General features: G+C 35.2%; 52 protein-coding genes (1 of these 52 running past the window's edge). 29 read left to right on the top strand and 23 right to left on the bottom strand.

Features of this window, described 5'->3' with window-relative positions:
* The first annotated feature begins 137 nt into the window (after nt 1-137).
* The 5 genes from ACKWCD_RS13410 to ACKWCD_RS13390 all read left to right on the top strand — a co-directional run bounded on the left by ACKWCD_RS13410 (nt 138) and on the right by ACKWCD_RS13390 (nt 4942).
* Nucleotides 138-707, top strand: a complete 570-nt coding sequence (locus ACKWCD_RS13410; protein ID WP_413984471.1) for a hypothetical protein — start codon at nt 138-140, stop codon at nt 705-707.
* Nucleotides 708-931: 224 nt separating this feature from the next.
* Nucleotides 932-1741, top strand: coding sequence for a hypothetical protein (locus tag ACKWCD_RS13405; protein WP_413984470.1), 810 nt, complete (start codon nt 932-934; stop codon nt 1739-1741).
* A gap of 278 nt (nt 1742-2019) precedes the next feature.
* Entirely contained in the window at nt 2020-3240 is a 1221-nt protein-coding gene (locus tag ACKWCD_RS13400) for a serine hydrolase domain-containing protein (RefSeq protein ID WP_413984469.1), read from the top strand.
* Between the two features lie 258 nt (nt 3241-3498).
* On the top strand, nt 3499-4074 hold the full coding sequence (locus ACKWCD_RS13395; RefSeq protein ID WP_413984468.1) for a TetR/AcrR family transcriptional regulator: 576 nt from the start codon (nt 3499-3501) through the stop codon (nt 4072-4074).
* Nucleotides 4075-4147: 73 nt separating this feature from the next.
* On the top strand, nt 4148-4942 hold the full coding sequence (locus ACKWCD_RS13390) for an alpha/beta fold hydrolase (RefSeq protein WP_413984467.1): 795 nt from the start codon (nt 4148-4150) through the stop codon (nt 4940-4942).
* Nucleotides 4943-4969: 27 nt separating this feature from the next.
* Here ACKWCD_RS13390 and ACKWCD_RS13385 read toward each other — a convergent pair whose 3' ends face one another.
* Entirely contained in the window at nt 4970-5353 is a 384-nt protein-coding gene (locus ACKWCD_RS13385) for a Fur family transcriptional regulator (protein WP_413984466.1), read from the bottom strand.
* A gap of 329 nt (nt 5354-5682) precedes the next feature.
* Here ACKWCD_RS13385 and ACKWCD_RS13380 point away from each other — a divergent pair, with 329 nt between their 5' ends.
* On the top strand, nt 5683-6591 hold the full coding sequence (locus ACKWCD_RS13380; protein ID WP_413984477.1) for an NAD(P)/FAD-dependent oxidoreductase: 909 nt from the start codon (nt 5683-5685) through the stop codon (nt 6589-6591).
* 158 nt (nt 6592-6749) lie between these two features.
* On the opposite strand, the gene ACKWCD_RS13375 is transcribed toward ACKWCD_RS13380, so the two are convergent.
* A complete protein-coding gene (locus ACKWCD_RS13375; RefSeq protein ID WP_413984465.1) occupies nt 6750-7640 on the bottom strand; it encodes a LysR family transcriptional regulator in 891 nt (296 codons plus the stop codon).
* Between the two features lie 134 nt (nt 7641-7774).
* Here ACKWCD_RS13375 and ACKWCD_RS13370 point away from each other — a divergent pair, with 134 nt between their 5' ends.
* The 6 genes from ACKWCD_RS13370 to ACKWCD_RS13345 all read left to right on the top strand — a co-directional run bounded on the left by ACKWCD_RS13370 (nt 7775) and on the right by ACKWCD_RS13345 (nt 10902).
* The gene (locus tag ACKWCD_RS13370) at nt 7775-8176 is read left to right on the top strand and encodes a nuclear transport factor 2 family protein (RefSeq protein WP_413984464.1); all 402 of its coding nucleotides are present in this window, start codon (nt 7775-7777) and stop codon (nt 8174-8176) included.
* 160 nt (nt 8177-8336) lie between these two features.
* Entirely contained in the window at nt 8337-8891 is a 555-nt protein-coding gene (locus tag ACKWCD_RS13365) for a dihydrofolate reductase family protein (RefSeq protein ID WP_413984463.1), read from the top strand.
* A gap of 167 nt (nt 8892-9058) precedes the next feature.
* A complete protein-coding gene (locus ACKWCD_RS13360; RefSeq protein WP_413984462.1) occupies nt 9059-9250 on the top strand; it encodes a hypothetical protein in 192 nt (63 codons plus the stop codon).
* 6 nt (nt 9251-9256) lie between these two features.
* On the top strand, nt 9257-9682 hold the full coding sequence (locus tag ACKWCD_RS13355) for a hypothetical protein (protein WP_413984461.1): 426 nt from the start codon (nt 9257-9259) through the stop codon (nt 9680-9682).
* A gap of 275 nt (nt 9683-9957) precedes the next feature.
* Nucleotides 9958-10479: a hypothetical protein gene (locus ACKWCD_RS13350; protein WP_413984460.1), complete on the top strand. Its 522-nt coding sequence runs from the start codon at nt 9958-9960 to the stop codon at nt 10477-10479.
* A 21-nt stretch (nt 10480-10500) separates the two neighbouring features.
* The gene (locus ACKWCD_RS13345) at nt 10501-10902 is read left to right on the top strand and encodes an ACT domain-containing protein (protein WP_413984459.1); all 402 of its coding nucleotides are present in this window, start codon (nt 10501-10503) and stop codon (nt 10900-10902) included.
* A gap of 25 nt (nt 10903-10927) precedes the next feature.
* Here ACKWCD_RS13345 and ACKWCD_RS13340 read toward each other — a convergent pair whose 3' ends face one another.
* The gene (locus tag ACKWCD_RS13340; protein ID WP_413984458.1) at nt 10928-11314 is read right to left on the bottom strand and encodes a pyrophosphohydrolase domain-containing protein; all 387 of its coding nucleotides are present in this window, start codon (nt 11312-11314) and stop codon (nt 10928-10930) included.
* A gap of 345 nt (nt 11315-11659) precedes the next feature.
* Between ACKWCD_RS13340 and ACKWCD_RS13335 the strand changes: the two genes are divergently transcribed.
* The 5 genes from ACKWCD_RS13335 to ACKWCD_RS13315 all read left to right on the top strand — a co-directional run bounded on the left by ACKWCD_RS13335 (nt 11660) and on the right by ACKWCD_RS13315 (nt 15325).
* A complete protein-coding gene (locus tag ACKWCD_RS13335) occupies nt 11660-11839 on the top strand; it encodes a hypothetical protein (RefSeq protein ID WP_413984457.1) in 180 nt (59 codons plus the stop codon).
* Nucleotides 11840-11855: 16 nt separating this feature from the next.
* Nucleotides 11856-12227: a fluoride efflux transporter CrcB gene (gene crcB, locus ACKWCD_RS13330; RefSeq protein ID WP_413984456.1), complete on the top strand. Its 372-nt coding sequence runs from the start codon at nt 11856-11858 to the stop codon at nt 12225-12227.
* A gap of 317 nt (nt 12228-12544) precedes the next feature.
* The gene (locus ACKWCD_RS13325) at nt 12545-12883 is read left to right on the top strand and encodes a P-II family nitrogen regulator (protein WP_413984455.1); all 339 of its coding nucleotides are present in this window, start codon (nt 12545-12547) and stop codon (nt 12881-12883) included.
* Nucleotides 12884-12908: 25 nt separating this feature from the next.
* The gene (locus ACKWCD_RS13320; protein ID WP_413984454.1) at nt 12909-14141 is read left to right on the top strand and encodes an ammonium transporter; all 1233 of its coding nucleotides are present in this window, start codon (nt 12909-12911) and stop codon (nt 14139-14141) included.
* 110 nt (nt 14142-14251) lie between these two features.
* Nucleotides 14252-15325 (top strand): outer membrane beta-barrel protein, encoded by a 1074-nt coding sequence (locus tag ACKWCD_RS13315; RefSeq protein ID WP_413984453.1) that lies wholly within the window; start codon nt 14252-14254, stop codon nt 15323-15325.
* A 72-nt stretch (nt 15326-15397) separates the two neighbouring features.
* Here ACKWCD_RS13315 and ACKWCD_RS13310 read toward each other — a convergent pair whose 3' ends face one another.
* A complete protein-coding gene (locus ACKWCD_RS13310; protein ID WP_413984452.1) occupies nt 15398-16051 on the bottom strand; it encodes a DUF1684 domain-containing protein in 654 nt (217 codons plus the stop codon).
* An 85-nt stretch (nt 16052-16136) separates the two neighbouring features.
* Here ACKWCD_RS13310 and ACKWCD_RS13305 point away from each other — a divergent pair, with 85 nt between their 5' ends.
* Nucleotides 16137-16874, top strand: coding sequence for a DJ-1/PfpI family protein (locus tag ACKWCD_RS13305; RefSeq protein WP_413984451.1), 738 nt, complete (start codon nt 16137-16139; stop codon nt 16872-16874).
* Between the two features lie 5 nt (nt 16875-16879).
* Here the strand turns inward: ACKWCD_RS13305 and ACKWCD_RS13300 are convergent, their stop codons facing one another.
* From ACKWCD_RS13300 to ACKWCD_RS13280, 5 genes are all read right to left on the bottom strand, one after another.
* Nucleotides 16880-18289 (bottom strand): alpha/beta hydrolase family protein, encoded by a 1410-nt coding sequence (locus ACKWCD_RS13300; RefSeq protein ID WP_413984450.1) that lies wholly within the window; start codon nt 18287-18289, stop codon nt 16880-16882.
* A gap of 81 nt (nt 18290-18370) precedes the next feature.
* Nucleotides 18371-19189: a mechanosensitive ion channel family protein gene (locus tag ACKWCD_RS13295; RefSeq protein ID WP_413984449.1), complete on the bottom strand. Its 819-nt coding sequence runs from the start codon at nt 19187-19189 to the stop codon at nt 18371-18373.
* 57 nt (nt 19190-19246) lie between these two features.
* Entirely contained in the window at nt 19247-20827 is a 1581-nt protein-coding gene (locus ACKWCD_RS13290; RefSeq protein ID WP_413984448.1) for an alanine/glycine:cation symporter family protein, read from the bottom strand.
* 122 nt (nt 20828-20949) lie between these two features.
* The gene (locus ACKWCD_RS13285) at nt 20950-22065 is read right to left on the bottom strand and encodes a helix-turn-helix domain-containing protein (protein ID WP_413984447.1); all 1116 of its coding nucleotides are present in this window, start codon (nt 22063-22065) and stop codon (nt 20950-20952) included.
* A 63-nt stretch (nt 22066-22128) separates the two neighbouring features.
* Nucleotides 22129-22581: an Lrp/AsnC family transcriptional regulator gene (locus ACKWCD_RS13280; protein WP_413984446.1), complete on the bottom strand. Its 453-nt coding sequence runs from the start codon at nt 22579-22581 to the stop codon at nt 22129-22131.
* A gap of 120 nt (nt 22582-22701) precedes the next feature.
* On the opposite strand from ACKWCD_RS13280, the gene ACKWCD_RS13275 reads away from it, so the two are divergent.
* The 6 genes from ACKWCD_RS13275 to ACKWCD_RS13250 all read left to right on the top strand — a co-directional run bounded on the left by ACKWCD_RS13275 (nt 22702) and on the right by ACKWCD_RS13250 (nt 31508).
* Complete coding sequence (locus ACKWCD_RS13275; RefSeq protein WP_413984445.1) at nt 22702-23109, top strand: hypothetical protein; 408 nt, start codon at nt 22702-22704, stop codon at nt 23107-23109.
* A gap of 134 nt (nt 23110-23243) precedes the next feature.
* A complete protein-coding gene (locus ACKWCD_RS13270) occupies nt 23244-23945 on the top strand; it encodes a DUF4197 domain-containing protein (protein WP_413984444.1) in 702 nt (233 codons plus the stop codon).
* Between the two features lie 384 nt (nt 23946-24329).
* Nucleotides 24330-25622, top strand: a complete 1293-nt coding sequence (locus ACKWCD_RS13265; RefSeq protein ID WP_413984443.1) for a helix-turn-helix domain-containing protein — start codon at nt 24330-24332, stop codon at nt 25620-25622.
* A 660-nt stretch (nt 25623-26282) separates the two neighbouring features.
* A complete protein-coding gene (locus tag ACKWCD_RS13260; RefSeq protein WP_413984442.1) occupies nt 26283-29300 on the top strand; it encodes a SusC/RagA family TonB-linked outer membrane protein in 3018 nt (1005 codons plus the stop codon).
* 10 nt (nt 29301-29310) lie between these two features.
* Nucleotides 29311-30720, top strand: coding sequence for a RagB/SusD family nutrient uptake outer membrane protein (locus ACKWCD_RS13255; RefSeq protein ID WP_413984441.1), 1410 nt, complete (start codon nt 29311-29313; stop codon nt 30718-30720).
* 92 nt (nt 30721-30812) lie between these two features.
* A complete protein-coding gene (locus ACKWCD_RS13250; protein WP_413984440.1) occupies nt 30813-31508 on the top strand; it encodes a hypothetical protein in 696 nt (231 codons plus the stop codon).
* A gap of 397 nt (nt 31509-31905) precedes the next feature.
* Here ACKWCD_RS13250 and ACKWCD_RS13245 read toward each other — a convergent pair whose 3' ends face one another.
* Nucleotides 31906-32748, bottom strand: a complete 843-nt coding sequence (locus ACKWCD_RS13245) for an alpha/beta fold hydrolase (protein ID WP_413984439.1) — start codon at nt 32746-32748, stop codon at nt 31906-31908.
* 232 nt (nt 32749-32980) lie between these two features.
* Between ACKWCD_RS13245 and ACKWCD_RS13240 the strand changes: the two genes are divergently transcribed.
* Complete coding sequence (locus ACKWCD_RS13240; RefSeq protein WP_413984438.1) at nt 32981-33169, top strand: hypothetical protein; 189 nt, start codon at nt 32981-32983, stop codon at nt 33167-33169.
* Here ACKWCD_RS13240 and pyrF read toward each other — a convergent pair whose 3' ends face one another.
* The gene (gene pyrF / locus ACKWCD_RS13235; protein ID WP_413984437.1) at nt 33170-33991 is read right to left on the bottom strand and encodes an orotidine-5'-phosphate decarboxylase; all 822 of its coding nucleotides are present in this window, start codon (nt 33989-33991) and stop codon (nt 33170-33172) included.
* 88 nt (nt 33992-34079) lie between these two features.
* Entirely contained in the window at nt 34080-35156 is a 1077-nt protein-coding gene (gene prfA, locus ACKWCD_RS13230) for a peptide chain release factor 1 (RefSeq protein ID WP_413984436.1), read from the bottom strand.
* Between the two features lie 366 nt (nt 35157-35522).
* On the opposite strand from prfA, the gene ACKWCD_RS13225 reads away from it, so the two are divergent.
* Entirely contained in the window at nt 35523-36188 is a 666-nt protein-coding gene (locus ACKWCD_RS13225) for an ATP-binding cassette domain-containing protein (RefSeq protein WP_413984435.1), read from the top strand.
* Here the strand turns inward: ACKWCD_RS13225 and ACKWCD_RS13220 are convergent.
* From ACKWCD_RS13220 to ACKWCD_RS13190, 7 genes are all read right to left on the bottom strand, one after another.
* Nucleotides 36169-37446 carry a DUF3570 domain-containing protein gene (locus ACKWCD_RS13220; protein WP_413984434.1) on the bottom strand — a complete coding sequence of 426 codons (1278 nt, stop codon included), beginning with the start codon at nt 37444-37446 and terminating at the stop codon, nt 36169-36171. The genes ACKWCD_RS13225 and ACKWCD_RS13220 overlap by 20 nt on opposite strands.
* A gap of 118 nt (nt 37447-37564) precedes the next feature.
* Nucleotides 37565-37774 carry a DUF4266 domain-containing protein gene (locus ACKWCD_RS13215; RefSeq protein ID WP_413984433.1) on the bottom strand — a complete coding sequence of 70 codons (210 nt, stop codon included), beginning with the start codon at nt 37772-37774 and terminating at the stop codon, nt 37565-37567.
* Nucleotides 37775-37784: 10 nt separating this feature from the next.
* Nucleotides 37785-38780 (bottom strand): FAD:protein FMN transferase, encoded by a 996-nt coding sequence (locus ACKWCD_RS13210; protein ID WP_413984432.1) that lies wholly within the window; start codon nt 38778-38780, stop codon nt 37785-37787.
* Nucleotides 38777-39211, bottom strand: coding sequence for a thioredoxin family protein (locus ACKWCD_RS13205; protein ID WP_413984431.1), 435 nt, complete (start codon nt 39209-39211; stop codon nt 38777-38779). Before ACKWCD_RS13205 ends, ACKWCD_RS13210 begins: the two co-directional genes overlap by 4 nt.
* A gap of 17 nt (nt 39212-39228) precedes the next feature.
* Complete coding sequence (locus ACKWCD_RS13200; RefSeq protein WP_413984430.1) at nt 39229-39672, bottom strand: QcrA and Rieske domain-containing protein; 444 nt, start codon at nt 39670-39672, stop codon at nt 39229-39231.
* A gap of 51 nt (nt 39673-39723) precedes the next feature.
* A complete protein-coding gene (locus ACKWCD_RS13195; RefSeq protein WP_413984429.1) occupies nt 39724-40902 on the bottom strand; it encodes an AIR synthase related protein in 1179 nt (392 codons plus the stop codon).
* Between the two features lie 59 nt (nt 40903-40961).
* Nucleotides 40962-43148: a glutamine synthetase III family protein gene (locus tag ACKWCD_RS13190; protein WP_413984428.1), complete on the bottom strand. Its 2187-nt coding sequence runs from the start codon at nt 43146-43148 to the stop codon at nt 40962-40964.
* A 211-nt stretch (nt 43149-43359) separates the two neighbouring features.
* On the opposite strand from ACKWCD_RS13190, the gene ACKWCD_RS13185 reads away from it, so the two are divergent.
* Nucleotides 43360-44370 (top strand): glutamine synthetase beta-grasp domain-containing protein, encoded by a 1011-nt coding sequence (locus tag ACKWCD_RS13185; protein WP_413984427.1) that lies wholly within the window; start codon nt 43360-43362, stop codon nt 44368-44370.
* A gap of 35 nt (nt 44371-44405) precedes the next feature.
* On the opposite strand, the gene ACKWCD_RS13180 is transcribed toward ACKWCD_RS13185, so the two are convergent.
* From ACKWCD_RS13180 to ACKWCD_RS13165, 4 genes are all read right to left on the bottom strand, one after another.
* Nucleotides 44406-46025, bottom strand: a complete 1620-nt coding sequence (locus ACKWCD_RS13180) for a carboxypeptidase-like regulatory domain-containing protein (protein ID WP_413984426.1) — start codon at nt 46023-46025, stop codon at nt 44406-44408.
* 4 nt (nt 46026-46029) lie between these two features.
* A complete protein-coding gene (locus tag ACKWCD_RS13175; protein WP_413984425.1) occupies nt 46030-47667 on the bottom strand; it encodes a carboxypeptidase-like regulatory domain-containing protein in 1638 nt (545 codons plus the stop codon).
* A 4-nt stretch (nt 47668-47671) separates the two neighbouring features.
* A complete protein-coding gene (locus tag ACKWCD_RS13170; protein ID WP_413984424.1) occupies nt 47672-49315 on the bottom strand; it encodes a carboxypeptidase-like regulatory domain-containing protein in 1644 nt (547 codons plus the stop codon).
* A gap of 73 nt (nt 49316-49388) precedes the next feature.
* Complete coding sequence (locus ACKWCD_RS13165; RefSeq protein WP_413984423.1) at nt 49389-50327, bottom strand: calcium/sodium antiporter; 939 nt, start codon at nt 50325-50327, stop codon at nt 49389-49391.
* A gap of 158 nt (nt 50328-50485) precedes the next feature.
* Here ACKWCD_RS13165 and ACKWCD_RS13160 point away from each other — a divergent pair, with 158 nt between their 5' ends.
* Nucleotides 50486-50845 carry a BlaI/MecI/CopY family transcriptional regulator gene (locus ACKWCD_RS13160; protein ID WP_413984422.1) on the top strand — a complete coding sequence of 120 codons (360 nt, stop codon included), beginning with the start codon at nt 50486-50488 and terminating at the stop codon, nt 50843-50845.
* Nucleotides 50845-51121 carry the 5' portion of a peptidoglycan DD-metalloendopeptidase family protein gene (locus ACKWCD_RS13155; RefSeq protein ID WP_413984421.1) on the top strand. Its footprint extends 1826 nt past the window's final position, so only the first 277 of its 2103 coding nucleotides appear in the window; its start codon is at nt 50845-50847; its stop codon lies beyond the right edge, outside the window. Before ACKWCD_RS13160 ends, ACKWCD_RS13155 begins: the two co-directional genes overlap by 1 nt.

The raw sequence follows: 51121 nt of genomic DNA, 5'->3' as shown, positions 1-51121 counted from the left end.
CAAAATCTTTTGGATTTTGCTCTGGACAGGAAAAAGTAAATCAAAACAAAAAGATTTCGCTATGTGCGTGGCGGAAAGCAAACGCTAGTTTGACCCCGTACTGTTCATAGCTCAACCGTTGTAACAAATACTGAAAAATGCATAGATTATATTTTAACATCATAGTTTTTGGAGTAGTTTTTATGTCTTTTACAAGTTGTAACGGACAGGCGGACAAAACGCAAGACCCAAAAATAAATGCTGAAAATTATTACGAATATTACCAATCTGGAGGAACAACACCTACTACCACAAATTGGCTGAGAAGACACGAAGCTGTGCCAATAATAATTGACGAACTGGAGAAACTTGGATTTGAAACAAAACAGTACATCCTGTACGAGCTAGATGGCGGAGAACAAATAATACTTGATGTTTATAATCGTGAAAATGATTTGGGAATTGTATTCAATACTGGACATTTTGCTTTTGTAAAAAAAGACCATAGAAACATTCAAACTTATAAGCAAGATAAATTCAAAATTACTGGCAGATTAGGCAAGCGAAAAGTTCACGAAGACTTACCGAAAAACATAATTGTTTTACAAGAGAATTGGTATTGGTATCAAATCCAAAAAAGTCAAAATGATGAACTTGTCGACAAAAAGGTTGCGGAAAGTATTTTGCGGGAAGACGTTAAAAATAGCGTTGCTCAAATTGTGAACTAAAAAAAGTACTTGTTACAACAAAACCTATAAACAATACGGGTTTTGGGCATATTCGCAGGGTTTATGTATTTTTATGAAGTCCGCAAAATCTTTGGGATTTTGCTTTTTAGCGGGACAAAGAAAAAAAGAAAACCAAAAGATTTCGCTATGTGCGTGGCGGAATGCAAACGCTAGTTTGCTCCCGTACTGTTCATAGCTCAACCGTTAGCTGTAATACCTGAAAAATGCCAAAATATCTGGTCAGATTTACTACAAAAAAATACTTTCCGAATTTTGACGACCTTACCCAATACACCATTAAACTAGGAACTTTTCATCATTATCGAAACATTGAAGATAAAATCAGACAGGATAGAGAAGAGGGACAAAGAGGTTTAGACCTAATAATAAAAAAACCTTGTGATAAATTAATAAATGGAATTGAAACTGGAGAAATAATTTTCGGCCAATATGATGAAAGCCTATTAAACGACGAAGGAGAATTCATCGCAGAAACCCATATTTTGTATCACGAGCATTTGTATGAGTTTAACTCTTGGATGTTTTGCTGTTCAATTATTGAAGACCTATCGCTAATTCCAAAACTAAAAGAATACTTTGAGTGCGATTCTCACTACTTCATTAACGATTTAGATGGATTTGTGCTCGCAACTCAAAATGCTCTAGCTGCATCTCTTAAGGAAAATAGGGTGGACAAAAAAGGAAAACCATTCATTCTACATGGAAAGGAACCAAATGTATGGATTGACGGATTTAAAAATCCCGTTAAATATGGAATTAGGAATGGTTATCAAAAAGAAACCGTAGATACCCTTACGGAATTTACGAATAGTCCAAAATCTCGTGCGCTTAATATGGGCATCTGGTTTCACAAACCAAAAAGATTTGAATTTGAAAGTGAATTTAGGTTTGTACTGTACCCTACAGCGGGACGGAATGAGAAAAAAATTTTCAATATTAATGATGACTCCCGATTAATTGAATGTGATTTGACGAACTGCATCAGTACAGAACCGATTACATTTGAGAAATAAGTACTACAGCTAACAAAACCTATAAACAATACCGGCTTCGGGCTTAACTGCGAAGGTTTGCGTATTTTTATGAAGTCCGCAAAATCTTTTGGATTTTGCTTTTTAGCGGGACAAGGAAAAAAGAAAACAAAAAGATTTCGCTATGTGCGTGGCGCAAAGCAAACGCTAGTTTGCTCCCGTACTGTTCATAGCTCAAACGTTAGCTGCAAGCTGAAAAAACAAATTCAATGAAGAACCTTTGTACCCTAATTTTAGTTTTATCTATAATTATTTCCTGCATGGAACAAAAGAATCAGATAACGGAGCAATCCAAAGATTTTTCGCCCTTAAAAGATTCACTTACGGCGGATTTGAATAAAATAAAAGACAAAAAGAACATTGTCGGATTTTCTACATCAATAGTTAACGAAAACGGAATATTATACAATAAAGGATTCGGGCTTTCAAATACTGAAAACCAATCAAAGTACACAAAAAACACAATTCAGAATATAGCTTCCATTTCAAAGACCCTAATTGGCATCTCACTATTTAAAGCGCAGGAAATGGGTAAACTCAATCTTGATGACCCTGTGAATGATTACCTGCCATTTAAAGTCATTAACCCAACATATCCAGAAATTCCAATAACAATTAGGCATTTATCAACTCATACATCTACGATTATGGATTCTGACAATTTTTGGGAAAACACATATATTCTTAAGAAAACAGATCATCCTAAAAATGTTAGTGTCTTTGGGTATATGAAACGACCAGATTCCAAAATACCTTTTAGAGATTTTCTTAAGAGTCTATTGGCTGAAAAAGGACAACTTTATACGCCTGACAATTTTTCAAAAGAGAAACCGGGTCAAAAATTCAGTTATTCAAATTTAGGTGCCACACTTTGTGCTTTAGTTATAGAATCTGCAACGAAAAAATCTTACGATAAATTTACACGAGATAATATTTTAACTCCTTTAGAAATGAACAATTCAGGTTGGTCAATTAAGGCAGTAGACTCAACAAAAACTTCAAAGTTATACGGTAATTATGAAAGTGTATTGGCAGATTATTCAATTCTTACTTATCCTGATGGTGGACTTTTAACTTCAAGTAGTGACTTAAGTAAACTTCTAACCGAATTTATAAAAGGATATGCTGGGAATGGAACACTTTTGAGTAAAGAAAGTTATAAAAAACTATTTGAAAATCAGCTTTCGAAAAGTCAAATGCCTGAAGGCACAGAAGCTAATTTTGGTATATTTTTGGATTTCTCGAAAGGGTTTATGGGCGACGATTTCAGAACAATTGGACATAGTGGTGGAGACCCAGGTGTTGTTGCTGGAATGTTTTTCAATCCCAGAACTGGACTTGGTAGAATTTTAATTTTAAACACGGATTCAGATTTTGATGATGCTGTAACCCCTCAATTCAAAGAAATTTGGAGTACAATAAATAAGTACGGAAAGGAGCTGAACGGAGAAAAGCCAATTGCCAAAAATGCCTATAATTAATACGGGGTTTGGGGCTTAAAGCTAAGTTTGGGTATATTTAGCGTGTCCGCCAAATCTTTTAGATTTGGCTTTTAAATAGAAATGATAAAAACAAACAAAAAGGTTCGGCTAATCGCTTAAACGGAAACAAAAGTGCTTCTTTATTCCTATATTAATCATAGCCGAGCCGTTAGCCACAAGCTGAAGAACCAAACTTCAATAGAATATAATAAGTTATCTTTATTGATCATAATATGAATATTTATTCATATTTTTACAATGATGACTGAAAAAACAGAATACAGACTAAATCAAATTTTCAAAGCCACACTAAACCTTACAGGTAGAGTTGGTATTGCAGGGTTAAAAATGTCTGATATTGCTAAAGAAGCTAAAATAGCAAGTGGCACACTTTATATTTATTTCAAAAGTAAAGAAGAGTTGCTAAATGCACTCTATTATAAACTACAAAGAGAGAGCGCACCTGCAATCGTAGACACAATTAGCCATCTTCCTATCAATATTCAACTTTATAAAATGTGGCATATTGCGCTAAAAAGCTTAGTAGAAGATAACTTGAGAATTATTTTTTTAGAGCAATTTCTAATTTCCCCATTAATTTCAGACACTAATAAAAAATTAGATATAAAATTCAAGAATTATTTAAAAGAGTTGCTTGATAAAGGGAAAAAAGAAAATTTAATAAAAGACATTGATAGCCAAATGCTCATTTCATTAATCATTGGTTTTTTAAGGACTTATTCTACTCATTTAGTCAACGAAAAAGAGAGTATACTAACTGATGATTTAGTTGACAAATCTTTTGCTTTGTGCTGGCAAGCCATAGAAAAATAAAAAAATTTAAACTATTTATGAATAAATATTCATTTATAAAATTAAAGAAAATAGTATTATTAATCTTTTAAATATGGAAACTAAAAAAATTAGCATTAATGGAGAGCAACTTTCATATTACGACAATCAAAAAGGAAATATTGCACTCTTGTTTATTCATGGAGCGTTTATAAACAAAACGTATTGGGAAATACAATTATCCCATTTCTCTGAAAATTACAGAACATTGGCTATTGATTTACCTGGGCATGGAAAATCTTCGTTCAATCAAAAAGTATTAAATGGTCAAAGGTTTGGTAAGGACGTTAGTGAATTCATACATAGATTATCTTTAAAGAATGTAATAATTATAGGACATTCTTTTGGTTCTGACGTTATGCTTGAGACTGTAGCTCAAAACGCAAATGAAATCATAGGTATAATTGAAATAGACCATATGAAAAACATTGGAATAGAACTTCCGAAAGAGGTAGTTAATCAGCTAATTAATGGTTTAAATACAAATTTTGAATATACCTGCGAACAGTTTGCAAAACAAGCCTTACTAACCGAGGAAACGAACCATGAAATCGTATCTAAATTACTAAAAGATTATAGAAATATAAATCCTGAAATTGGAATTCCTTTGCTTGAATATGGTTTCAGTTATCACAATCGTCAACTAAAATTGCTAAAAGAATTAAAAATAAAATTACATTCAATTCATGTTAACTACTCACCTACTAACGAAGAAAATCTAAATAAACATCTCGGTGATAATTACGAATTATATAAAATAAATGGAACTTGTCATTACCCAATGCTTGAGAATCCAAGTAGGCTCAATGCTACTATTGAGAAGATTTTATCCGTAATAATTGGCGTATAATTTATTTTTAAGCGAAGTGATTAAGTATCAGGAACAATTAATACAATAGCCAGAAATAAGACCATTAAAGGATTTAGCCATATATCCTTTTGGCAACGCAATATCTATTTCATTTTCAAGACATTCTACAGTTCCGCATTGAAGACATCTGAAATGAAAATGGTTATGGTTGTGCTCTTCCTTTTTTTCACCACAATTTAGGCACAAAGCAAAGTACTGCTTTCCATCATCGCCAACAATCCGGTGAACCCAACCATCATCACAAAAACGATTGAGAACACGATAAATAGTTGCCCTATCAATATTAGAATTCAATTTTTCCTGTAGCATTTCGTGACTTAAAGCAGAATTAGAGGACGATTTTAAAATTTCCAAAATTTCTGTTTTAGATTGAGTATTTCTTCTTTTCATTTTTTAATGCGACTTTGTTGCAATAAAGCAAATTTTTATTACTTTTACAAAAAAATAATCTCATGTCTGAATGTCAAATTGATATAACCCAATTAAGTAACCCAAAGACAGGGCATCTAGATAGGGAATATATCACGTTAGTTGATAGTTCAAATATAGAAATATTGTAGGGTTACGGCATTTCTGTAGTATCTGCACTAAATGATTTGCACAACAATTTGTTATAAATACAAATGGTATCAAGAAGAAAATTTATCAAAAAAAGTGCTTTGGCATCAACTGCTATAATTACAACACCTTTATTGATGTCATTTGCTAAGTACGATATTATGAAAGACGATAAAGAATTTGAAGTTATCATTATTGGTGGGAGTTATGCAGGACTTTCGGCAGCAATGGCTTTAGGAAGGTCATTGAGAAAAACATTAGTTATAGATAGCGGGAAACCCTGTAATAGACAAACACCACAAGCACACAATTATATAACACACGATGGAAAAGTGCCAAGTGTAATCTCTCAAATTGCAAGAAAACAAGTTGAAGAATATCCAACTGTACGATTTTATTCTGGTTTAGCTACCAAAGGAAGACAAGTTGAAGATGGATTTGAAATCATAACTCAAAACAACGACAGCTTTAAAGCCAAAAAAATAATCCTTGCGACTGGAATTAAAGATATAATGCCAAGAATTAAAGGCTTTTCAGAAAGTTGGGGAATATCTATAATTCATTGTCCTTATTGCCACGGTTACGAATATCGAAATGAGAAAACAGGAATTTTTGGAAATGGCGATTATGGATTTGAGTTCTCTAAAATGATTAGCAATTGGACAGACGATTTAACGCTATTTACTAACGGAAAATCGGAATTAGATGACGAACAAACTAAAAAATTAGAACGAAATAATATCAAAATAATAGAAAAAGAAATCGCTAGTTTTGAAAACGAAGATGGTCATCTTAAAAACATCGTTTTTAGTGATGGTCAAAAACACCCAATAAAAGCGGTTTATTCACAAGTACCTTTTGTTCAACATAGTGAAATACCAAATCAATTGGGTTGTGAATTAGACGAAAATGGTTACATCAAAGTCGATATGTTCCAAAAAACAAACATAGAAGGTTTATTTGTATGTGGCGATAATACTACATTTATGCGTTCTATTGCCAATGCAGTTGCATCAGGAACTGTAGCAGGCTCAATGTCGAATAAAGAACTCATTGATGAATATTTTTGATGAAAAGCCAGTGGCTAACACTGTGTGTAAGCAATAGCGGTTTGAGTTGGTAACCAAACTGCTATTTCATTTAGTTAAAGTATATTGTAATCTGCAAAGTAGTTGCGTAAATCCCGCTGCTGCTAATACACGAACACGTTAGCTGCAAGCTGAAAAAATCATTGCTTAGAAAAATCCTCTTCGAAATTGGAAATAAAGTCATTAACGTACTTTTTGAGTTCATCGGCCTTTCGAAAGACCAAATAATGCGTTCGCTTTAAACCATTTTTACCAATTCTTTTAAAAATCAAATCATCAGAAATCTTAAAAGATTTTAATGCCCATTTGGGCATACACATTATTCCCATATTAGCATCTACCATTTCCAATGCGACCTCAGTAAGAGGTATCGCAGAAATCTTGAGTGGAGTAATTTTATTAGGTTTTAAAAGTTGCTCATATACCGAGACCGTTTCCAAAGGAAAAGAATGGATTATCAAATGTGCATTCGAAAAATCATTTGTATCCAAAAAAACCACTTTGTTCAACGGACTTTCCTTATGCATAATCGCAAAAATCTCATCTTCGTAAATTTCGATACTTGATAAAACCTCATTTGCGGGTTTTGAAGTAACTATCGCAATGTCAATCTCATTGGATAAAATCTTCGAAATTGGTTGATGTGTGGCTTCAAGAATCAAATCAACCTCTATATCTGGATACAAAAGCCCCATTTTTTGAATAAAACCAGAAAGACCCTGATAAAAACTGAAACATTCCGTGCTAACTTTAACAGTTCCGACTGAACCGCTTCGCAATTGTTCGATGTTCTCAAAACCCTTCTCGATACTTTCGAGAACAGAGTTTCCTAATTTGTAAAGTTCGCTACCTTCATCGGTCAGTTGCCATTTATTTCGTGTCCTATGAAAGACCTTGAATCCCAAACGTTCTTCCAATTCCCTTAATTGATGGCTTAGCGCAGATTGCGTCAAAAATAGTTTTTCTGCAGAATTGGCAATACTACCTTCTTCCACTATTGTTTTTATTAGCCTAAAATATTTGATTTCCATAAGAGGCAAAGCTAATAATTTGTTTAAAAGCCTTAATTGAAAAAAATTCAACCATACAATCAAAAGCATCAAGTTCAGCATTTGAAAATAGGGCTGTAGCCTAACTAATTTTGCCAAATACAAATTTTTACATTATGCAAAACCTAAGAATGAACGCTACTACCGACTTACTAAACGCAGTACAAACTTATTTCGACGCCCTTTATTTTTGCGATACTAAAAAGCTTGACCAAGTATTTCACAAAAATTCTAGCCTTTTTGATGTTGATGAAGGCAAGGTTTTTGCGGAGCCTATTGCTAGTTTTAGCAAAGATGTTGGAAAAAGGGTATCGCCATCGAGTAAAGGGCAAGAGCCCGAAGCAGAAATTTTAATGATTGATTGGTTATCAACCGCTTGCGCGACTGTAAAAATTAGAATAAGAGCGCATAACAATGTGTTTGTAGACCATCTTGGCTTTGTTAATGGAGAAGATGGATGGCAAATAGTTTCCAAAATATGGCATCTGGAAAAAGTAATACGGAATTTTGGTGCTTAGCGAAAGGTCGTTTTGTAAATCGAAGTCCACAAAGCCTTATTTGAGTATTTATGGCTAAATTTAAAAACAAAAAATAAGGATTTGATATGAGCCATTCGGAATGGCTTGGGCTAAAAATTCTTGTACTACTCAAAGCTCAACCGTTGTCACAAAGTGAGAAATGCGAACTAAAAATTCAAAAATTACGATTCATATGGTTTCCAGTCTTGATGGTTTTATAGCCAAAAAAGATGGAAGTGTTTCTTGGATGCACTCAAAAGACAATTACGAAAAAGGAGTTGAGCTCACCGAAGAATATATTTCGAAATTTCTTAAATCGATTGACTGTTACATTATGGGTTCACAAACTTATGAACGAACCATTGAACTCGGTTGGCCTTACGGAGAAGTGCCTGTTTTTGTGCTAACAAATAGAAATTTAAAATCGAACAAAAAGAGTGTTCACTTCCTTTCGGGTAAATTGACAGAAATTATTAATGATAAGCTAAAATCAAAGTTTGAGAATATGTGGATGGTTGGAGGTACAATGCTAACTAAAGAATTCCTTAAACTCGGGCTTGCTGATGAAATCAACATAACTATAATTCCCACTCTGTTAGGAGATGGGACACTCTTTTTCGACTATATCGGAAAGGAAATTCCTTTACATTTAAAAGATGTAACAGCTTTTAAAGACGGAATGGTGGAAATGGTTTATGGAATAAATAAAGAATAAAAACTTTGGTTAAAAATAACGCAAGTCATAGCTAACCTTATGGCTTGAGCATTTTTGGAAAGTTACCAATCTTTTAAATTTGACGATTTCCAAGTAAAAACAAATTGTGAAATTTAAAAATTCGACTTTATACAGAACCTGATTCGCTTTGGTGGAAGGAAAATCGAATGGCTGGTTACGAACAAATGAACGCTTTCTATATCAAAAAATTATCGGAGCGTCTATTAGAAAAAGAATTTGAGCATGTTGAATACATTCCGACAATTAATAAAGGGTACCGAGCGAATGGTGAACGACATCTTCACAGTTGGACCATTGTAGATAAAGATGGCTTGATAAACCAGATATTGACGAAATAAAACAAGATGAAAAGAATATTCATAGTAACATTTTTAGTGAGCACCTTGGCTTCATTTTCTCAGTCAGACAAAATAATTGGGGAATACTTTCTTGAACTTGGCAACGAAAAGCATCAAATTGAGTACAGGTTAAATCTCCATTCAGACGGAACATTTGAATTTCATTCGTATGTCAATAGTAAAAAAACAATGCCACCAATAGTACATAAGTACGGAAAAGGGACATGGAATCTAGATGACAAGGTCGTTACATTCGTCACGAGCAAGGAGAGAGACTTAGACGAAAAACATACCCTAGACTTTAGCGGTTCTAAAGCAAGATTCATTACAAAACCCTCTAGAGACAAGACAAAAAGGGTAATAAAGACAAGACTCAAGTTTTTCGAAAGCGAAATCTTTTGGATTGATGGGCTAGAAATTTTTAAAACTTAAAAAACAGATTGCAGTAAAACCTAAAATTCATTACTCGAACCTAGAGGCGCAGAGTCTAAAATGAAATCATAGCTAAAAGCTAACTTTGCATGCTACTGCCCCAAATGTCAAGGCATTTCAAATCTTTATTATAAAGTAAAATATATAGATGTGACAACCGTACCGACTATTCATTATAATTACGCTGATCAATTGACCAAACTAGATTTTGGTTTTGAGAACTATCTGCTAGTAGAAATGGGCACTGAAAAATTTAGAGAAACACAATAGAGACTATGGTAAATAACATAGATATTCAATTTAAAGAAAAGCAAAAATTCACACAATGGTGGATTTGGGTGATTTTAGGAATACTAGGAAGCTTAGCTATTTATGGGGTTTTTAAACAACTTTTTTTAGGTGAACAATTTGGAAACAAACCCATGTCTAATGTTGGAATTGTTATTTTTACTCTTTTTATTTTCGGTCTTATATACTTTAGTTGGTATATGACCTTAATTACAGAAATAAACGCCGTCGGAATTGAAATGCGCTTTATTCCATTCGTCAAAAAAAGTATAAGATGGAGTGAACTAAAATCTGCTAAAATTGTGAATTATGGTTTCGTAGGTTATGGAATTCGATTCGGAAGTAAATATGGAACTGTTTATAATATGAATGGAAATAGAGGGTTAGCAATTGAATTGAAAAACGGAAAAAAAATTGTAATTGGCACCCAAAAAGAAACCGAATTACTTGAGATAATTGAAAACATATCGCTTGCCCCACAAGTTGTTAGCCAAGCGGAATTTGAATAATACCACAAAAGAATACTTTATATGCCCGGAGAAACAAATATTTCTGAATTATTAAAAGGAATGAATCCTAAACTAAATAAAGGGGAATATGTGTTTTCAACCGTAAGAGACTTAAATATTATAAATCGAAATGATACCCTCTGCGAATTCAAAGAAAAAGACGGAACTACGGTAATTATCGACAGAAAAAAAGCAGATGAATTACAATTGAAATACACCTATGTAGCTTCTTGGATAACTCTAATGATTCACTCCTCTTTAGAAGCAGTTGGATTAACCGCACAATTTTCAACTGAGTTGGCAAAAAATTACATCAGTTGCAATATTATCGCAGGATACTACCACGATCACATCTTTGTAGACAAAAAGGATGCTGATAAAGCAATTCAAGTTTTGAAAGAGTTAGCAAAGAAACACAGTTAAAATCAGCTCTTAACATCACCTAGTTTTAACGATCAAGAATCTCCTGAATATTTGGTTTAAAATAAGAAGGGCCTTTCAACACCTTACCATCTTCACGATAAATGGGCTTACCATCAGCACCAAGCTTACTCATATTACTGCGTTGTATTTCATTGAAAACTTCCTCAATTTTATACTGCATACCATGCTCAAGAATGGTACCACATAAAATATAAAGCATATCACCTAGGGCATCGGCAACCTCAACGAGGTCATTGTTTTGAGCAGCTTCAAAATACTCCTTGTTTTCTTCATCCATTAAGTTAAAACGCAAAAGGTTTTTGCTTTCTCCTAAATCTGCTCTCATAACCTCTGAAACTCCTAATCCGAAAGAATTATGAAATTGTTCTACTGCACTAATCTTATCTTGCATTGCTTATTGTTTTTACGTTAACTTTGCGTAAAAATATAAAATATGTTCAGCTCTGGACAATTAATTTTTGCGGGTCTTTTTGTAGTTGTTTTTGCTGTGGCAATTACACTTTCTTATAAAAAAGACAAAAATTTACATCTTAAAAATTATAAAGGTGTTAAGTGGGTAGCCCTAGCATTCTTGATTTTTATAGTACTTCTATTTATTATTAAATTTTTCATTAAAAATTAACGTTTTTTTTAAGCATACGATAAAACTTACATTTTCGTCGACTATTTCATCTTTTTGCTCGTATAATATACCAAACAACGTAATTTTGCGTTATTCATCCATAAGGGGCAACAAATGACAACTTTTTTTACCATTCTTTTTATCATTCTCGGAGTAAACTTGGTTATGATGTTCTTCAACTTAAGTGGAACAAACCAAAAGGCGAAGAAATCTTCATCAAGCGTTTCTGACGCAACGATCTCCAAGATTCATCCTATAGATTTAATTTCTTCGAAGTACAAGAAAGCAGTATAGTTTTATACCTTTGGGTATGAAGCAACTATTACTTGTTTTTTTTGGTGGAGGTATCGGAAGTATTCTACGCTATTTAATCTCCAAAAATTTCAATTCTTATTTTTCACATTTCTATTTAGGAACCTTTTTAGTTAATATAATCGGTTGCTTATTAATAGGTATCATTTTAGGTTTTTCATTAAAAAGCAACTACCTCACCCAAAATCAAACCTTATTATTATCTACAGGTTTCTGTGGAGGGTTCACTACATTTTCAACTTTTGCTTTTGAAAAGCATTCCCTACTTAAAGCAGGTGAACTTATGCATTTTTCAATTTATACTATCGCTAGTATTGTAATTGGTGTGGTTGCCATTGCAATAGGTCTTTGGATTTCTAAATTATTCTAAAGGTACTATCACAAACTATATTTACTTTTCAAAAACTACATTCTTAGTGGTTTCTTGTACCATACCTATTCTTCATTTGATTTTTTAAAACTCCTTTCCTAAAAAGTAAAATTGCACATTTTTTTATCACTAAATAATGATACCCTCAAATTAAAGAGGGTAATTTTATCATTTAAATAAAAATTCAATCATACCCCCTGTATTTTTAGGGGTGAATATTTATTTAATATACATTTGGCGCAGATTAAATGAAAAATTCAAGTTAAAGACTTAAAGAAACCTTACTCTAGTCTTTACAAACATTAAAAAAACAACCAATGAAACAAGTCGAAGCAATTATTCGAAAATCAAAATTCGATGAGGTTAAAAAAGCCTTGCACAGCATCGAAGTAAATTTCTTTAGCTACTGGGATGTAACTGGAGTTGGCAATGAAAAACAAGGTCATGTATACCGCGGCATTTCTTACAGCACAACAGACATTCAGAGAAGATACCTCTCTATAGTAGTATCAGACGAATTTTTAGAAAAAACTGTCAATTGCATTTTAGAATCAGCATACACAGGTAATGTAGGCGATGGTAAAATTTTCGTCTCAGAGGTGAAAGAAGCCTATAGAATACGAACAAAGGAAAGCGGTCACGCAGGAATCAACTAAACACAACCCACTAAACTTTTATTAAATGGACGCAGGATTATTTACAGCTAACAACGTATGGATGATGATATGTACCGCTTTGGTATTCTTTATGCATACAGGTTTTGCTTTTTTGGAAATTGGATTAACAAGATCAAAAAATACGACTAACATATTATTTAAAAACATATTTATAATTACTGTAGGATTACTTCTTTACTATGCATGGGGTTTTAATATGATGTACCCAGGTTTTGAAGAAGGCTCTTCAGGAATTTTTAGTTTTGCTGGCTTCGGAATTGGAGCGCCTGAAAACGGAATGACCCCTGAATATGCAGATGGCGGTTACACTTGGTGGACAGATTTCTTATTTCAGGGAATGTTCGCAGCAACAGCAGCTACCATTGTTTCGGGTGCAGTTGCCGAGCGTATGAAAATTGGTGCCTTTATGATATTTACCGTGCTTTATGTAGGCTTTGTTTATCCTATAGTAGGAGCTTGGAAATGGGGCGGTGGTTTCTTAGACTCTTGGGGGTTCTATGATTTCGCAGGTTCAACCTTGGTTCACTCCGTTGGTGGATGGGCAGCTTTAGTAGCCATTTATTTCTTAGGGTCTAGAATCGGTAAGTTCGGCGAAGATGGTAAACCTAAAGCAATACCAGGTCACAGTATTCCACTGGCAACGGCGGGTGTATTAATATTATGGTTAGGATGGTTTGGTTTTAACGGAGGCTCTGTATTATCTGCGGACCCAGCATTAACTTCTTTAGTACTAGTTACTACATGTCTTTCGGCTGCGGCAGGTGGTGTAGCAGCTATGATTTTATCTTTTGTTCTTTACAAAAATCTAGACCTAACTATGTTCTTAAATGGAATTTTAGGAGGATTGGTTGGAATAACTGCTGGTGCCGATTTAATGTCGCCGAATGAAGCCATAATCATAGGTTTAATATCAGGTATTATTATCGTTTTAGGAGTTGCATTAGTAGACAAATTAAAACTCGATGATCCCGTTGGTGCGGTGGCCGTTCACCTTATCTGTGGTATCTGGGGAACATTAGTCGTAGGTATTTTTGGCTCTATGGCTAGCGGAAGTCAGTTTATGACACAATTATATGGAGTACTAATCGTAGGTGCTTTTTGCATCGTCACTTCGGCGATTATCATTGGAGGTTTAAAGGCCATCACTGGAATTCGAGTCTCAAAAGAAGAAGAAATCGAAGGGCTTGATCTTCACGAGCATGGTATGGACGCCTACCCTGACTTTATGAATGACTAATTCGAACAAAAACAAACGGAGCGTTTTGCAGAACGCTCCGTTACATAATCTTTTCACAATTTATTGATCAAAAATCAAGTCCCGCGCTGGGAAACTTAAAATTTAAACCTATGAACATGATTACAAAAACAAATTTCGTAAAAAATATATTTCTAACAACACTAATGCTTTTTGCCGCAATAAGCACATTCGCTCAAGAGGAAGAAACTGAAGAGATATCAAAACCAAAATTTACCCTTAGTGGTAGTGTGGATGGTTATTACAGAACCAATTTCTCAGATTCTCCCACATTTGATGCTGACGGTAACTTACTGACGAGCACACCAGATCCGGGAACAGCATTTGCAAATCAAACTGGTTTTGCCGTCGGAATGGGTAATTTAATTGCTAGCTACGAGGGCAGCAAAGTTGGGGCTGTTCTTGATTTAGTTGTAGGACCAAGGGGTGCTGGCGCAACTTTCAATACAGATATAGTTGACGGTATTGTTAATCAAGCTTATGTATACTGGAATGTATCCGAGAGTACTACGTTAACCCTTGGGCGTTTCAATACATTCTTAGGATATGAAGTAATTGCGCCACAAGCCAACTTTAATTATAGTACTTCTTATCTATTTTCAAACGGACCATTCTCGCATGTGGGCCTTAAAGCAGATTTTGCTTTATCTGAGGATTTTAGTTTAATGTTGGCAGTTATGAACCCTTGGGATACCAATGACATTACCACAACTGGCGAGTATTCTTTTGGTGCACAATTAGGTTTCTATGGACAATATTTAAACTTCTACTATGACAGTGGTGAAAATGGCGGTCTAGGTACAGAAATTGACTTTACAGGAGGTTTCGATTTATCGGATAAATTTTTCCTTGGAATAAATGCTGCGTACGATACAAATGGTGCTGCTGACTCAGGTTTCTATGGTGCTGCCCTTTACCCACAACTTACTACTTCTGATAGTTTCGCCATTGGTTTAAGAGCTGAGTATTTTCAGGTAACAGATGGAAGTGAAGCCATTGGAGATGCTGCAACCGCTTTTACGCTTACAGGCAGTTATACAGTAGAAAATTTAATCATTAAGCCAGAATTTAGACTAGATAGCTTAACCGGTGGTTTTCTTGATAGTGACGGTGCTTCTTCAGACAGTTTATCGTCATTTGCTCTAGCCGCGATTTACGCATTCTAAGTGAAAACAATTCTAACGTTGGTTGTTTAAGTTGAGTTGTTAAACCCAGCCCTTTGGCTGGGTTTTTTGTTTCTAATCTTTATCAAAAGCCTTGACTCCTGCCATTACTTTTGTATTCAAGTGATTAACTGATGGCACTAAAGGACAAGAATACTTTTTATTATAGGCACAATACGGATTATAGGCACGATTAAAATCGATAGTAATTTCATCTGTTTTTGGAATTCTTAAATCAATATAACGACCACCTCCATAAGTTTCTTCGCCGTTTGTTAAATCGGTAAATGGTAAGAAAAGATAATCTACATATTCCTCCTTCAACATTAATTCTTTATTCTGATAAATTTCCAATTGTCTTGCTACTCCATTTATGGTAAAATATGCTATTCCATAAACAACTTCTTCAGATTTTCGATCCGTTGTGGTTGGCATCATAAACGGGATTGCTTCAGGAGTAAGAACTAATTTTGCCTTTACTATATAGTTAGTATCGGGAGCGAAAAAATCTAAAGACTCAAAGTCTTTTCGAAATTTATCTGGTAAAGGGGAAGTCTCAGGGTTTTTAAACTCTTCATTCAATTCCCTTTGGAATTTCAAAATGTCAGAAATAGCATCGTTAGAAACAGAGGTTATTTCTTGCTCAGCAAGATCATGGTACTTCTTTTTTTCTTTGCACCCAAAAAATACTATTCCACAAAGGGCCAAGACTAAGACACTATTCTTCATTACTTCATTTTGAGGTAAAAATACGATTTATACAATTTCCCGCTTTCTTGTTTGTGTTGTACTTTGCAGAAGAAAATTTAATCTCATGAAAAAACTGCTCGCCATACTATCAATTCCTTTCTTATTAATTTCCTGCATGGAGATTAAAAAAGAAAACGAAAGCACATCCGAAGAAAGATTTATTCCAGAGATAAAAACAGACAGATACAATGTCGCTTTTCTCATTATGGACGGTACTTTCAACACAGAATTCACAGCCCCTTTTGATATATTTCAACATACTCAGTATCGAGAAAATATTAAGGCCATGAATACCTTCACCGTAGCCAACACATTAGAACCCATAACCACTTTTGAAGGGGTTCGTATTCTTCCTGATTTCGACTATACCAAAGATGCCATTCCCAATATTGATATTTTAGTTGTACCAAGTGCAGAACATCATTTAGACAGTGATTTGAGAGACTCTGCAATGATCAACTTCGTTAAAAAAGTTGATGAAAAGGCATTATTCATGACAAGTCATTGTGATGGTGCTTTTGTTTTGGCAAAGGCAGGAGTCTTAAATGATGTAGTTTCTACGACCTTCCCCAGCGATGTTGAAGCTTATAAAAAAATGTTTCCAGATTTGCAGGTAAAAGATAGCGTGCTTTTTGTTCATGATGAGAAATATATCACCTCAGCGGGCGGCGCCAAAAGTTTTGAAGCAGCACTCTATTTGTGTGAATTGCTCTATGGGAAAGAAATTGCTAAATCTTTAGCGGGAGGCCTAGTAATCGATTGGAATTTAGAGCAAGTACCAAGGCTGATTGTAAAACCTTAAAACCACTAATCAATAGTTTCGTATCGTGCATCTTTTAGATACTTTGCTACAACTTTATTAAATTCAGGGGTGATACGTAGGAGCGCAGTGTTCTCTAAAGCATATAATTCATCGGTATTGGTATATCCGTTTTTTAATAACTCTTCTAAATAAAACAAAGCAGTACCATAATCTCCTACTTTTGAACTAAGCGATATTATTTTTAAATAGGAATCATATTTTTTAACATCTGTAATTGTATTCACCATCCACAATAGCAGTAATGCTTCTTCATCGATTGAGGATGCTGCCTTGACGATATCAATATTATCTTCAATAAGCGCATTCAAATATGACTTTAACCGCCTTCCCATTTGTTTCTCAAAAATATCAGCGCTTTTTTCGTATTTATCCAACTCGTCTATCTGATATTTCCACCACCCAAGGTTATTGTAGTTATAGGTCAAAATGTCTTCCTCAAGGTAATAGTCATAATCATCCTTTATCAAACCTTCTTTAAAAAAAGTAGCGTTTTGACTTCTACTTCCGCTCTTATAAAGTTTCGTTTTACGAAGTGTTTTAGAGCTTTGTTTTAAAGAGTCTATATTCTTATAATTCTTATAAAAAGATATCATTTCATTGAGAAGCTTATTCGCAAGTAAAGGTTTTTGGGCAGTTAACAAACTACTTACCTCACCCAAATTCTTGTTATAAGTTTCGTTAATGAAAGAGTTGTTATTAGATTCAACACCCTTACTCATCGCCGCCAAGGTAAATATCTCCATAGCTTTCGAAAGATACCTCGACTCTGGCCACTTTTGTCCACCTTCAAAAACAAATAGTTGATTAGGAAACTTTAATTTACTCAGTACCTTTTGATTATTCAACATGGGTATGTAGTTGTAATCTTCTATACCCACAATACCAACGAAGTGAAATTTACTCTTACTACTTAAAACCTCAGCATTTGCAACTGGTGATCCACAAGAAATTACACCTTTTATCTCTTTCACAAAGGTAGGTATTAGTGACGCCAGTCTAGCTCCACCAGAAAATCCGGCAGTATAACTCCTCCCCTTTTTAATAGGTAAAAGGGAATAGACCGCACTAAACATTCTACTAGCAATAAGAATGTTTTTTGAAAGTGTAATGCTATCATTTACATTATTTGATGAAGCTAAAATATAGCCCTGCTCCTCCGCAGCCTCGCGAAACATACGCAGAGCCTGCCTTCCCTTACCTTTCATATCGAAAACAAAGACAACTGGCCATTGTTTCGAAATTTCGAAATTAGTAGGTAAATAGAGCGTAAAATTTTCTGAAATTGAATCGTTAACTGGAACAGCATCTATTATCGCCCCTTTTTTCAGGGTTAGTTGCTGAGCAACTCCACAAAAAGAAACAAATAGAAAAAGGAGAAGTAATTTTATTTTCATACGATAACTTGGCTGCAAAAATCTAGCCAAAAAAAAATTCAAATAAAGTTACATAATAAATTAGTTAAGATTCCTTTAAAATTATTCGCCAATTGCCCCCATCTCAACACCTTCTGAGTAGGCGACCTTAACGTTATGCGAATTAAATGCTTTCTTAATCGCTCGGTTTGACTCAAAAGTAACGGACCAATAGTTATCTGGCTCAACATAGGGTCGAACAATTAACTGTATGCTATGGCTATCAAAGGTTTGAATACCGATATCAGGTACTGGATCTTTCAATACATTTGGAAGTTCTAACAATGCATCAGTAATTATTTTTTTTACCTTAGGAAAGCTTTCATCGTAAGGCATTGTCACTATTAATTCCAAACGAATTTTTCCTCGCTCCGAATAATTTGTGACTACAGACTCCGTAATCATGGAGTTTGGTATAATCAATATCTTATTTCCAGGAGTTAATACGTCAGTACTAAAAATTCCAATTTCCTCTACTCTACCGAATTTGTCATCCAACTGAATCCAATCCCCAATTTTGTAAGGTTTTAAGGAGAGAATCAATATACCTGAAGCGAAGTTTCCTAGGCTACCTTGAAGAGCCATACCAATCGCAAAACCTGCCGCAGCCAATATGGCGAATAAACCAGTTAGGTCTGCTCCTATTACAGATGCTATTGCAAAAAGCACGGCACCTTTTAATAGCACTGTCGCCGTTGAGCCGATGAATGGACGAAGGGTTTCGGAAAAGCCTGATTTCTCAAGAGCGAGATTCAATAACTGGACTATTTTTTTGACAACTTTAAAACCAATCCAAAGTATTACACCTGCTAAAACTATCTTAGGTAAAAAGAAAACCACCTTATCAATGGCAATTTGAAGATACTCGTTGATTTTATCCATTTCCATAGACATAAAATAAACGATTATATCGCTTACCTACAAATATTCATACGTATTTTATGACTGATTTTTAATGGCGTTCCGGTATTTTACCAACTCCTCTTTCACCTTGGGTAAAAGCAAAAACAAGCCTATCATATTTGGTACCAACATGGCAAATATCATTGCATCCGAAAAATCGGTTACCGAACCTAAGGTAGCGGCAGAACCAATTACAACAAATATGCAAAAGATTGTCTTGTATAGATACTCCATTTTCTTACTACGTCCGAAAAGAAATGACCAAGCTTGATGTCCATAGTATGACCAAGATATCATTGAAGAGAATGCAAATAATACGACTGCAAAAGACAGCAAGTACGGAAACCATGAAATTCCACTTTTTAAGGCGTTCGAAGTAAGTACCACACCCTGGGCATCTGAAATTTCGGCGCCTACTTCAAGTTGCCCCGTTATAATTAGAACCAAAGCCGTCATAGTGCAAATCACTACTGTATCAATAAAAGGTTCTAAAAGTGCCACTAAACCTTCACTAGCGGCATAGTTGGTCTTAACTGGGGAGTGGGCAATCGACGATGATCCTATCCCCGCTTCGTTAGAAAATGCCGCTCGTTTGAAGCCCTGGATTAGAACTCCAATAAAACCTCCAACAATTCCTTCCGGCGCAAACGCTCCATTAAAAATGGCCATGAAAGCGTCCGGAATACTCGTATAATTAATGACCAAAATAGTAATTACTGCTAGTACGTATAGGAATACCATTGCCGGGACAATTTTATCAGTTACCCTTGCAATTTTCTTAATGCCTCCGATAATTACAATACCTACAAGACTTGCCATTATCAATCCAAAAAGCCATCCCTTTCCATGAATAAAACTTTCTTCACCTCCAGAGACATATTCGAACAATTGGAAGGCCTGATTAACCTGAAACATATTACCGCCACCGAAAGAACCTCCGATGCACATAATGGCAAAAATTATGGCTAAAACTTTTCCAAACTTTTCTAAGCCTTTTTCTTTGAGTCCTTTAGTCAAATAGTACATGGGGCCGCCAAAAACTCTTCCATCTTCATCAATTTCGCGGTACTTTACTCCCAAGGTACACTCTACAAACTTGGAAGCCATCCCTAGAAAGCCTACCAAAATCATCCAAAAGGTTGCCCCTGGCCCGCCGATGGACAGTGCTATAGCTACACCTGCAATATTTCCTAAACCCACTGTTGCGGAAAGTGCTGCCGTTAATGCTTGGAAATGGGTCACTTCTCCATCATGACCTTCTATTCGTACGGTGTCCGGATTATCGCCATCATCGGTATAAATCGATTCAGAAACTTGAATCGAGGTATCGCTTTCCAAGCTGTCATACTTGCCCCGAACAATTCGAATTGCGGTACGAAATCCTGTAAAATTTATACCTCTAAAATAAAAAGTGAAATAACTCGCTCCTAGCAGGAGCACCAGCAAAACCCATGGAATACCAACTTCTTCAGTAAGTGGAATCTGAGCAAAAATGGCATCGACGAACCAACCTGTTGCATTTTCAAATTTTTCATTGATTTGGTCATCCAAGGAGCTCTGAGAATTGACAAAATTGGAAATCAAAAACATAACCAGGAATAGAACTACACGTGCCATTTACTTTATATCGATTTATGGCAAGGTGTATTTTAAGCTAAAAATCTACAAGGCTAAACACTGGTTAAAAATCAGAGCGGAATTGGTGAAATACCCATTAACCAAGTAAGAATGAAGTGAAGTCAATTTGATTTGAGGGTCGCATGTTTCAACATGTCATTTTCAAGTGCATATTGAATAAGCTGATTCTTACCGGCAAAACCACTGATATGTAAGGCCTTTTTGATTTGATGAATATGCGTTTGAAATCCGTCTACGCTTATATGCATTGCTTCAGCGATTTCGGTATATGATTTTTCATTTCCTAGAACCCCTAAATTTCCTAGGACTTCCTTTTGCCTTTCTGAAAGGTTAATTTTAGTAGTTTCGGTAAGTGTTTCCAAATCGGTGGTTAATCTTGCAATAGTATCCAGATGGCTGGTGTTTGCAATTTTTAGTTTAGAGTTCTCTTTTTCTAATTTTGCTTTCTCAATCAATACTTCATCCAAACGCGATTGCTTTTGCTCCTTTTCCGACAAGAATTTCCAGCTGTACAATAAAATGGAAAATAAAAGAATAAACAGGAATTTAAATGAAATAGAAGTAACGGTGCCAAGGGTAACCCAGGATTCTTTCGAAACGAAATCAGGAATTCGTTCTTCTGGAACTATCCTATGGGTAACCGCAATCAAAATAAGCATAAAAAGAGCTAGGCATGGTAAAACCATAAAACGCATATTTCTATTACTAAAAGCTTTATTTAAAGCATTTAACAAGGCAAAAGCAACTACTATTGAAATTGGAATGTCGATTAACCATATAAGGGAATTACTTATGGCCGAATTGGTGAAGGAGGCTGCAAAAAACACAAAAGTGAGCATTCCCATAATTCCCAGATAAATAGAAATGAATTCCCTTTCGGAAAAGCGCTCCACCAAACGAATTATTATACTTCGCTTACCCTTGTATTCGATGGATGGTATGGACAGCAGTATGAAAAGAGAGTTCAATAGGGAAATCAGCACACCAAAATAGATGAGAATTTTGTTTGAAGGAGACCATTCTAAATAGGAAACTGCAATCAAGTTAAATAAAGCTCCAAACCCCCAAGTGAAAATGGCAAGTCCGAACCATAGGATGCCTTTCACCTCGTCGGCTTTGGCAACATTGTTTTTTTCCTTTTTGTAAATGCGTTGAATAACAGTAGCTGTAATCAAGCAGACTATTGCTGTAATTGCATATTCCAAAATAACTTGCATGCTTTAGTTTTATTGATTTTAAATTTAACCAAAAATGCCCGCTTTACACTATGTAACCAATGCTTAACCACCCCTCTTCAAAATAGGTGCGTTCGAAACCACATTCGAAAGTATAATATGTGTTCGAGTCTCTCCATATTGAATAAGCTTATCAATAAATTTTTCTAAATGGAATTGATCTTTCAATACCACCTCCATCACAATGTTCTCATTACCCGTAATGCGATAACAGTTTATAACCTCCTCAAAGCTTTTTACGATGGTAAGAAAAGGCTTTAATTTACCCATAAAAGCCCGAAGTGTAATAATGGCTTTTAACTGATGCCCCGTTTTGGCATGAGAAACTTTAGCCATGTAACCTTCTAGGATTTCGAGGTCTTCCATTTTCTTAACCCGTTCAGCTACAGCAGGCGGTGTGAGACCAACTCTTCGGCCAATGTCCGCGAAGGAAGTCCTTGCATTTTCTTGTAGACATTCCAGTATCTTCCAATTCAAATTATCAATCTTAATATTCATAGGTAAAATAGATTAAAATTTTAGTTTCGAAATCAAAATTACAGTTTTACCATTGATTCTAAAGAAAAATACTTTATTTCTGACGTAACTTTAGGGTATAATTGCTATTACAAAGAAAACATGTCTTCAGAAAATTTGGGCGCTGTAAAGGTTTATCAAAAAGCCGAATCTCTTTATGAGATTAGCCGGCATTTGGTATCGTATGTTTCGTTCAATAAAGACCTTGTGAAGCTATATCAATCTAATAGCTTACGTGACATAATAGCAAATTCTCTTCTTACTGATACGCGTTTAATTTCGAAAAATATGGCTCAGGCCTTGTCCTCAAAATCATATAGTGAAAGACTTCAAAACGCTACATTTATCAATATAATGATTCGCAATATTAACTCATATTGTACGGGCTTGGAAAAAGACGGCGTAAAGGAAAAAGAATATCTAAATCTTTTACGAAAAGAAATCAAAAGTTTTAGAAAATCATTTAAAAAATGGATTCGAACTTTACCGAATTCATCAGATGATTTTTAGATCACTATTTGAGATTTAATATTGCTTTTAACTTCCGAATAATACCTCAAAGATTTTTACTGCTTTTCAAAATACTATATATACCCCTTTTTCGTTTTAGAAATACTTGTTTTTAACACACTAAAACTTCTACGATGAAAAAGATTTTCTTGTTTTTTATAGTCTTTCAATTAACAGCATGTGGTGAACTGCAACAAGTTGTCAATCAACTACCCCAAGGAACGGGCAATGGAACTCTAGATATTGCAGCAGGACTCCGAGAAGCTTTAGATCTAGGAATTGACAAGCAAGTTTCCAAATTAACGCAAGAAGATGGGTTTTTCGAAAATGAACTTGTGAAAATTTTACTGCCTGAAGAGTTACAGAAAGTAGATAAAACGTTACGCGATGTTGGTTTAAGTAAGTTGGCAGATGAAGGATTAAAAGTTTTAAACCGTGCGGCAGAAGATGCTGTTAGTGAAGCCACGCCTATTTTCATAAATGCAGTAAAAGGCATTACGTTTAATGATGCCAGATCTATTCTTTTAGGTAAAGATGATGCAGCAACACAGTATCTTACTAGCACAACAAAAACTGCGCTTTATGCCAAGTTCAACCCTGTGATAAAAAATTCATTTGAAAAAGTGGGAGCAGACCAAATTTGGAATAACCTTATCACTAAATATAATAGTATTCCTTTAACCAAGAATGTGAATCCAGATTTAACTGATTACGTAACTCAAGAGGCATTGAACGGAGTTTATAAGATGATAGCCGTTGAAGAAAAGCAGATCAGAACCAAGGTTTCCTCTAGAACAACAGATCTTTTAAGAAAGGTTTTTGTACTTCAAGATTAATGTTAAAATTTTTACTTTGCTTTTATACTATTTCAGACATTAGTCCGTTATATTTTTAGAGAACAAAATGAAACGTATTTCAAAAAGTTTTTAAAAGCTTTTTCTACAAATTTGAGTTAGTAATTTTTTGAGTTAGTTAGTTAAAACCGGTGGGAGCACCGGTTTTTTTTATTGCATTTATTAAGATTCACCATACACCATCTAAAAGCTTTAACATCTTTTCAAATATTAATTTTTACAACACTTCAGCGATTAAACGTTCACTTAAAAGGCTTTTATCAAAGGTAAACTATTATCGGGCTTTACTTTATTTTTAACATTAATACTCCCTAGAAATACATTTATTACTAACTTATACCTAGCTAATTCAATCATCAATCAAAAATGAGACAAATAGGGATCTTAATCACATTCTTACTCACAAGCTTCTCAGGCTACTCTAGTCAATCTTTGGATTTTAGAGATGGTGCTAGTCTTATGCTATATCATTTTAATGAAAGTTTATTGGCAAAGATTGATTACCCTATTCCCAGTATGAGTTCTGTTAATTTAGCCGACTATTCCCCTGAAATTAGCATGCTTTCATTTATATATCTGTATGTAGCCCTCATCGGGTTTTATATCGCCATAATTCTACATTTTAATAAGAAAGTGGAATCTGTTGCAAAAATCTTGATAAGTAGTTTCATATTTATTCATTCAGTTTTCATACTTCATATTTTCCTTAGCATAACAAAATATCAATTTCAGTTTCCCCATACCTATAGGATATCGACCGGATTTTCATTTCTGTATGGTCCCTTACTCTATTTTTATTTCAAGAGAATAACCACACAGTATAAGTTCAAGAAACTTGATTTATTGCATTTTTTACCCACCCTGATATTTGTGATGTACCTCATTCCAGGGTATATTCTGCCAGCGGATCAGAAATTAGAAATCATGTTAGGACGAGCGAGTATCGGGAGAAGTTTTTCAGACGTCGCCATAATTGTTTTAAAAGTAATTTCTCTCTTAACATACGGGTATTACATCAGACGGTTATACCTGGATTCTAAAAAGAATACTTCGCTAGATATGCAAAATAAAGCATGGCAAAAAAACATTTATCTAATTCATATACTCTATGTTTTTTGTTATGTGGCCTATGGGTTTATGTTAGGTAATAACATCACTTCAGGGTTTCTGTTTCATATGCAAGTAGTAAGCATGGCCTCTATGGTTATGTATATTGGATATTGCGCGAATGTACAACCAGCTGTTTTTAATGGATCTTTCTCATTTAACAATTTGTTTTATAAATACAAAAAATCTGGCCTTACCAAGAGTTTATCATTAGAATTGAAAGAAAACCTAATTCATTTATTTGATAATGAAAAAATCTATAAGGAAAGTAATATTTGTTTAGAAGCACTTTCAGTAAAACTAAATACTACACGACATAATACTTCTCAGGTGATAAATGAGCACTTTAATATGAGTTTTCATGAACTTATAAATTCCTACAGAATTCAAGAAGCAAAGGCAATGTTAAACAACGATATCCAAAAAAATCTCAATATTATAGATATCGCATACGAAGTTGGATACAATAATAAAGTTACTTTTAACAAAGCCTTTAAAAAAGAAACTCAGCTAACGCCTAGTCAATATCAGAGAACTTCATTTAGCGCTTAACTGTAAACCTCTTGTAAATTTTCATCGGAAAAGTAAATGTTTATCAGACTTTCCTAATTACAACCTAGAAGTCTCTAACTTCAACATTCATCAATCAAATTATAAGAGCAGTTCTGAAGGTTATACTTCTAGAAATCATTCTTCTTTCTCATTTTTAGGGTAGTTTATTTGAATTTAGTCATCAAAAGAAACCGCTCAGAGCTGCTTTTATTAGTACTTACTTTTTCGTTCTTACCGTTACAATTTCCAAATTCAATTCCAGCTTTTTTATATATGAATCCTGAATTCATAATCGAAATATTTTGCTCAATCCTTTTGCTATTCCAGTGCTATTCTTTCCCCTTGATTCTATTTAGAAAATAAATTAAACAAAACAAACCGTAAATCAGACGTAAGTTTTCTTCGGAAAAGGAAAATTTTATAGGGCTTTCCCAAAAAAATGTTAAGACCATGTTTCTTTGGGTCTTGACTAATGAAAAATAAGGTGCCTAAAGAGGAACATGTCTTAGTAGAAACTTCAAGTAAAATCTCAAAATCTCCTCTTTACATCATTTTGAGTTCACAGCAAAATTGACTTTTTAGTTTCAACTGATAGCTGGGGCATAACAGATAATCCTTTCATTTTCATTAGTCAACTAACTTAAAATTAAAACGTGAAATATGAAAAAAAAATGGAATTGGTTGTGTATGCTACTCTTTTTATGTCTCTCGACGGCATATGCACAAGAAAAAACGATTTCGGGTACAATTACGGACCAAACAGGTCTTGCATTACCAGGAGTTAACATTTTGGTGAAGGGTACCACAAACGGAACCCAATCTGATTTTGATGGTAACTACGCCATTCAGGCAAGTGAAGGTGATGACCTTATATTCTCATTTATAGGGCAAAGAACTATTGAGCGTAAAGTAGGCTCCTCGAATACTATGAATATACAAATGGAAGAAGATGCGCAAGCACTAGAAGAGGTTGTAGTAGTAGGTTATGGTAATCAACTAGAAAAGAAAATTATACAAAATGTAGCGCTAATCAAGGAAGAAGCTATTGAGAATCTTCAAGTAGTATCGGCTGATCAACTATTACAAGGTCAGAGCGCGGGAACGCAAATTGTCAATGCTTCTGGTATATTAGGGTCAGCCGCTGTAATACGTGTTCGCGGCGTTAACTCTATAAACTCAGGTAGCCAACCATTAATCGTGATTGATGGTGTTCCAATTACGGATAACGAGTCTAATACTCTTACACGAGGTGGTAATACAGGAATTAATCCATTGTCATATGTAAATCCAAATGATATTGCCTCTTTAACCGTATTAAAAGATGCGGGAGCTACTTCAATATATGGATCTAGAGGAGCTAACGGAGTTATTCTCATTACCACAAAGAAAGGAAGGAAAAACTCAAAAACTTCTGTAACATTGGATGTTAGCACACAATTTTCTGAATCTACTGATGTACCGGATATTCTTACTGCAGATGAATTTCGACAGTTTAAATCTGAAGTTGCCACGCTACAAAACGGCACTCCAACATCACCTGAAGATCTTAATTTAGGGGCCATTGGCTCAGGAGGAACGGATTGGCTTGGCGGTGTTCAACGTACGGGTATATCTAAAAATTATAATCTTGGTGTACGAGGAGGAGGAGAAAAAACCACCTTTTTTATAGGTCTTGACTACCAAGATGCGCAGGGGTTCGTAATTGGTAATGACCAACAAAGAGCCGGTGCAAGAATCAATTTAGAGACTGAGGTAAATGACTGGCTAAAAGCGGGCATGAATCTAGGTATTACGAACAATCGTCTTAACAGGGTTGGCATAGAAAATAACATCAATGCCCCCTTTACTACAGCATTTCTGCAAAGTCCGGTTGTAAAAGCATTTGATGATGAGGGTAACTTTGCACAGTCTGGATCTTTCATTCCAAATATTTTCGCTCGAGTCGCCCTGAATACAGATGAACTTAAAACATTTAGAGTCATCGGAAATGCTTTTACCGAAATCAATCTATGGGATAAGCTTACCTGGCGCTCTGAATTTGGCGTAGATAAACTTACCGTTGAAGAAACCATTAGAAATGCAGAATTCAACACACCAGGCGGTTCTGGCCAATTATTATATGTAGGCGATGACAGATGGTTGACCAATCAAACCATATCTTTTAGAGATACTTTTGCAGAGAATCACAATTTCAGTGCCTTATTTGGGCTTAACTACGAAGAATCTTTAACTACTAGGTCTAACGTTTCAGCTACTGGTTTCCTAACCGATGATCTTCGAAATATAGGTTCAGGTTCCACAGCTACAGTGCTAAACGGTGATCGGAATCCAACGCGATTGTTTGGTTTGTTTTCTAGGCTTACCTATGATTACAAAGGAAAATATCTGGTAGAAGGCTCTATTAGACGTGACGGCTCCTCTCGTTTTGGTGCCAATAACCGTTTTGGATATTTTTGGTCAGCGGCCGCAGGTTGGGTTTTATCTGAAGAACCTTTCATTCAAGATCTGAATTTCTTCGATTACCTATCTATAAGAGGAAGTATAGGAACTGTCGGTAATGATCGTTTGGGTACTTTTCCTTCCTTAGCATTATATAGCGCAGGGGGAATTGCCGATTACAATGGAGAATCAGGTATCATTCCAAATCAACCTGCAAATGCCGATCTTAAATGGGAAGAAAGTAAAACGATAGACATTGGTATCAAATCTTCTTTTTTAAAAGGACGTGTTAATCTCAATGTATCCTATTTCAAAAAGAACACAAGTGATTTACTACTGAATCAAATACTTCCGCCCCAAACAGGATTTGCATCGGTTAGCAGAAACATTGGAGAAATGGAAAACAAGGGTTGGGAGTTCGATCTTAGTACCGTAAATATACGTTCAGAAAATTTTGTTTGGAGAACCAGTTTCAACCTGACAACCATTGAAAATAATGTAATTCGTTTAAATGAGGATGCAGCAACCGACCCCCAAGGAAGAAGAATTATAGACGGTGCTATACAACGTGCAATCGAGGGCGAATCACTAAATAATTTTTATCTAATTCGCTATGTTGGCATTAATGCACAAACTGGTGATGCAGAGTGGTTGGATGCTGATGGTAATATTACAAATACTCCTGGGTCAGGAGATAGAGTGGTTACAGGCAGTCCTTTACCTGATTTCTCTGGCGGTATGACCAACACTATTAGTTATAGAGATTTTGACCTTTCAGTTTTAATGAACTATTCCTATGGTAATGATGTTGTGATTGATGGATTACGTTTCGCAGATGGTAATGATGCTATTGGTGGTATCGTAAACATCAGAAGACAAAATTTGAATTATTGGAAACAAGCGGGTGATAATGCTTTCTTACCAAGCCCAACAAGTTCAACTTTTAATACTTTTAACCAGCGTTCAACACAACAGCAACTTGATGCTTCTTACTTAAGAATAAAGAATGTCACTTTAGGCTATAACATTCCTGAAAAGGTATTGGATAGATTAGGTGGAATCTTTAGTGGAATTCGTTTCTACGCCACAGCCACAAATCTTTTAACCATTAAAAAAGACGAATTAAAAGGAATAGATCCTGAGGTGACCGATGATATAGACCCGAGGTTTCAAGGAGAGTCATTCTTTACAGCTCCACAGGCAAAGTCATACTCATTTGGAGCTCGATTAACTTTTTAAAAAAACAGCAATGAAAAAATTACAAAAAATAACAACGCTTTTAGGTCTTCTTTTGATCTTTTCATGTGAAGATCAGCTGAACGTAGTTCCGGAAGACAGTGTTGAATCAGCTACTGTGTTTAATACACGTGGTTCTATAAATGGTGCCGTAGTGGGCATTTACAGTAAGAATCAGAGTGGTGATTTAAATGGAAATATACAGTTAATGTCAGATTTCATGTCTGATAATGTGAAGTTTGTAGGAAGTTTTCCTTCACTTCAAGAAATAGATCAATTTGAAACTTTGGCAACCAATGCAACAATTGATAATATCTGGTTAGATTCGTATGAAGTCATAGGTGCTGCCAATAACATTATTGTGAATTTACCGAATGTCGACTTGCCTGACCTATCTGATGATGAGAAGGCCCAATTTATCGGAGAGGCAAAATTTCTCAGAGCACTTACATACTTTCAATTGGTAAACATATTTGCGCAGCCTTATCAGTTTTCTAATGGTTCAAATTTAGGAGTACCGCTTGTAACAGAACCTTTTTTGGCGGAAAGCGTGCTTTCTGACTTTCAATTGGAACGTTCTACAGTGAACGAAGTACATGCTTTAGTCGAGCAAGATTTGTTAGACGCTATTACCAATCTTCCTGAAAGCAATGGTTTACGAGCTGAAGCTGGCGCTGCAAGAGCGCTTTTAGCACGTCTTTACTTATATCGTGAACAATGGGCAGATGCTGCAAGTTTTGCAGACCAAGTAATCAATTCTTCTGAATATTCATTAGCCCCTGTTTATGATTTTTATGATGACAGTCCTGAATCGGCTGAAAATATATTCTCTGTGGTAAACACACCAACTGATGGTCCACAAGAAGCTGCAGGTTCAGATGAAGTCTATGTGAATTTTTACAACGCAGCACCAGGTGGTAGAGGTGATGCTCCTTTCAGCCAAGATCTATTAGATGCATTTGCCTCGGAAGCTGGCGATCTACGGTTTTCAACTTTATCCGTTGCCGCCTCTGATGCCCAGGGTAATGATACCTTCTTTACGACCAAATATCCTGATGTGGTAAATAACGCTTCAGATGGTATGGTCTTGCGTGTTACTGAAATGTATTTAATTCGAGCAGAAGCTAATTTCAGAAATGGCACTTCGGTCGGAGACTCACCTTTGAACGATATCAACCGTTTGCGAGCAAGAGCAGGATTAGCCAACCTAGCATCTGTTGATTTGGCCATCATTTCTACAGAAAGAAGAAAAGAACTATGTTTTGAAGGGCATCGAAGAATGGATCTCTTAAGAAATAATTTAAACTTACGTCCAGATGGTGGAGCTATTTCAGCTCCTGGTGCCGATAAAGTAATATTTCCAATTGTGGATGACGAGACCACCAACAATCCTAACATCACACAAAATCCTGGTAATTTTTAATTTCTAGAAATCAATACGAATCCACTAAGTAATAAGCCGTCAAACTAAAATTTTGGCGGCTTATCCTTTTATAAAGTCTAAAAAAATGAACCATGAAAATATATGTTATAATTGCGTTTTATCTTATCAGTATTTCAGCTTCTGCGCAGATACAGCAGACCAATAATGGATCTCTGAACGAATTGGTCTACTACGTAGGCACCAATACAAAAAAGTACGATGATGAAGCTGAAGGATTGCGTTATCTAACGGAGCAATTTACTCCTGCAACAATAAATGGAATTACCGAAACACAACTTGTGCGTTTCAACGTAGTAGAAAATACGATTGAGATTAAAGATGAAAACAACAAAGTTTTAACCTTATCTCAATCTTACGATTACACCGTGAAACTTCTAGATGGCTCAAACAAAACCTATGAAACTCATTCTTTTATTGATGAAAATGGCAACAAGTCTATTACTTTCTTTGAAAAGTTATATGGGAATGAAAACTTTAGACTTTACTTAAAAGAAAGAATTATCTACATACCTGCAAAAAAATCAACAAGTAGCTACGAACAAGACGTACCAGGGAAATTCAAAAAAGGAAACACCATATTTCATATAACAGATTTCATCTCAAATTCTTCAATATTAATAGAGGTTCCAAAAAAAGGAAAAAAACTTGCTATCCTATTTAAAGACCAGGCAAAATACATGGAGAAATTCATCAAACATGAAAAGTTGAAAACAGATCAAAAAGAAGATTTGATCAAAATTTTCAACTCTTATTTCAATCTACAATAAGCAAGGCTTATTTGAAAATTGCAAAAAAACAAAAAGCATTATCTGTAAATCAACCGTAAACTTACTTCGGATTAAGGAAACGTTGATAAGTGTTTCCTATTGAATGCATTGAAGATTGTTACTTTGATTTCAATCTCCAATTAATGTAAAAAAAGCGGCTCTGAAGTTTTACTTCTAAAAAAGAACTTCTGTCTCAGTTTTTAGAGTAATTATTTGAATTAGCTATCAACATTCAGAGTCGCACATTACATAATCTAATATGCCATATAATTCAAGACGATAAGCTGCGTGAAGGTGCTAGCAATTCTTTTTAAATTTGAAATAGAGTATCGGTTTAAATTCAAAATCAATCAATTTATAACTGTTTTGAAGTAGAAATGATACTGAAGAGCATATTCTATACTTTGGAAAGAAGTGATTTTTCTTGTTTCAAAGTTTTCTGAACAAGAATAGATTCCCAACTTATGTCTGAGACGTAATTGATAACCAGCCTATTAAAAATCTGAGGTTGCTCCACATTTACCACATGGCCGCAATCTTCTATTGTGATTAAGCTTGACTTGGTATGTTTATCGACTATTTTTTTTACAGATGGAAGAAAAAGATAATCTTCTCCTCCCATAACATATAACGTTGGAATTTTAATATCTGCAGTTCTAAAAAAACGAAGTAAAGGATTTATTTCAGCTGTCAATTTAAACCATCTGATAAACTCTTTTTGGTATAACTTTTTAGCTTCTCTCACAAAAAGAAGTCGCGATTCTTTGTGATTTCTATTGGGCATGATTACAAAAGCAAAGAATTTATAAAGCCATAAGTAAGGCACTATTGACTTAAAAATAATTCCCAAACGAATCAAAACTTGTGATCTAAAATTAAGCTTCATTATTGCCCCACCCATGATCATGCTTTCAACCATATTAGGATAACGCTCTGCTATATTTCGAATAAGAATAGTACCTAAGGAGATACCCACAAAATGTGATTTCTTAATTTTTAAATGATTCACAACTTCTACAATATCATCAGTAATTGAATCAAATGTATATTGATCATTAAAGGCATCTTTTAAAGTAGGCTTCGAGTTTCCGTGACCGCGTAAATCAAGAAGAAGAACATTAAAATGTTTTCTGAACTCACGCACTTGTTTGAACCAAATAGAAGAACTACCTCCCGCTCCATGAACGAAGGTCACCCAAGTGGTAGATTCTTGATGAGTATATGTAGTGTAATTTAACAAAGTGCTCTCTCTTGTGTTGCTAAAAAGTCAACATCGCAAGGTATAAAAACTTTTATGAGAGATTTCCCTTTTAACTGATTATTTAACAGAATCATCGAATGGCAATATCATCGTTAGATTGCGAAACTGTTAAGAAAACTTCAAAAGAACTGATTTATAGTCAAATATGACGATTCTTTACGTCTAAAAATGCATTCTGCCCGTATCTTTATCAGAACAAAGTATTAAGACTATGGAAAATCAATATTGCAAAGTAGGTGCAGTTACACCTATGAATAACGGAAGACAAGCTGTTCACCTTTTGGAATATCAGTACCAAAATTTTATGGAAAGAGCATCAACCATTAATGATGCAAAGCTCGTAGAGTATTTTGAAGGTAAAGCTCAAAAAATCAAAAAGATACTAGAAAATTTGGTGTGACTATTTTGGTTTCCCCAGCTCCCCCCGCATTTGGACTTGAATTTTTTTAGCACTTTCTGCAGCAGCTTCTGCAAAATCTCGATTATCAGAAGAGTATATAATTCCCCTAGAGGAATTTATGAGCAATCCCACTTGATTGTTCTTTCCGTATTTGCATACTTCTTCTAAACTACCACCTTGTGCTCCCACTCCAGGAACCAATAAGAAATTATCGGGTACCAATTCACGTATTTCTTTCAAAAAGCTAGCCTTTGTAGCTCCAACTACGTACATTAAATTTTCTGCACCTTCATAAGCCTGTGAAGTTTCTAAAACTGTTTTATAGAGCTCTTGTCCATCTAACATCTTCGTTTGATAGTCGTACGCTCCTTGATTAGAGGTCAAAGCCAACAAGATGGTGTGCTTATTTTTAAATGCTAAGAAGGGTTCAACGGAATCTTTACCCATATAAGGAGCAATCGTAACAGAATCAAACTCCAAATCTTCAAAAAAGGCTTTTGCGTATCGTGTAGAAGTGTTACCTATATCTCCCCGTTTTGCATCAGCTATTGTAAAAATTTCCGGATGATTAGTATTCAAGTATTGAATTGTCTTTTCCAAAGCCTGCCAACCTTTGATGCCGTAAGCCTCATAGAACGCTGTATTTGGTTTATAGGCAACACACAAATGATGGGTAGCATCAATAATTGCTTTATTGAAAGCAAAAATAGGATCTTCTTCTTCTAATAAATGAGCGGGAATTTTCTCCAAATCGGTGTCTAAACCAATGCAAAGAAAGGACTGTTTTTTATGGATTTGCTGTACTAACTCTTCTGTAGTCATAAATGTATGTCTCCTCGAGCGCAGTCGAGAGGTTTTCACCTAGCGTGTCCGTCAGTTCTCGACTGCGCTCGAACGGACATTAAAAATATTAAAAAGTCTCAGAGGCTTCTTTCAGTTTCTCTGTATTCTCAACAGCTCTCAATTCTTCTACTATTTTTTTAATATCACCGTTAATAATATTCTGCAAATCATAAAGTGTGAGTCCGATGCGGTGATCTGTAACTCTGCCTTGCGCATAGTTATAAGTTCTGATCTTTGCAGAACGGTCACCACTACTTACCTGAGAATTCCGTTTCGCTGCATCCTCTTCTTGCTTTTTAGCAAGTTCTAAATCATACAAACGCGAGCGTAAAACTCGAAAAGCTTTGTCTTTATTTTTATGCTGAGATTTTTGGTCTTGACATTGTGCTACCAAGCCTGTTGGAATATGCGTCAAACGAACCGCAGAATAGGTGGTGTTCACCGACTGACCTCCAGGACCAGAAGAACAGAAAAAATCAATACGAACATCTTTCGGGTCAATCTGTACATCAAAATCCTCTGCTTCAGGAAGCACCATTACTGTAGCGGCACTTGTATGCACTCTACCCTGCGTTTCTGTTTGTGGTACTCGTTGCACGCGGTGCACACCTGCTTCAAACTTCAAAGTCCCGTAAACATCAGCTCCAGAAACTTCAAATTGAATTTCTTTATAACCTCCACTAGTTCCTTCACTTAAATCAATGACATTGGTTTTCCAACCTCTTGATTCGCAATATTTGGTATACATACGGAAAAGGTCTCCAGCAAAAATACTAGCCTCATCTCCCCCAGTTCCAGCACGGATCTCCATAACCACATCTTTGGCATCTTCTGGGTCTTTCGGAATTAACATCAACCTTATCTCTTCTTCCAACTTGGGGATGCCTTCCTTCGCTTCATCCAATTGCATTTTGGCCATTTCAACCATTTCAGGATCACTACCATCTGCAATAATTTCCTCAGCTTCTTCAATATTACCAGTTAATTCCAAATATAAATCTCGCTTTGCGACAAGGTCTTTAAGGTCGCTATATTCCTTTGTTAACTTTACGTAGCGCTTCTGATCTGATATCACATCAGGTTGAATAATCAGGTCAGAAACCTCATCAAAACGTTGTTTTACAATGTTCAATTTATCTATCATAATCTAACATCACTTGGATTGCGAATTTACAATAAATTTGTACATTTAAAGATATCGGTAGAATTAGATGCAGCACATTTTTAGTTTAAAAACACTTCAACTAGGATTTCACTTTTACAGGAAGTTTCTCCTCACTAGCCTACTGGTCACAGTATGGTTTTTGTTTTTAAAAATGTCACTATTATTGATAATTTCTTTGAAATTTTTGCTCTTCGGAATTTTGTTGGCAGCTCATATTGCCCCAGGTTTACGACAAAAGTTGATTTTTTATAAAAACTTCGGAATTTCATCGGTTATTCTTTTTCTTACCGCTTTTATTTTTGATACCATTTTTGCAGTAGTAATAGTTCTAATACAGAATCAATTTTGAAAATAGAAATTGATAGTGTTGAACTTAACTTTGACGACAAGAAGATACTTTATGGGGTGTACCTAAAAGCAGAAACTGGCAAAGTAACAGGAGTTTTAGGAAGAAATGGATGTGGAAAAACATGTCTTTTACGGATTCTCTTTGGCGATTTAAAACCAAAATATAAAAACGTAAGAATAGATGAAAAATATCTAAAAACTAACTTATTTAAGACCGGAAAAGTTGCCTATCTTCCTCAGCATCAATTATTACCAAACAATATTTCTCTTAAAAAGGTCTTTCATTTATTTCTATCAGACTGGAAGATTTTCACAAGCATCTTTGAATCTTTTAAAATCCACGAAAACAGTAGAACCAATGAAATTTCTTCCGGAGAACTTCGAGTTATTGAAACCTATCTTATTCTAAATTCTGGAAAGGAGATTATTTTATTAGATGAGCCCTTTTCCTTTATAGCTCCGCTTTATATTGAAAAATTCAAAACCATTATTCAAGAGAAGAAAAACAAAAGTGCCGTACTGATTACTGATCATTTTTATCGCGAAATTTTAGATGTTAGCGATACGATTTACCTCATAAAAAATGGGTCTTCCAAACTGATACAATCAAGGCAAGATCTCGAGAATGAAGGATATATCAGTTTTAATTCCCTACAAAAGTAGTCCCAAAAGAAACGATAAATGCGTTCAATCCGTCGCTGCGATCATATTTGTTAACTCGAAGATCTAGGGTCTTCAATCCGAAAGTGAGGATTTTGGTTTTCGTGAAAATATCTTTGTAGCGAATTCCCATTCCATATTGATTCGCGTTATAGCCTGACAAATCATAGTCGGAAGTATAAAACTCGGTCGTTGATAAAGCCACATCTTTCGCATAAAAATAATCTGCGGCTGTTTGTTTGTAATAACGATAAGAAGGATAAACCGTAAATTTATCGCTTAACTTTATAGGCACTTCCAAGTTCACTGTATGGGCGGTAATTCCCCAATTATCTGTATAAAATCTGTAATAACTCCGAAGAACAAATCGATCATTTATATAATAATTTAATCTAGCTCCAATTGGTATTTTAAAACGAGCATCTGGTAATCGCTCAACGTCATCCGCTAGTTGAAAATCTTCGATAAAGAAGTTTGATGCATCCCCAAAATACACGCGTTGAAACGGAGTACTCAGCAATCCGCTTTGCGAAACCAAATCCATAAAAATTGAACCTTGTAATCGCTTGCTTAGAATTTGAGAAAGACCTAATGAAACAGAATATGAGTTTCTAGTTTCTTTTTCAAACACATTAAAATTAGGGGTGTAAATGCCAACTCCTGTGATGCGAGAGTCGAAAAACCCGTCTCTCAATTCAACAGGATACTGAGGATTCCATTTGTCCAAATACACTTGGGCGTTTATCGAAAATTCTGTATTCTTTTCATTAAATAATCGTGTATAGCCTCCTCCAAAACCTACCGAAAAATAATCGTACTCAGCAGAAACATATGCATTGGCATTTACGATAGTATTGCGATCATCAGAACTATGAGAATAGCTAGGATTAAAATAAGAAAGCACATCTTGACGAGAAGCCCCAGAAGAAGCACTAAACGGACTCGCATTCCGATTCACGTCGCCATCAAGAGGATTTACATTACTAGACGAGGCAGAAGTATAGGCAGATATGCCAGCATCTACCGTAATTATATCATCTTCACCTATCGGAATTCGAACGACGATACTTGAGGTAGCATCTGTTAATTCTTCAGTACCTTCTCCTCCGGTAACCGCTGCATTTTTGCCATCTTGACCGTAGTAACTAAATAACAGGTCAATTTCAGCAGCTTCTAAAACTCTTTTTTTATATGAAGTATCTTCTTGGGTGAATCCAAAAAATGTACTGAGGATAGATAGAAGAAGTAGTTTTTTTTTCAAATGTCTCTTGTTTTTGGGTTCAGATAACCAAATGTTTTTAAGAATGGAGACCCTTCGGCTGTGCTCAGGGTAAGTTCTGTGAGTTTCTTTTGCTGCGTTATCTTACAAAAGACCTCACTTAATTACATCCGCAACCTCCCCCACTTTTTCCACCATTAGCACCTGCAGCAGCCTCACGATAAATCTGAAAATTGGTTTCGAAACGCTCCATTCCTTTAGCCGATAAAAGCATTTCTTCATCGTTTATGTATACTTTTTCATACTCCTTTACTGCTACACAAGATGTTACAAATAATGCCAGACAAATAATCAAAAGTGCTTTTTTCATAAACTTAAAGTTAAGGATCTCTCTCAAACAATATTCCATCGCTCTTGTGCGTCTTATTAAAATTATCAAACAAAATCACTTCAACACCATCTAATTGATTAATCAGAAAGAGACCGGCTTCTTTGCCCATAATAAAAACTGCAGTGGCCAATGCATCACAGAATTCAGCACTTTTAGCAAAAATGGAGACTTGACGTATACCAGAAGAAGGATAACCCGTTCGAGGGTCTATAATATGAGAATAACGTTTGCCTTTGAATGTTACGAATTTTTCATAGTTACCTGAGGTGGCGACCGAAGATTCTAATATCGGTAACCAGGAAACAATTTTGTCCTTTGCTAATGGGTTTACGATACCAATGATCCATTTTTTACCCGTGACATCTGTTCCCCAAGTAGACAAATCTCCTGCGGCATCAATAATGCCACCAACTACTTGCCTAGAAACTAAAAACTCTTTCGCTTTATCGGCAGCATATCCTTTTCCGATTGCTCCAAAAGAAATTTTCATTCCCTTATCTTTCAAAAAAACAGTTTGCTTTTTAGAGTCAAGTATTATGTTTTCATAGCCAACTTTATCCACAGATTTTTTAATCTCTTCAGGACTCGGCATTTTCGTCATTTTACCATCAAACTTCCAGATTTTGTCCATAGAAGAATATGATATATCAAAAGCTCCATCGGTCAGCTCTGAAATCTGCTTACATCTTTCAATTAGTTTGTATAATTCTCTGCTGACTTTTACAGGCTTGATTCCCGCGTTTGTATTAATCAGGTAGGTTTCTGACTCTTTATCCCATGAAGAAATCATCTTTTCAATTCTTGTGATTTCTGCTATTGCCTCTTCGATATTTATATAGCCAAGCTCTTCATTCGGAGTTACCACAGTGATTTCAAATCGACTTCCCATCAACTTTAAAGTCTTCTTAACCGTAACTAGCTCACGCTGCTGAGCGTATCCCGTTAGGAAAAGAAAACTAAAAAATATTATCGCTAAGGTTCTCACTCTAGGCAATTTTTTAATAGAGCAATGTATTCAGGAGGAGCTACTTTCTCATACCCAATTTTACCCAAAACTTGCTCTTCAGAGTTTAATACGACCACAAGTGGAAAATGTCCTTTGGAATTAAAACGTTCTGCCAAGCTGGCATTCTGTTCCGCTAAATGTTCAGGTAATCTGTTTACTTTCTTTCTAGGAAAGTCAGCTTTATAAATAACAAAATTCTCCTTGGAGTATGATTTGAACTCTTCTGATTGCCAAATAGTTTTATCTAATTTGATACATGGTGCACACCAATCTGAGCCAGCAAAAACCAAAATAATTGGTTTGTCTTCAGAAGAAGAGGAAGCCAGTGCGTCGGTATAAGTTGCTTTCCAGTCTTGCGCAAAAGTGCAAACTGAAAAAAGAAATAGTAGTATTGGGGCAACTATTTTCACAAGAAACGTTTTAGTGTCTATTCAAAAACCCGAAGAATATCTCCGTTAAGTTCAGTATTGTAAATTTTTAATGTTTTAGCAGGATTGCTACCAATTTGGTTCAAAGGAGTACCATTTTGCTCAAATTGTGAACCATGCACATCACAGTAAAAAATACCCCCTTGTTGATTTACAAATCGAACTTGATCATATGCTTCATGACTACAAACTTGACTCGCCGCGATATATTGACCTTCTAAGTTCTTAGCGATAACGACCAACCTTTTTAAAATAAAGCCTCCATTTTCACCAAGATTAGCTGCTTCAGCAGATGTTAAATCAATTGTAAAATCTACATTGGTAGGTTCAACAACAATAGTTCCGTTTTGATTCTCATCTTTCGAGCATCCATGCACACATGGAAAAGTAAGTGCAAAAGCCGCACCTGCTCCTAAGGTTCTTAAAAACTGTTTTCTTTCCATAGTAAGGGACATTTACTATACAAAACGCAGTATTCAGGCTATTCGTATACCCTAGTAAACAAAGGTTCCGAACTCACTTTTTATAGTAAGCTTTTTCGAAGGATTCTCCTCTACCCTACCAATGATTTTAGCATCTACATTAAAACTGCTCGATATGTTAATCAAATCTTGTGCCACAGCTTCATTAACATACAGTTCTAAGCGATGCCCGCAATTAAAAACTTGATACATTTCTTTCCAATCTGTTCCGGACTGCTCTTGAATTAGTTTGAATAAAGGTGGAATCGGAAAAAGGTTGTCTTTGACAATATGGAATTGGTCTATAAAATGCAATATTTTGGTTTGAGCACCTCCACTACAATGTACCATACCGTGTATATCTTCGGATGTATATTTCTCAAGGATTTTCTTTACAATTGGAGCATAAGTTCTAGTTGGAGATAATACCAATTTACCCGCATCTAATGGAGAACCCTCAACAGTATCGGTCAACTTAGTACTACCAGAATACACCAAGTCTTCTGGAACCGAAGCATCAAAACTTTCCGGATAGATCTCAGCCAAATATTTAGAAAAAACATCGTGACGGGCAGAGGTTAATCCGTTACTTCCCATTCCACCATTATACTCCGTTTCATAAGTAGATTGACCAAAAGAAGCCAAACCTACAATAACATCACCTGCTTGTATATTGGCGTTGTCAATTACATCACTTCTTTTCATACGCGCGGTAACTGTTGAATCAACAATAATAGTTCGTACTAAATCACCCACATCAGCTGTTTCTCCCCCTGTTGAGTGAATCGTTATTCCGTGATTTTTTAAGTCAGCAATCAGTTCTTCAGTGCCATTTATAATAGCAGATAAAACTTCCCCTGTAATCAAGTTTTTGTTTCGCCCGATAGTGGAAGAAAGCATAATATTATCCGTAGCTCCAACACAAATTAAATCATCAATATTCATGATAAGAGCGTCTTGAGCAATACCTTTCCAGACTGAAACATCTCCTGTCTCCTTCCAATACATATAGGCTAAAGAAGATTTTGTTCCGGCACCATCGGCATGCATAATCAAGCAATAATCATCATCATTGGTTAAATAATCTGGAACTATCTTGCAAAAAGCCTTAGGGAAAAGTCCTTTATCAATATTTTTAATAGCATTGTGAACGTCCTCTTTCGAGGCGGAAACACCTCTCTGATTATATCTTTCACTATGGGATGAGCTCATTCTTCGAAGTTTGTGGCAAAAATAAGTGAATTGCCTAAATCATTTAGGATTACTTGGGCCTACTTTATAAACAAAAGCTCTCTATATTTTGTTAACGGCCATAATTGATCATCAACCAATTGCTCAAGCTTATCAGAATGCTGGCGAATTTCATCAAAATAAGGCTTAATATTTTCGGCATAGGCAAATGCTTTCTTATGACTATCAGTCAACTTATTTGCCTTCTTTCTAGCTTCCGTCATTGCATCTGTTTTCTTTTTAAGGGCAACAATATGCTCTGCAATTTGCTCGATGATATTTGATTGTCCTTCAGAAAGCTTTTTATGAGCAGCGCCATAGATGTCTTTTAGACCTAAAACATTTTTAATTAGCTTATTTTGATAAGTGATTGAAGCGGGAATAATATGCCCGTAGACCAACTCACTAAAAACGCGCCCTTCAATTTGCAAGTGTAAAATATAAGCTTCCAGCTCGACCTCTTGTCTTGCCTTGACTTCAATTTCGCTCATCACTTTCATCGACTTGAAAAGATCTAAACTTTCCTTTGAATTCAGTACTTGAAGTGCTTCGGGTGTGGTTTTATTATTGCTTAATTTTCGTTTTTTAGCTTCTTTTTCCCAGTCATCGCTATACCCATCACCGTCAAAGCGAATTCTTTTAGAGGTTTTAATGTATTCTCTAAGGACATTAAAAACCGCCTCATCTTTCTTTAGATTTTTCTTATCTACTAAAGCATCTACCTCTTTTTTAAAGGCTATTAATTGCTTCGCGACTATTGTATTTAGAATGGTCATTGGCTTCGCGCAATTCGCCTTTGAACCAACACCGCGTATTTCAAATTTGTTTCCGGTAAACGCAAAAGGTGATGTTCTGTTGCGATCTGTATTATCCATCAATATTTCAGGAATCTTACCAACTACATTCAATTTGAGTTCTGTTTTTTCTTCTGGGGATAGTTTTCCTTTAGATACCCCCTCCAACTCATCTAAAACCCGACTTAGTTGTGTACCAATAAAAATAGAAAGAATAGCCGGTGGTGCTTCATTAGCACCAAGTCTGTGATCATTTCCGGCGGAAGCAATAGAAGAACGCAACAACTCTTCGTAGGTATCGACTGCTTTAATGGTATTAATAAAAAAGGTTAAAAATTGGAGGTTCTTCATAGGTGTTGAACCCGGACTCAATAAATTAACTCCCGTGTTGGTAGCCAATGACCAATTGTTGTGTTTACCTGAACCATTGATACCAGCAAAAGGCTTTTCATGAAAAAGGACCTTGAAGCCGTGTTTGTCAGCAATCTTATCCATGACATCCATGAGCAATAAATTGTGATCTACTGCCAAGTTCGCTTCTTCAAAAACAGGGGCCAGTTCAAACTGATTTGGTGCTACTTCATTGTGTCTTGTCTTTACTGGAATGCCCAACTTCGTGCATTCCTTTTCGAGATCGCTCATAAAACTTAAAACCCTTCCTGGAATAACTCCAAAATAGTGATCATCTAACTGCTGGCCTTTCGCGGCTGCATGTCCAACTAAAGTTCGACCTGTCAGACTGATATCAGATCTTGAATTCGCGAGCGCTTTGTCTATTAGAAAATACTCTTGCTCCCATCCTAAAGTAGCATTTACTTTTGATACATTTTTATCAAAATATTTTGCTACGGCTGTCGCAGCCTCATCAACAGCATGTAAGGCTCTAAGCAATGGAGCTTTATTATCCAAAGCTTCTCCCGTATAGGAAACAAAGATTGTTGGAATACACAAAGTAGTCTCATAAATGAAAGCTGGTGAGGTAGGATCCCAAGCTGTGTAACCTCTTGCTTCGAAGGTATTTCGTATTCCTCCACTCGGAAAACTAGATGCATCAGGCTCTTGCTGAACTAACTGCCCACCACCAAACTTTTCCAGAGCTCTTCCGTCTGGTAATAAATCAAAAAAAGCATCATGTTTTTCAGCTGTCGAACCTGTAAGTGGTTGAAACCAATGTGTATAATGAGTAGCGCCCATACTAATAGCCCAACCTTTCATTGCCTCCGCAACTTGATCTGCCATTTTACGGTCAATTTTTGATCCGGAGAAAATGGCACTTTGAACACTTTCAAGTGCATCTTTTGTAAGATACTGGAGCATTCTTTCCTCATTAAAAACGTTTTGAGCAAAAAGCTCTGAACGCCTTCCTTCTTCTTTAATATTGATTCGTTTTCTTTTCTGACTTTCTATAATAGCTTCAAATCTTGTTCTTGACATAATTCTGGGCGCTTTGAGATATCTAATTTTTTATTGATCTGACAAAATTAGCATCTATTATTAACTATTTTACAAATTACCCTATAAAATTTGGGGTTAATGGGAAAAATTATAACTTTTAACAAAAATACCCCCATGAAATTTTAATACTTCGGCAAAAAACATATTTTTGCTTGTCTTTTTAAAATTCGAAAAATTAACGAACCCTATTATGAGTAAATCTAAATTAGAGTACATCTGGTTAGACGGTTACAAGCCAACCGCTAACCTTAGAAGCAAAACGAAAGTCGAAGAAGATTTTAGCGGTAAATTGGAAGACTGCCCGATGTGGTCTTTTGATGGAAGCTCAACCAAACAAGCAGAAGGTGGATCTTCTGACTGTTTGTTAAAACCGGTTGCTATATATCCTGATCCAGCACGTGAAAATGGATTCTTAGTAATGACCGAAGTATTAAATGCTGACGGAACTCCACATGAATCAAATTCAAGAGCAACTATTGACGATGGTGATAATGATTTCTGGTTTGGGTTTGAACAAGAGTATTTCATTATGGATACAGCTACGCAATTGCCTTTAGGTTTTCCTGTAGGTGGATATCCTGGACCTCAAGGAATGTACTACTGCTCTGTAGGTGGAAAAAATACACACGGAAGATCATTTGTTGAAGAGCATGCTGATTTATGTATCGCTGCCGGATTGAACTTTGAAGGTATCAACCAAGAAGTTGCTAGTGGGCAATGGGAATTTCAATTATTCGCCAAAGGAGCTAAAAAAGCGGGTGATGAAATCTGGGTTGCGAGATATTTATTAGATCGTTTGACGGAAAGCTACGGATGGTACATTGAATACCACCCAAAACCAGTTAAAGGTGATTGGAATGGTTCTGGTATGCATGCTAACTTCTCAAACACAACTTTGAGAACTTGCGGTTCTCAAGAAGTATATGAAAAAATATGTGAAGCGTTCAGACCAGTTACTGCAGAGCATATTGCGGTTTACGGTGAATTCAATGATCAACGTTTAACTGGACTTCACGAAACTGCTTCCATTCATGATTTCAGCTATGGCGTATCTGATAGAGGAGCATCTATTCGTATTCCGATTATTACGGTTGAAAAAGGATGGAAAGGCTGGTTAGAAGATCGTAGACCGGCTTCTAACGGTGACCCATACAAAATTGCAGCTCGAATTGTGAAAACAGTGAAAACAGCTGACGTATAGTTAGATTAAATTGTTGTACTAAAAACCGCCTTTAACTAATTAGAGGCGGTTTTTTTGTTTATTTTTTTCAGAGGCGTATTCATCCAAAATTCATCTAAATTTTTTGGTTTTACAACAGGTTGGTTTTTGAAAATAGGCCTGGTTTTGTTCAAATACAAACTGTCCCTTGGACTTTTACTATTTGATTGCACTCTTTGCACGAAGAATTCACGGAACTGATTTACATTCTTATATTCAAATTGGTTTATCACATTACCCATTTCATCGGCAATATCAACGAAAGAAAAATGAATGAGACCATAAGGAAGCTGACCATTTTCCTGATATATCTCAGTTAGCTCTTCATTTATTGTCTTGAACGATATTGAATTTGGATATAAATAGACTTCATTACCAACTGGTCTTAGCTCCTTTATTTTTACCTTTTTCCCCTTATATTCCATCAAATAGTTTCCTTTTTCTTTTGCGGATAGAAATGTGGGAGGCTTGTTAAACTTAATCACGAAACGCTTTGATTCTAAATCAAAATCAATACTTTCCACCTTAAGTTTTGCAATTCTCACTTGAAATATATTATGAAAAGATATGTAATTGGGAAACATCTTATCATCTTCAGCACGATATTCTACGGATACTTCAAAAACCAATTTTCCTTTTTTTAAATATTTACCTTTTCTATCTGAATTATGATCGTATAACTCATACATAAACTTATGTATGGCATAGTTTGTTTGAGAGATATAAATTTTACCCTTTGCTGAAAAGGCCGAGTTAAGCACTTCTCCTGTAAACGCTGGAATTCGTAGTCTACCCTTTTCAAGATTTAAAACGAACATCTGCTCCCCATTGAAAGAAACATCCCGTTCTTTTGAAAAACTATGATTCTTTAGTAGGTCTTTATTAAACCTATTCACAAACGAAAAGGTTTTCACACTAAAATTTCGTATCGCATCATGCATTCTTAATATACTAAACTCGTTTCCACCAAAACTATCTAAGTAAGCATTTTGAATTATTTTACTGCGATTGGCATAATCGTATGGTTTTGAAGCAATTGAATCTCTTGGGAAATCTGTATTTCTTACATAATCGTAGAGTTTCACTTTGGTACTTGCCAAATCATTATTTTCGAAACCCTGGTCGAACACCTTTACTATAGCTTCATTCAAATTAGTATACTCATTGTTTTTTAATTGATAGTCTCTGTAATAACCTACAGTAGCAAATGGTTGCAAAGGGTAATTATCTGGTATGTACTTAATAGCGCGTCTAATAATTTGTCTGGGAGATGGCTCTCTATTTCGTTTGCCCAAGACAACGGCTTCATTAAGTTCTAATAAAGACGGCGCAAGCAAAATACGATTTGTTGTAATTAATGATAGCTCATCTATGGAAACTGCTTTATTTTGATATCCCAAACAAGAGATTAACAACGAATCACCAAGCCTATCTAATTTTTTGGGAAATCGAAAACTGCCATCTTGGTTTGAAATCACACCCACTGCCCTATTTTTTATCTGAATGGTTGCAAAGACAACTGGTTCATTATTTTTCTTATCGATTACAAAACCACGAATAAATTCATCGCTTTGCCCAGACAATGATGCACCGAAGGCCAAAAGAGAAAAACATAAACCAAAGAATTTTCTAGACATTTAGCTAATTTTTAATATTCTGAAGTGGTGTATTCATCCAGTAATCCTTAAAGTTCTCTGGTTTCTTCATTGGTTGACCATCGAAAATGGGCTTGTCATTAAACATAAAATCAGCATTTTGAGATGGTATACCCTTCACCTCTATACGTTGCACGAAAAACTCACGAAACTGATGATAATCCTTTGTTGTCCATTGTCCAATCGAATTACCATCAACATCCTTTATGCCCTTAGCCTTTACTTTAAATGTTTCTTCATTTAAACCACCATCATTAGCCACATCTTCAATTTCGTTCATTAAGAGAATCTGTCTTCTGGTAGCAGTTTTGGGGTAGAGAATTACCTTATCATCGGAAACAGAAAAACCTGCGAGGGTTATTTTTTTTCCTTTAAAGTATAGGCTAAATTGATCAATGTTCTGAATTTGATTGGCACTCAAGAAATTATTAAACGTAAGTATAAACCATCTTCTTTTCACAAATTGTTCACGCACCTTGAAATAGGTAGACATGTCATGACGAATCTCAACAAAATTTAATCGGAGTTTTGGTGGCTCCCAAAGTTTGAATGAATTATGAAACGAGATATAATTTAAATACATCTTATCTCCTTGCCTTTGGTATGACGTATTTACTTCGAACATTAGCTGATTTTTATTCTTCGCTTTATCAATTGAATTCGCTTTTCTCTCAGAAAGCCTATCATAGACCGCATATTCTAATTTATGTATTGCAAAATCAGATTTTGAAATAAACAAAACCCCATGAGCTGTATAACCAGAAATACTTTTTTCAAATCTAATTTTATAGAGCACTTCGTCTGAGATAAAGGAATCTTCTTCAAAGTAGAATTTGTGTTCCTTTAACAAATCGGAATCAAAACGATGTACGAAAGAATGTGAATCAATATTGTAATTCCGAATGGCATTGTGAACTCTTAGAATTGTAAATTCATTTCCTCCATAAGATTTCAGAAATCCATTATCTATTATTTTTGCCCCTTCTTTGAAGTCATAATCATATGGCATTCTAGCTAAGGTATCTCGTTCAAAATCTGTATTTTCTTTATAATCATAAATAAGAACCTTTGTTGTGGAAGAATCAGTCGCCTTGAAACCTTGGTCGAATACTTCAAATATGCCCTCATTAAGATTGACATAGGCCTCATTGTCAATTTGATAATCTCGATAATATCCGATTTGCGAATAAGGATTGGTAGGGCTATTTTCTAATAACCTATCAATCGCTTTTTTTACAATCTCTCTCGCGGAAAGCTTTCTTCGCCGTTTTTTTCGTGCGGAAACTATGGCTTCCTCTAGCTCCAAAATTGCCGGTTGCAGTCGCACATTGTTCAATTCATAAATTGAAAAATCTTGAATCAAAATCTCTTGCGTTTGATACCCCATAGATGATATTTCAATAATATCACCATAATCTTTATACTTCAAAGGAATTTTAAAACTACCATCAATGTTAGATATAATACCCAAAGCCCTATCCTTTATGCGAATATTTGCAAAGGCAATCGGCTCATTGTTTTTCTTATCGATTACAAAACCACGAATAAATTCATCGCTTTGGCCAAACAATGATGCACTGAAAATCAAAAGAGAAATACAAAAACAGATAAGTTTTCTATACATATGGTTAATTCTTAATATTCTGAAGTGGAGTGTTCATCCAGTAATCATCAAAATTATCTGGCTTCAAAATAGGTATATTGTCAAATATTGGTTTGCGCATATCCATAAATCTAGTATTAACAGGCGAATTATTCTCTGGCTTTATCTGTTGAACAAAAAATTCTCGAAACTGGTGGTAATCTTTATTTGTCCATTCATCTATATAATTGCCCTTTGTATCTTTTAAATCGCTAAGCTTTATCTTCAATATTTCTTCACTCAAGCCATTACGTTTCGCTACTAATTCAATCTCTTCTAGTAATTGTATTTGCTTCTCGGTATTTGCTTTAGGGTATAATATCACCTGTTTATCTGACAATAAAAGCCCCTTTAAAGCTATCTTTTTACCTTTATAACTTAGATTAAACTTATCTATATCGTCTACGTGACTAGCATTCAAAATTTCATTGAAGGTTAAGACTATCCATCTCTTCTTCATTCTTAGATCCTTCATTTTATAGTAGACAGTTTTGTCAAAACGAAAATCCACATATTCTAATTTTAGTTTAGGTGGTTCCCACAACTTGAATAAATTGTAAAACGAGATATAACTGAGGTACATCTTATCACCCGTCTTTCGGTATGAGGTATTGGTTTCAAAGACCAGTTGTTTCTTACTCCCATTTTTATCCTCAACACCGGCTTCATTTTTTTTTGCGTCATCATAAACGGCGTATTCCATTTTGTAGATAGCGTAGTCATCTTTAGAAATATATAAAGCCCCATAAGCACTATGTCTAGGAAGGTTTTTTCTAAAACGAATTTTATAAAGCGCCTGATTTGCAATGAAAGAATCCTCATCTCGAGAAAATGTATGATTCTCTAACAAATCCGTATCAAAGCGATGTACAAAAGAATAGGAATCGATTTTATAGTTACGAATTGCATTGTGAACCCTCAGAATTGTAAATTCATTACCTCCATAGGCACTTAAATATCCATTATCAATTATTTTCGCTCCCTTCTTAAAGCTATAGTCATAGGGCATTCTCGCCAAGGTATCTCTTCTAAAATCATTGTTTTCTTGATAATTATATATGGATACTTTTGTGGTTGATGAATCCGTTGCCTTAAAGCCTTGGTCAAATACCTCCAATATTCCTTCATTCAGGTTCACGTAGGCTTGCTTATCTTTTTGATAATCTCGGTAATAACCGATTTGCGAATAGGGCTTGGTAGGATAATTTTCAAATAACCTATCTATAGCTTTTTGCACAATATCTCTTGAGGAAAGCTTCCTTCTCCTTTTTTTTCGTGCGGAAACTATGGCCTCCTCCAGCTCCAAAATTGCCGGTTGCAGACGCACATTGTTCAATTCATAAATTGAAAAATCTTGAATTAAGATCTCTTGGGTTTGATAACCCATAGATGATATTTCTATAATATCACCGTATTCTTTATACTTTAAAGGAATTTTGAAACTACCATCAATGTTAGAAATAATACCTAATGCTCTATCTTTTATACGAATACTTGCAAAAGCAATTGGTTCTTGATTTTTAGCATCCAATAACTTACCGACGATATAATCTTGTTGTTGAGAAAAAGAGGTGTTTGAGATGAATACTAGAAATAACGAGAAGACTATTTTGAGTAGTTGTTTTTCCATATTAGCGGCTGGTTATAGAAGGGAATAATTCCATAGAACAAGCCACAAAAATTATACCATTGGCATCTAAAACCTATTGAATCGTAAAATAGACAAACGTGAAATAAACACCCAAAAGAACTAAACCATCACGCCAACCTAAACGAAGCTTATTTGGCAGAAAAACTAATGGAAGAACTAAGAAAGAAATACCTAGCATCCAAAAAATATCATTAGTTAACAATCCTTCATCCATGACTTTGATGGGCGTGATTATTGAAGTTATACCTAACACCGCCAATAAGTTGAAAATATTTGAACCTATAAGATTTCCAAGTGAAATTGCTTTCTCTTTTTTAATAACAGCAATTATTGACGCCGCCAATTCAGGAATACTTGTTCCTATCGACACTATTGTAATTCCTATAATACGCTCACTTACACCATAAGCGGATGCCATTCCAACAGCTCCTTTGATAAGTAACTCTGATCCTCCCCAGAGCCCTAATCCACCTAAACCTAGAAACAAAACCGTTTTGTAGAGTGGTAGCGGAACATCGTCTTCAGGAAGTTCATCTACCACCGCTGTTTTTTGAAAACGCAGTAGGTATACCAAAAATAAAAAGAGAAAAACGACCATAATAATTCCCTCATATTGCACAATTACGCCATCAAAATAAATGAAACCAAAAAACAAGAAGGAAGCAATCATCATTACGGGCCAATCAGTAGTATAAAAACTCTTATTGACATCAATACTGCTGAGTATAATTGTTACCGCAAGGACCAAACCTAAATTTGCAATATTAGAACCGACAACATTACCAAGCGCCAAATCGGGGAAACCGTCTAAAGCTGATTTAATACTAACTATGAGCTCTGGAGCAGAGGTAGCAAAAGAGACCACAGTCATTCCAATAACAATCTTGGGAATGTTTAATTTAAGGGATAAGGCTACTGCAGCTTTTAAAAGCCAATTGCCCCCTAAAATTAATAGGACAAGACCTGCAAGTATAAAAAGGGGGTTTTGCATTGGTTAGTTTTGGTAAAGATAATGGAACAATTTAACTTAAATCGTTAACTATTTAATGTTGTGTTACACCAAACTCCTGCATAAATAGTTAAATAACTATAAAAATAGTTGTTTAACTAAAAAAATAGTGATATGTTTGATTTCAAATTAGAACTATCATGCAAAAACTGACCAATAAGGAAGAGGAAATCATGAAAATTCTTTGGCAACTTGAAAAAGCATTCGTCAAAGAAATTCGTGCAGAATTAACGGGCGACAAACCCCATTACAATACTTTATCAACAATTGTAAGAAATCTCGAAGACAAAAAATATGTCGGTCACGAAGCTTTCGGAAATACACATCGATATTATCCTTTGATTTCTAAAGATGCTTACCGAAAAAAGTTTATCAACTCAAGCATGTTAGATTACTTTGACAATTCGTATAAGAATCTTGTATCTTCTTTTGCTAAGGAGGAAAAAATTTCGATTAAAGAACTGAAAGAGATAATTAACCTCATTGAAAATAAAAAATAATGGAAGCGTTTTTTGTACATCTTATTAAGTCATCTTGCATTCTTTTTCTTTTTCTGCTTTCCTATTATGTATTCTTGAAGAAGGAAACCTATTTTGCGAGCAATCGTTTGTTCCTAGTCATCGGGCTCATAGCTTCGCTTCTTCTACCTTTTATCAGTTTTACGAAGACCGTTTATGTTCAAGCAGCTCCAATTTCATTCATGGAATTGTCTGAAACCCCATTAAGTACAACCAACACTGCACCTACTGAACCTTTTGACTGGACTCTTTTTTTTC

The organism is Maribacter taeanensis (assembly GCF_047345145.1).
Lineage (GTDB): Bacteria > Bacteroidota > Bacteroidia > Flavobacteriales > Flavobacteriaceae > Maribacter_C.
This window is presented reverse-complemented; position numbering and strand designations above follow the sequence as displayed.

Excerpts from the sequence above, each read along its gene's own strand:
- ACKWCD_RS13410 (WP_413984471.1), top strand. The coding sequence starts at position 138 with ATGCATAGATTATATTTTAACATCATAGTTTTTGGAGTAGTTTTTATG.
- ACKWCD_RS13405 (WP_413984470.1), top strand. The coding sequence starts at position 932 with ATGCCAAAATATCTGGTCAGATTTACTACAAAAAAATACTTTCCGAAT.
- ACKWCD_RS13400 (WP_413984469.1), top strand. The coding sequence starts at position 2,020 with ATGGAACAAAAGAATCAGATAACGGAGCAATCCAAAGATTTTTCGCCC.
- ACKWCD_RS13395 (WP_413984468.1), top strand. The coding sequence starts at position 3,499 with ATGATGACTGAAAAAACAGAATACAGACTAAATCAAATTTTCAAAGCC.
- ACKWCD_RS13390 (WP_413984467.1), top strand. The coding sequence starts at position 4,148 with ATGGAAACTAAAAAAATTAGCATTAATGGAGAGCAACTTTCATATTAC.
- ACKWCD_RS13385 (WP_413984466.1), bottom strand. The coding sequence starts at position 5,353 with ATGAAAAGAAGAAATACTCAATCTAAAACAGAAATTTTGGAAATTTTA.
- ACKWCD_RS13380 (WP_413984477.1), top strand. The coding sequence starts at position 5,683 with ATGAAAGACGATAAAGAATTTGAAGTTATCATTATTGGTGGGAGTTAT.
- ACKWCD_RS13375 (WP_413984465.1), bottom strand. The coding sequence starts at position 7,640 with ATGGAAATCAAATATTTTAGGCTAATAAAAACAATAGTGGAAGAAGGT.
- ACKWCD_RS13370 (WP_413984464.1), top strand. The coding sequence starts at position 7,775 with ATGCAAAACCTAAGAATGAACGCTACTACCGACTTACTAAACGCAGTA.
- ACKWCD_RS13365 (WP_413984463.1), top strand. The coding sequence starts at position 8,337 with ATGCGAACTAAAAATTCAAAAATTACGATTCATATGGTTTCCAGTCTT.
- ACKWCD_RS13360 (WP_413984462.1), top strand. The coding sequence starts at position 9,059 with ATGGCTGGTTACGAACAAATGAACGCTTTCTATATCAAAAAATTATCG.
- ACKWCD_RS13355 (WP_413984461.1), top strand. The coding sequence starts at position 9,257 with ATGAAAAGAATATTCATAGTAACATTTTTAGTGAGCACCTTGGCTTCA.
- ACKWCD_RS13350 (WP_413984460.1), top strand. The coding sequence starts at position 9,958 with ATGGTAAATAACATAGATATTCAATTTAAAGAAAAGCAAAAATTCACA.
- ACKWCD_RS13345 (WP_413984459.1), top strand. The coding sequence starts at position 10,501 with ATGCCCGGAGAAACAAATATTTCTGAATTATTAAAAGGAATGAATCCT.
- ACKWCD_RS13340 (WP_413984458.1), bottom strand. The coding sequence starts at position 11,314 with ATGCAAGATAAGATTAGTGCAGTAGAACAATTTCATAATTCTTTCGGA.
- ACKWCD_RS13335 (WP_413984457.1), top strand. The coding sequence starts at position 11,660 with ATGACAACTTTTTTTACCATTCTTTTTATCATTCTCGGAGTAAACTTG.
- crcB (WP_413984456.1), top strand. The coding sequence starts at position 11,856 with ATGAAGCAACTATTACTTGTTTTTTTTGGTGGAGGTATCGGAAGTATT.
- ACKWCD_RS13325 (WP_413984455.1), top strand. The coding sequence starts at position 12,545 with ATGAAACAAGTCGAAGCAATTATTCGAAAATCAAAATTCGATGAGGTT.
- ACKWCD_RS13320 (WP_413984454.1), top strand. The coding sequence starts at position 12,909 with ATGGACGCAGGATTATTTACAGCTAACAACGTATGGATGATGATATGT.
- ACKWCD_RS13315 (WP_413984453.1), top strand. The coding sequence starts at position 14,252 with ATGAACATGATTACAAAAACAAATTTCGTAAAAAATATATTTCTAACA.
- ACKWCD_RS13310 (WP_413984452.1), bottom strand. The coding sequence starts at position 16,051 with ATGAAGAATAGTGTCTTAGTCTTGGCCCTTTGTGGAATAGTATTTTTT.
- ACKWCD_RS13305 (WP_413984451.1), top strand. The coding sequence starts at position 16,137 with ATGAAAAAACTGCTCGCCATACTATCAATTCCTTTCTTATTAATTTCC.
- ACKWCD_RS13300 (WP_413984450.1), bottom strand. The coding sequence starts at position 18,289 with ATGAAAATAAAATTACTTCTCCTTTTTCTATTTGTTTCTTTTTGTGGA.
- ACKWCD_RS13295 (WP_413984449.1), bottom strand. The coding sequence starts at position 19,189 with ATGGATAAAATCAACGAGTATCTTCAAATTGCCATTGATAAGGTGGTT.
- ACKWCD_RS13290 (WP_413984448.1), bottom strand. The coding sequence starts at position 20,827 with ATGGCACGTGTAGTTCTATTCCTGGTTATGTTTTTGATTTCCAATTTT.
- ACKWCD_RS13285 (WP_413984447.1), bottom strand. The coding sequence starts at position 22,065 with ATGCAAGTTATTTTGGAATATGCAATTACAGCAATAGTCTGCTTGATT.
- ACKWCD_RS13280 (WP_413984446.1), bottom strand. The coding sequence starts at position 22,581 with ATGAATATTAAGATTGATAATTTGAATTGGAAGATACTGGAATGTCTA.
- ACKWCD_RS13275 (WP_413984445.1), top strand. The coding sequence starts at position 22,702 with ATGTCTTCAGAAAATTTGGGCGCTGTAAAGGTTTATCAAAAAGCCGAA.
- ACKWCD_RS13270 (WP_413984444.1), top strand. The coding sequence starts at position 23,244 with ATGAAAAAGATTTTCTTGTTTTTTATAGTCTTTCAATTAACAGCATGT.
- ACKWCD_RS13265 (WP_413984443.1), top strand. The coding sequence starts at position 24,330 with ATGAGACAAATAGGGATCTTAATCACATTCTTACTCACAAGCTTCTCA.
- ACKWCD_RS13260 (WP_413984442.1), top strand. The coding sequence starts at position 26,283 with ATGAAAAAAAAATGGAATTGGTTGTGTATGCTACTCTTTTTATGTCTC.
- ACKWCD_RS13255 (WP_413984441.1), top strand. The coding sequence starts at position 29,311 with ATGAAAAAATTACAAAAAATAACAACGCTTTTAGGTCTTCTTTTGATC.
- ACKWCD_RS13250 (WP_413984440.1), top strand. The coding sequence starts at position 30,813 with ATGAAAATATATGTTATAATTGCGTTTTATCTTATCAGTATTTCAGCT.
- ACKWCD_RS13240 (WP_413984438.1), top strand. The coding sequence starts at position 32,981 with ATGGAAAATCAATATTGCAAAGTAGGTGCAGTTACACCTATGAATAAC.
- pyrF (WP_413984437.1), bottom strand. The coding sequence starts at position 33,991 with ATGACTACAGAAGAGTTAGTACAGCAAATCCATAAAAAACAGTCCTTT.
- prfA (WP_413984436.1), bottom strand. The coding sequence starts at position 35,156 with ATGATAGATAAATTGAACATTGTAAAACAACGTTTTGATGAGGTTTCT.
- ACKWCD_RS13215 (WP_413984433.1), bottom strand. The coding sequence starts at position 37,774 with ATGAAAAAAGCACTTTTGATTATTTGTCTGGCATTATTTGTAACATCT.
- ACKWCD_RS13200 (WP_413984430.1), bottom strand. The coding sequence starts at position 39,672 with ATGGAAAGAAAACAGTTTTTAAGAACCTTAGGAGCAGGTGCGGCTTTT.
- ACKWCD_RS13195 (WP_413984429.1), bottom strand. The coding sequence starts at position 40,902 with ATGAGCTCATCCCATAGTGAAAGATATAATCAGAGAGGTGTTTCCGCC.
- ACKWCD_RS13190 (WP_413984428.1), bottom strand. The coding sequence starts at position 43,148 with ATGTCAAGAACAAGATTTGAAGCTATTATAGAAAGTCAGAAAAGAAAA.
- ACKWCD_RS13185 (WP_413984427.1), top strand. The coding sequence starts at position 43,360 with ATGAGTAAATCTAAATTAGAGTACATCTGGTTAGACGGTTACAAGCCA.
- ACKWCD_RS13180 (WP_413984426.1), bottom strand. The coding sequence starts at position 46,025 with ATGTCTAGAAAATTCTTTGGTTTATGTTTTTCTCTTTTGGCCTTCGGT.
- ACKWCD_RS13175 (WP_413984425.1), bottom strand. The coding sequence starts at position 47,667 with ATGTATAGAAAACTTATCTGTTTTTGTATTTCTCTTTTGATTTTCAGT.
- ACKWCD_RS13170 (WP_413984424.1), bottom strand. The coding sequence starts at position 49,315 with ATGGAAAAACAACTACTCAAAATAGTCTTCTCGTTATTTCTAGTATTC.
- ACKWCD_RS13165 (WP_413984423.1), bottom strand. The coding sequence starts at position 50,327 with ATGCAAAACCCCCTTTTTATACTTGCAGGTCTTGTCCTATTAATTTTA.
- ACKWCD_RS13160 (WP_413984422.1), top strand. The coding sequence starts at position 50,486 with ATGCAAAAACTGACCAATAAGGAAGAGGAAATCATGAAAATTCTTTGG.